The organism is Pseudaminobacter sp. Soil_N_29 (assembly GCF_057656055.1).
This window is the reverse complement of record NZ_JBDGLC010000002.1, coordinates 171,388-228,163: the sequence shown is the minus strand read 5'-3', so window position 1 is coordinate 228,163 and position 56,776 is coordinate 171,388. Positions and strand designations below refer to the sequence as shown.

Annotated in this window: 52 protein-coding genes, 1 tRNA gene and 1 pseudogene (2 of these 54 running past the window's edge); 32 read left to right on the top strand and 22 right to left on the bottom strand. The window is 61.2% G+C overall.

Annotated features, from left to right (window positions below; genetic code table 11):
* Positions 1-250, top strand: the 3' portion of a protein-coding gene (locus tag AC3A4H_RS07065; RefSeq protein ID WP_487766069.1) for an NTP transferase domain-containing protein. 1,364 nt of this gene lie to the left of the window's left edge; 250 of the gene's 1,614 nt are visible here — the last part of the coding sequence; the start codon falls outside the window, past its left edge; the stop codon is at positions 248-250.
* Positions 251-307: 57 nt separating this feature from the next.
* The gene (locus tag AC3A4H_RS07060) at positions 308-1,159 is read left to right on the top strand and encodes an alpha/beta hydrolase (RefSeq protein ID WP_487766068.1); all 852 of its coding nucleotides are present in this window, start codon (positions 308-310) and stop codon (positions 1,157-1,159) included.
* 12 nt (positions 1,160-1,171) lie between these two features.
* On the opposite strand, the gene AC3A4H_RS07055 is transcribed toward AC3A4H_RS07060, so the two are convergent.
* The gene (locus AC3A4H_RS07055; RefSeq protein ID WP_487766067.1) at positions 1,172-2,218 is read right to left on the bottom strand and encodes a DUF1176 domain-containing protein; all 1,047 of its coding nucleotides are present in this window, start codon (positions 2,216-2,218) and stop codon (positions 1,172-1,174) included.
* A gap of 195 nt (positions 2,219-2,413) precedes the next feature.
* Here AC3A4H_RS07055 and AC3A4H_RS07050 point away from each other — a divergent pair, with 195 nt between their 5' ends.
* The 4 genes from AC3A4H_RS07050 to AC3A4H_RS07035 all read left to right on the top strand — a co-directional run bounded on the left by AC3A4H_RS07050 (position 2,414) and on the right by AC3A4H_RS07035 (position 5,760).
* On the top strand, positions 2,414-2,902 hold the full coding sequence (locus AC3A4H_RS07050) for a hypothetical protein (protein WP_348777706.1): 489 nt from the start codon (positions 2,414-2,416) through the stop codon (positions 2,900-2,902).
* 92 nt (positions 2,903-2,994) lie between these two features.
* Entirely contained in the window at positions 2,995-4,047 is a 1,053-nt protein-coding gene (locus AC3A4H_RS07045) for an aldo/keto reductase (RefSeq protein WP_487766066.1), read from the top strand.
* Between the two features lie 83 nt (positions 4,048-4,130).
* Positions 4,131-4,670 carry a formaldehyde-activating enzyme gene (gene fae / locus AC3A4H_RS07040; RefSeq protein ID WP_487766065.1) on the top strand — a complete coding sequence of 180 codons (540 nt, stop codon included), beginning with the start codon at positions 4,131-4,133 and terminating at the stop codon, positions 4,668-4,670.
* Positions 4,671-4,857: 187 nt separating this feature from the next.
* Positions 4,858-5,760, top strand: a complete 903-nt coding sequence (locus AC3A4H_RS07035) for a DMT family transporter (RefSeq protein WP_487766064.1) — start codon at positions 4,858-4,860, stop codon at positions 5,758-5,760.
* Between the two features lie 43 nt (positions 5,761-5,803).
* Here the strand turns inward: AC3A4H_RS07035 and hmuQ are convergent, their stop codons facing one another.
* From hmuQ to AC3A4H_RS07020, 3 genes are all read right to left on the bottom strand, one after another.
* Positions 5,804-6,118, bottom strand: a complete 315-nt coding sequence (gene hmuQ / locus AC3A4H_RS07030) for a heme-degrading protein HmuQ (protein ID WP_487766063.1) — start codon at positions 6,116-6,118, stop codon at positions 5,804-5,806.
* A 47-nt stretch (positions 6,119-6,165) separates the two neighbouring features.
* Complete coding sequence (locus tag AC3A4H_RS07025; protein ID WP_487766062.1) at positions 6,166-7,176, bottom strand: TonB family protein; 1,011 nt, start codon at positions 7,174-7,176, stop codon at positions 6,166-6,168.
* 439 nt (positions 7,177-7,615) lie between these two features.
* On the bottom strand, positions 7,616-9,817 hold the full coding sequence (locus tag AC3A4H_RS07020; RefSeq protein WP_487766061.1) for a TonB-dependent hemoglobin/transferrin/lactoferrin family receptor: 2,202 nt from the start codon (positions 9,815-9,817) through the stop codon (positions 7,616-7,618).
* Positions 9,818-10,038: 221 nt separating this feature from the next.
* On the opposite strand from AC3A4H_RS07020, the gene hemP reads away from it, so the two are divergent.
* The 5 genes from hemP to AC3A4H_RS06995 are packed head-to-tail and all read left to right on the top strand — an operon-like array spanning position 10,039 to position 14,142.
* On the top strand, positions 10,039-10,248 hold the full coding sequence (gene hemP / locus AC3A4H_RS07015) for a hemin uptake protein HemP (RefSeq protein WP_487766060.1): 210 nt from the start codon (positions 10,039-10,041) through the stop codon (positions 10,246-10,248).
* A 22-nt stretch (positions 10,249-10,270) separates the two neighbouring features.
* Positions 10,271-11,326 carry a hemin-degrading factor gene (locus AC3A4H_RS07010; RefSeq protein WP_487766059.1) on the top strand — a complete coding sequence of 352 codons (1,056 nt, stop codon included), beginning with the start codon at positions 10,271-10,273 and terminating at the stop codon, positions 11,324-11,326.
* Positions 11,327-11,337: 11 nt separating this feature from the next.
* The gene (locus AC3A4H_RS07005; RefSeq protein WP_487766058.1) at positions 11,338-12,231 is read left to right on the top strand and encodes a heme/hemin ABC transporter substrate-binding protein; all 894 of its coding nucleotides are present in this window, start codon (positions 11,338-11,340) and stop codon (positions 12,229-12,231) included.
* Positions 12,232-12,238: 7 nt separating this feature from the next.
* Complete coding sequence (locus AC3A4H_RS07000; protein ID WP_487766057.1) at positions 12,239-13,342, top strand: FecCD family ABC transporter permease; 1,104 nt, start codon at positions 12,239-12,241, stop codon at positions 13,340-13,342.
* An 8-nt stretch (positions 13,343-13,350) separates the two neighbouring features.
* Positions 13,351-14,142: a heme ABC transporter ATP-binding protein gene (locus AC3A4H_RS06995; protein WP_487766056.1), complete on the top strand. Its 792-nt coding sequence runs from the start codon at positions 13,351-13,353 to the stop codon at positions 14,140-14,142.
* 75 nt (positions 14,143-14,217) lie between these two features.
* Here the strand turns inward: AC3A4H_RS06995 and rirA are convergent, their stop codons facing one another.
* A complete protein-coding gene (gene rirA, locus AC3A4H_RS06990; RefSeq protein WP_487766055.1) occupies positions 14,218-14,682 on the bottom strand; it encodes an iron-responsive transcriptional regulator RirA in 465 nt (154 codons plus the stop codon).
* A gap of 346 nt (positions 14,683-15,028) precedes the next feature.
* Between rirA and AC3A4H_RS06985 the strand changes: the two genes are divergently transcribed.
* The 4 genes from AC3A4H_RS06985 to AC3A4H_RS06970 all read left to right on the top strand — a co-directional run bounded on the left by AC3A4H_RS06985 (position 15,029) and on the right by AC3A4H_RS06970 (position 18,534).
* Positions 15,029-15,640 carry a GNAT family N-acetyltransferase gene (locus AC3A4H_RS06985; RefSeq protein ID WP_348776997.1) on the top strand — a complete coding sequence of 204 codons (612 nt, stop codon included), beginning with the start codon at positions 15,029-15,031 and terminating at the stop codon, positions 15,638-15,640.
* A gap of 76 nt (positions 15,641-15,716) precedes the next feature.
* Positions 15,717-17,006: a DUF445 domain-containing protein gene (locus AC3A4H_RS06980; RefSeq protein WP_487766054.1), complete on the top strand. Its 1,290-nt coding sequence runs from the start codon at positions 15,717-15,719 to the stop codon at positions 17,004-17,006.
* Between the two features lie 159 nt (positions 17,007-17,165).
* Positions 17,166-17,666, top strand: a complete 501-nt coding sequence (locus AC3A4H_RS06975) for a MaoC family dehydratase (RefSeq protein WP_487766053.1) — start codon at positions 17,166-17,168, stop codon at positions 17,664-17,666.
* A 154-nt stretch (positions 17,667-17,820) separates the two neighbouring features.
* A complete protein-coding gene (locus tag AC3A4H_RS06970) occupies positions 17,821-18,534 on the top strand; it encodes a response regulator (RefSeq protein ID WP_487766052.1) in 714 nt (237 codons plus the stop codon).
* A 32-nt stretch (positions 18,535-18,566) separates the two neighbouring features.
* On the opposite strand, the gene AC3A4H_RS06965 is transcribed toward AC3A4H_RS06970, so the two are convergent.
* Positions 18,567-19,907 (bottom strand): ATP-binding response regulator, encoded by a 1,341-nt coding sequence (locus AC3A4H_RS06965; protein WP_487766051.1) that lies wholly within the window; start codon positions 19,905-19,907, stop codon positions 18,567-18,569.
* 14 nt (positions 19,908-19,921) lie between these two features.
* Complete coding sequence (locus AC3A4H_RS06960; RefSeq protein WP_487766050.1) at positions 19,922-21,055, bottom strand: FIST N-terminal domain-containing protein; 1,134 nt, start codon at positions 21,053-21,055, stop codon at positions 19,922-19,924.
* Between the two features lie 295 nt (positions 21,056-21,350).
* On the opposite strand from AC3A4H_RS06960, the gene AC3A4H_RS06955 reads away from it, so the two are divergent.
* The 5 genes from AC3A4H_RS06955 (at position 21,351) to dusA (ending at position 26,834) form a co-directional block, all read left to right on the top strand.
* Positions 21,351-21,857: a (2Fe-2S)-binding protein gene (locus tag AC3A4H_RS06955; protein ID WP_487766049.1), complete on the top strand. Its 507-nt coding sequence runs from the start codon at positions 21,351-21,353 to the stop codon at positions 21,855-21,857.
* An 88-nt stretch (positions 21,858-21,945) separates the two neighbouring features.
* Complete coding sequence (locus AC3A4H_RS06950) at positions 21,946-24,300, top strand: xanthine dehydrogenase family protein molybdopterin-binding subunit (RefSeq protein WP_487766048.1); 2,355 nt, start codon at positions 21,946-21,948, stop codon at positions 24,298-24,300.
* Between the two features lie 12 nt (positions 24,301-24,312).
* Positions 24,313-25,110: an FAD binding domain-containing protein gene (locus AC3A4H_RS06945; protein WP_487766047.1), complete on the top strand. Its 798-nt coding sequence runs from the start codon at positions 24,313-24,315 to the stop codon at positions 25,108-25,110.
* 183 nt (positions 25,111-25,293) lie between these two features.
* A complete protein-coding gene (locus AC3A4H_RS06940; RefSeq protein WP_487766046.1) occupies positions 25,294-25,611 on the top strand; it encodes a hypothetical protein in 318 nt (105 codons plus the stop codon).
* A gap of 206 nt (positions 25,612-25,817) precedes the next feature.
* The gene (gene dusA / locus AC3A4H_RS06935) at positions 25,818-26,834 is read left to right on the top strand and encodes a tRNA dihydrouridine(20/20a) synthase DusA (protein ID WP_487766045.1); all 1,017 of its coding nucleotides are present in this window, start codon (positions 25,818-25,820) and stop codon (positions 26,832-26,834) included.
* A gap of 4 nt (positions 26,835-26,838) precedes the next feature.
* Here dusA and AC3A4H_RS06930 read toward each other — a convergent pair whose 3' ends face one another.
* Together AC3A4H_RS06930 and AC3A4H_RS06925 are read right to left on the bottom strand one after the other, a co-directional pair.
* Positions 26,839-27,546 carry a TIGR02281 family clan AA aspartic protease gene (locus AC3A4H_RS06930; RefSeq protein ID WP_487766044.1) on the bottom strand — a complete coding sequence of 236 codons (708 nt, stop codon included), beginning with the start codon at positions 27,544-27,546 and terminating at the stop codon, positions 26,839-26,841.
* A gap of 4 nt (positions 27,547-27,550) precedes the next feature.
* A complete protein-coding gene (locus AC3A4H_RS06925) occupies positions 27,551-27,784 on the bottom strand; it encodes a DUF1289 domain-containing protein (protein WP_487766043.1) in 234 nt (77 codons plus the stop codon).
* A 134-nt stretch (positions 27,785-27,918) separates the two neighbouring features.
* Here AC3A4H_RS06925 and AC3A4H_RS06920 point away from each other — a divergent pair, with 134 nt between their 5' ends.
* The gene (locus tag AC3A4H_RS06920; RefSeq protein WP_487766042.1) at positions 27,919-28,908 is read left to right on the top strand and encodes a nicotinate-nucleotide--dimethylbenzimidazole phosphoribosyltransferase; all 990 of its coding nucleotides are present in this window, start codon (positions 27,919-27,921) and stop codon (positions 28,906-28,908) included.
* Positions 28,909-28,951: 43 nt separating this feature from the next.
* On the opposite strand, the gene AC3A4H_RS06915 is transcribed toward AC3A4H_RS06920, so the two are convergent.
* Entirely contained in the window at positions 28,952-30,478 is a 1,527-nt protein-coding gene (locus AC3A4H_RS06915) for a sensor histidine kinase (RefSeq protein WP_487766041.1), read from the bottom strand.
* Positions 30,479-30,641: 163 nt separating this feature from the next.
* Here AC3A4H_RS06915 and AC3A4H_RS06910 point away from each other — a divergent pair, with 163 nt between their 5' ends.
* From AC3A4H_RS06910 to AC3A4H_RS06895, 4 genes are all read left to right on the top strand, one after another.
* Entirely contained in the window at positions 30,642-31,175 is a 534-nt protein-coding gene (locus tag AC3A4H_RS06910) for a thermonuclease family protein (protein ID WP_487766040.1), read from the top strand.
* Between the two features lie 44 nt (positions 31,176-31,219).
* Positions 31,220-31,831 carry a glutathione S-transferase gene (locus tag AC3A4H_RS06905; RefSeq protein WP_487766039.1) on the top strand — a complete coding sequence of 204 codons (612 nt, stop codon included), beginning with the start codon at positions 31,220-31,222 and terminating at the stop codon, positions 31,829-31,831.
* Between the two features lie 4 nt (positions 31,832-31,835).
* Positions 31,836-32,480, top strand: coding sequence for a uracil-DNA glycosylase family protein (locus AC3A4H_RS06900; RefSeq protein WP_487766038.1), 645 nt, complete (start codon positions 31,836-31,838; stop codon positions 32,478-32,480).
* 85 nt (positions 32,481-32,565) lie between these two features.
* Positions 32,566-33,057, top strand: coding sequence for an Lrp/AsnC family transcriptional regulator (locus tag AC3A4H_RS06895; RefSeq protein ID WP_348776979.1), 492 nt, complete (start codon positions 32,566-32,568; stop codon positions 33,055-33,057).
* Positions 33,058-33,163: 106 nt separating this feature from the next.
* Here AC3A4H_RS06895 and AC3A4H_RS06890 read toward each other — a convergent pair whose 3' ends face one another.
* The gene (locus tag AC3A4H_RS06890; protein ID WP_348776978.1) at positions 33,164-33,421 is read right to left on the bottom strand and encodes a GlsB/YeaQ/YmgE family stress response membrane protein; all 258 of its coding nucleotides are present in this window, start codon (positions 33,419-33,421) and stop codon (positions 33,164-33,166) included.
* Positions 33,422-34,196: 775 nt separating this feature from the next.
* Here AC3A4H_RS06890 and AC3A4H_RS06885 point away from each other — a divergent pair.
* Positions 34,197-34,270, top strand: a tRNA-Pro gene (locus AC3A4H_RS06885).
* A 1,265-nt stretch (positions 34,271-35,535) separates the two neighbouring features.
* On the opposite strand, the gene hyoA is transcribed toward AC3A4H_RS06885, so the two are convergent.
* A complete protein-coding gene (hyoA, locus tag AC3A4H_RS06880) occupies positions 35,536-39,801 on the bottom strand; it encodes an NACHT domain-containing antiphage protein HyoA (protein ID WP_487766037.1) in 4,266 nt (1,421 codons plus the stop codon).
* 581 nt (positions 39,802-40,382) lie between these two features.
* On the opposite strand from hyoA, the gene AC3A4H_RS06875 reads away from it, so the two are divergent.
* Positions 40,383-40,874: a hypothetical protein gene (locus AC3A4H_RS06875; protein ID WP_487766036.1), complete on the top strand. Its 492-nt coding sequence runs from the start codon at positions 40,383-40,385 to the stop codon at positions 40,872-40,874.
* Between the two features lie 190 nt (positions 40,875-41,064).
* On the opposite strand, the gene AC3A4H_RS06870 is transcribed toward AC3A4H_RS06875, so the two are convergent.
* From AC3A4H_RS06870 to AC3A4H_RS06850, 5 genes are all read right to left on the bottom strand, one after another.
* A complete protein-coding gene (locus AC3A4H_RS06870; RefSeq protein ID WP_487766035.1) occupies positions 41,065-41,775 on the bottom strand; it encodes a hypothetical protein in 711 nt (236 codons plus the stop codon).
* 817 nt (positions 41,776-42,592) lie between these two features.
* Positions 42,593-43,060 carry a hypothetical protein gene (locus AC3A4H_RS06865; protein ID WP_487766034.1) on the bottom strand — a complete coding sequence of 156 codons (468 nt, stop codon included), beginning with the start codon at positions 43,058-43,060 and terminating at the stop codon, positions 42,593-42,595.
* Positions 43,047-45,083, bottom strand: a complete 2,037-nt coding sequence (locus AC3A4H_RS06860; protein ID WP_487766033.1) for a hypothetical protein — start codon at positions 45,081-45,083, stop codon at positions 43,047-43,049. The genes AC3A4H_RS06865 and AC3A4H_RS06860 overlap by 14 nt, the downstream gene beginning before the upstream one ends.
* 3 nt (positions 45,084-45,086) lie before the next feature.
* The gene (locus tag AC3A4H_RS06855) at positions 45,087-46,994 is read right to left on the bottom strand and encodes a hypothetical protein (RefSeq protein ID WP_487766032.1); all 1,908 of its coding nucleotides are present in this window, start codon (positions 46,992-46,994) and stop codon (positions 45,087-45,089) included.
* Entirely contained in the window at positions 46,981-48,393 is a 1,413-nt protein-coding gene (locus tag AC3A4H_RS06850; RefSeq protein WP_487766031.1) for a tyrosine-type recombinase/integrase, read from the bottom strand. The genes AC3A4H_RS06855 and AC3A4H_RS06850 overlap by 14 nt, the downstream gene beginning before the upstream one ends.
* Before the next feature lie 157 nt (positions 48,394-48,550).
* On the opposite strand from AC3A4H_RS06850, the gene AC3A4H_RS06845 reads away from it, so the two are divergent.
* Together AC3A4H_RS06845 and AC3A4H_RS06840 are read left to right on the top strand one after the other, a co-directional pair.
* A complete protein-coding gene (locus AC3A4H_RS06845) occupies positions 48,551-49,213 on the top strand; it encodes a LexA family protein (RefSeq protein ID WP_487766345.1) in 663 nt (220 codons plus the stop codon).
* 18 nt (positions 49,214-49,231) lie between these two features.
* A complete protein-coding gene (locus AC3A4H_RS06840; RefSeq protein WP_487766030.1) occupies positions 49,232-50,512 on the top strand; it encodes a Y-family DNA polymerase in 1,281 nt (426 codons plus the stop codon).
* A 260-nt stretch (positions 50,513-50,772) separates the two neighbouring features.
* Here the strand turns inward: AC3A4H_RS06840 and AC3A4H_RS06835 are convergent, their stop codons facing one another.
* Positions 50,773-51,039, bottom strand: a complete 267-nt coding sequence (locus AC3A4H_RS06835; RefSeq protein WP_487766029.1) for a hypothetical protein — start codon at positions 51,037-51,039, stop codon at positions 50,773-50,775.
* Between the two features lie 355 nt (positions 51,040-51,394).
* Positions 51,395-51,727 (bottom strand): hypothetical protein, encoded by a 333-nt coding sequence (locus AC3A4H_RS06830; protein ID WP_487766028.1) that lies wholly within the window; start codon positions 51,725-51,727, stop codon positions 51,395-51,397.
* Between the two features lie 451 nt (positions 51,728-52,178).
* On the opposite strand from AC3A4H_RS06830, the pseudogene AC3A4H_RS06825 reads away from it, so the two are divergent.
* From AC3A4H_RS06825 to AC3A4H_RS06815, 3 genes and pseudogenes are all read left to right on the top strand, one after another.
* Positions 52,179-52,882 (top strand): annotated as a pseudogene (locus AC3A4H_RS06825) (NYN domain-containing protein).
* Between the two features lie 82 nt (positions 52,883-52,964).
* Positions 52,965-53,324 (top strand): DUF938 domain-containing protein, encoded by a 360-nt coding sequence (locus AC3A4H_RS06820; protein WP_487766027.1) that lies wholly within the window; start codon positions 52,965-52,967, stop codon positions 53,322-53,324.
* A 67-nt stretch (positions 53,325-53,391) separates the two neighbouring features.
* Positions 53,392-54,432, top strand: a complete 1,041-nt coding sequence (locus AC3A4H_RS06815; RefSeq protein WP_487766026.1) for a cytochrome-c peroxidase — start codon at positions 53,392-53,394, stop codon at positions 54,430-54,432.
* Between the two features lie 199 nt (positions 54,433-54,631).
* Here AC3A4H_RS06815 and AC3A4H_RS06810 read toward each other — a convergent pair whose 3' ends face one another.
* The 3 genes from AC3A4H_RS06810 to AC3A4H_RS06800 all read right to left on the bottom strand — a co-directional run.
* Positions 54,632-54,895 carry a hypothetical protein gene (locus tag AC3A4H_RS06810; protein ID WP_487766025.1) on the bottom strand — a complete coding sequence of 88 codons (264 nt, stop codon included), beginning with the start codon at positions 54,893-54,895 and terminating at the stop codon, positions 54,632-54,634.
* A gap of 552 nt (positions 54,896-55,447) precedes the next feature.
* Positions 55,448-56,632, bottom strand: a complete 1,185-nt coding sequence (locus AC3A4H_RS06805) for an efflux RND transporter periplasmic adaptor subunit (RefSeq protein ID WP_487766024.1) — start codon at positions 56,630-56,632, stop codon at positions 55,448-55,450.
* 2 nt (positions 56,633-56,634) lie between these two features.
* A protein-coding gene (locus AC3A4H_RS06800) for an ABC transporter permease (protein WP_487766023.1) crosses the window boundary here: on the bottom strand, positions 56,635-56,776 show its final stretch. The gene runs 2,225 nt beyond the window's last position; 142 of the gene's 2,367 nt are visible here — the last part of the coding sequence; its start codon lies beyond the right edge, outside the window; the stop codon is at positions 56,635-56,637.

Genomic DNA, 56,776 nt, shown 5'->3' with positions numbered 1-56,776 from the left:
GGCTTTCAAGTCTGCCGGTGGGCGCCCCATCGTGCGCGCCACCCACGACGGAAGGCGCGGCAACCCGGTGCTGCTGCCGCGTTCGCTGTTTCCTGCGGTCGAAGCCTTGCAAGGCGACACCGGCGCGCGGAATATCGTGGAGGCGGAAGGGGCGGATGCCGTGGACGTGGAGATCGGGGCAGGGGCTGCGCTGGACGTCGACACACGTGACGCCATGGAAGATGCGGGCGGAGCGTTGCAGGGCAACTAATCGGGGGCACGCATGACGTTTTCGACAGGACTGCGCTGCGCTGCGGCAGCGGCTCTCATGAGTATCGTTCTGCCCCCTGCTGCGCTGTCAGATGCTCTGACGCTTGCCCCGTTCAAGGACGATCTATTCGCCTATCCGGGTGTCCTGTCCACGGGCGACGGCGGTGCCCACACGGTGGTCGATTATCGCGAGATGCGCGACATCAACAGGCGCGATGAAGTTCCTCAAAGGCGTGCGCACCGCAAATATGTGTCGACCGGGGTGCGCAGCGTGCAGAACGACCTGGTGCTGAAGACTGCTGCCGGAGACATCCGCCACTTCGCGGTGGGCACCCAGCGCGGCGCGAAGCTCATCGTCCTCTATCTGCACGGGCAGGGCGGCAGCCGAAAGCAAGGGGTGGACGACTTCACCTTCGGCGGAAATTTCAACCGGGTGAAGAACCTGATGGCCGAAAATGGCGGCCTTTATCTCTCGCCCGACTTCTCCGATTTCGACGACAAGGGAGCCGCGGAAGTCGCCGCTCTCATCACTCACTATTCCGAACGTTCGCCCGGCGCGCCGGTCTTCGTCGCTTGCGGCTCGATGGGCGGGGTCCTGTGCTGGAAGCTTGCCGCAGACAAGGCCATTGCGCCGCGCCTGTCGGGTCTGATGTTGATGGGCTCGCTGTGGTACGAGGGGTTTCTTTCCAGCCCGGCGTTCAAGCGAAAGGTTCCGGTGTTTTTCGGACAGGGCAGTCGCGACAAGGTGTTCCCGGTCGCAAATCAGGAGGCCTTTTTCCGTTCCATATTGGCCAAATCACCAGGTTATCCCGCCCGCTTCGTCCGCTTTGAAACAGGCACGCATGGCACGCCCATCCGCATGATCGACTGGCGCGGGGCGCTGAACTGGATGCTCTCGCTGAGAAGCTGAGCCCGCGACCGCCTACGGTGCCGAATTGTAGTCCAGTATGGTCTCGGGATTGATCACGCCATCATAGGAAGCGTCGACGTCATACTGCACCAGGCTGAAGTCGCCTTTGCGAAACAGCCAGATGCCGCTTGACGATACATCGCCCTTGGCGCGCCACTTGCCGTGGGAGGTGATGGTGTGGGCCTGCTCGTCATAAGACGAGTTGCTCAATGCATTCTCGTCGCGAAAGCCAATGATGTTGAGCGCCTCAACCTTGCCCTCCGCGTCATTGTTTTCGCGGTGAATTTCGTATTCGGGAGTTGCGAAGTGCAACTCGCGAAGGCCCCGCGCATCGTCGGCCAGATAGTAGACATGCACCTCGTTGTAGGCACCGGTGCTGCACAGGAAGCGGATCAGGCGAGCCTTTCGCACCGGTCCGGCCTCGCCATCCTGCCCGTCATGAAAGGTAATCGTGTAGTCTTCGGGCTTTGTGGCGTCGCCCGGTTGGCCCGGCGCCAGCGTGGTGCACTGGCTTGCATGGGTGGCCGAAAAGGCTGCCTTGGCCTGTTCGAGCACCGCATCCCTGGGCGCGGGGGCAGGGCCTTCGCTGCAGCTTTCAGGAAGCGAGTTCTCGAACGGCTTGTCGCTCGGTTTCAGGTCACCCTTTTCGATGTGCAGGCCCATGAAGGGCGGCTCGGCCTGGATCTGCGGGTCGGCGAGGCGAGCGGTGTAGCATCCGGCAAAGACCGTCTCGTCGCCCTTCTTGTCGCGGGCGAGGATGGCAACGGGGATATAGTAGTAGGTGCTGCCCGCCGCCCCTTCGGAGCCCGGTTCGCCAATTGCAACTTGCACTTCCTCGGTGTCGCTGAAGCCATCGACGAACTGCTGAAAGTCCTCGGTGGGCTTTGCATTTCCGAAATAGCTCCAGGCGCGAGTATATTCGTGCCGGTTCAAGGCATTGTAGAACGAGCGCACGAGAGCGCCCGGGTCGGACCGGTCATCCAGATACGCTGGCTCGGCGGCCAGTGCGGCGGTGCAGATCGCGATAGAGGCGGTGGCTGCAAGCAGCAGTCGAATCATTGCGCGCGAATCCTCTTTCCTGAGTATCTTCAGCCGATTGCGGCAGGGGCGTGACGTGTCGGCGTCTCGGCAAAATCGGACCACCGGATCATTCAGCCGCGAAATTTCTTGGTGCGTCACCAAGTGATTTTTAACGAGCGGCGACTAGTGTCCCGGCAGTTGTCCGCCGCGAGCCGGACGGCGCAGGAGGCTGTCTTGGGGACCAACACCGATCGCGATTTCGCTTCGCTGCTCGACGATCTCTTCGTTGCGCAGCCGCTGATTGAAGAATCGGCGTCCAAGCCCTCGATTCCCTTCGATTATCTCGCTGTGGCCGACGAACTTCATTCCGGCCGAATCAAGGTGACGAACGACGTCGCTGCCGCGGAATACCGCGAGGCCAGCGAGAATTTCGAGGCCGGCTTCGCGGCTTTGCTCGCCAGCCTCGACGCCCTGGCAGCAGAGCGCGCCGAGCCGGAGGAAGAGTTGCCCTCCGTCGATCCTGAGGCCATCGCACGTGAACTGGATCTCGCCACCGCAAAGGTGAGTGCGGATTTCAGCCGGTTGCGGCGAACCTTTGCCTTCCACAACCATCCAGACCGGGTTGCGCCGCACCTGCGCCAACGCGCCATGGTGCGCATGCAGGTCGCGAACATGCTGATCGACGACGCCAAGCGCCGCGCCGCCAAGCCGCCCAAGCGTTGATCCCGCTCCGCATCTGGAGCACCGGGCCATCATGGGCTATGCAACGACTCGTTCTAGGCGCGTCCGCGCCACGTTCCAGTCGGAGATTTTTCATGCAGAAGCGCCGCATCGGCCGCACCGACCTTTACGTCTCGCAAATCTGCCTCGGCACGATGACATGGGGGCAGCAGAATACCGAGGCCGAAGGCCATGCCCAGATGGACCTGGCCTTCTCGCGCGGCGTCAATTTCCTTGACACGGCGGAGATGTATCCCATCCCACCGAAAGCGGAGACGCAGGGGCGGACCGAAACCTGTATCGGAAACTGGATGAAGGCCCGCGGCAACCGCGACCGCGTGGTGCTTGCCTCCAAGGTCATCGGTCGCACGGACAGCGACTGGTATCGGGGCGGGCGTCCGTCGAAACTGGTGCGCGCGGATATCTTCGACGCCATCGACAAGTCGCTGCGCCGGCTCCAGACCGATTATATCGATCTCTACCAGATCCATTTCCCCGAGCGGCCCATCACCTGGGGCGCCAACCCGACGCGCGTGGGCACTGCGCCGGCCGAGCGGCTGGCCGACGAGACGCCAATCGCCGAGACGCTCGCCGTCTTCGACGAACTGGTGAAGGCGGGCAAGATCCGGCATTTCGGCCTCTCCAATGAAAGCTCCTGGGGTGTGATGCGCTTCATTGCCGAGAGCGATCGAGGTGTTGGACCGCGGGTGGCCTCGCTCCAGAATGCCTACAACCTCGTCAACCGCACCTTCGAGGTGAACCTCGCCGAGGTGTGCGAGCGCGAGGACGTGGGCCTGCTTGCATATTCGCCGCTGGCGCAGGGCTACCTGACCGGAAAGTATGATCACGGTGCCCGGCCGGAAGGCGCCCGCAGCACCCTATTCAACCGCGGCCAGCGCTACGAGACGCCTCACGCGGCCGAGGCTCTGCTTGCCTACAACGAGCTCGCGCGCAGCTTCGGCATGGAGCCCGCGCTCTTTGCCAACGCCTATGTCAGCAGCCGCTGGTTCGTCACTTCGAACATCATCGGCGCGACATCGCTGGCCCAGCTGGAGATGGCGCTTGATTCGGCCGAGGTGACCTGGACCGAGGAAATGCAGAAGGCCGTCGACGATATTCACCAGCGCGTCGGCAATCCCTGCCCGTAACCGGCACGGCAGGTCGTTTTGACAGCTGGACCATGCACACAGGCCCCGTTAAGTTCCGGCCGGAAGTGAGGAAAGGATTAAGCATGACTGATATCTGGTTTCGCACAGGCGAGGCAACGGTTCTGGCCGCGGAAGGGCAGGCCACCGATGCCATGCCTGAGGTTCTGATCGGCTCGGTCCGGGGTCCCGTCGGGCAGGCATTCGCGTCGATGATGGGGCAGGTGAAGGGTCACACGCGCATGTTCGTGGTGCGCGACCTGAACCAGCTCGTGCGCCCGGCGACGATGATGACCACCAAGGTCACGATCAAGAACATGGCTTATGCCGAGCTGCTCGGCGGCGTCGTGCAGGCTGCCACCGGCGACGCCATCGTCGACTGCCTTGCCGAGGGCATACTGCCCAAGGACCAGGCCGACGAGCTGTGCATGATCATCATGATCTGGCTCGACCCGCGCTGCGCCGAGGACGAGAACCTCGACAAGAAGGATCTCTACCGCACCAACTACGAGGCGACCAAGCTGGCGATTTCGCGCGCCATGACCGGCAGCCCGACGGTGGACGAGCTGATCGCCAACCGCAAGACGGTCAAGCACTATGCGCTGGAAGACGTGATCGACTACTGAGCCGTCGATCGTTCGCCCTCGCTCTGCGAGGAGAGGGGTCTTTTTTTTGAAGACGTCGCAAAAGCGGCGTCTTCTTCGTTTGATAGGAGGCCGGGACTGGCCCCCCGCTTTGCCCGCTTCTGGCCGTGACGCTTCGGCCAGGCGGCATTATGAAAGGCCCGCCCACCATCGGGCCCTGAGAGTTGTTATGAAAAGTACCGTGAGTATGGGCAGCGCGACGACCACGTCGCAGAGCTTCGCGCTAACTGCCCTTATCGTCGGCGGCATCACCATCGGTTGCTCGCCCATCTTCGTGCGCCTGTCCGAGCTTGGCCCGCTGTCGACCGCATTCTGGCGCGTCGCGCTTGCCATGCTGCCGCTGATGGCCTGGTCGGCTGCCACATCCGGCCGCTCCGAAGAGCAAGCGAAGCCGAGCAGCCTTGCTGAAGTTCTCGCCTTGATGGTGCCGGGCGTAATGCTGGCCGGCGACCTGGCGGCCTGGCACATTGCGCTGCACATGACCTCCGTGGCCAACGCAACGCTGCTGGCCAACATGGCGCCCATCTTTGTCACCCTGGCCAGTTGGCTGTTTTTTCGAACCCGGATCACGCGTGTCTTCCTCGCAGGGCTTACCCTGTCGCTGATCGGGGTCACGATCCTGCAGGGCGGGATCGGCGCCGTCGGCGGCGGCAAGCTGGCTGGCGACGCGATGGCAGTGGTGGCGTCGGTGTTTTATGCAGGCTACCTGATTTCCCTGGGGCGCCTGCGCAGCAAGTTTTCCACGCTGACCACCATGCTGTGGACCACCTTTTCGGCGGGCCTGTGCATGCTGCCGGCAGCGCTCATCTTCGAGACGGGCTTCTTCCCGGTCACGCTGTTCGGCTTTGCGATGCTGCTCGGACTGGCCTGGATCACCCATGCCAGCGGGCAGGGGCTTATCATCTATGCGCTGGCGTGGTTGCCGCCCGCCTTTTCTTCGCTGACATTGCTGGTGCAGCCGGTCGTGGCGGCCATCCTTGCCTGGGCACTCCTGTCAGAGCCGTTGGGTGCGGCCCAGGCGCTTGGAGGTGTCATCGTGCTCGCCGGGATATTTGTTGCCCGGCGAGGCTAGGGACTTCGACCCGTGCGGCCGTAGCTCGTTCGGGAGCTAGATCCTATGCGCCGTCGACGACGGTAAAGCCCTCGAACTGAGGGTTTCCGACGTAGAGCGCCTTGTTCGACCCGGCATTCCTATGGGCGGAGCGGAAATTCTCCGACTTGGTCCAGGCAACGAAGTCTTCCTGGCTGTCCCAGACCGCGTGCGAGGCGAACAGCGTGTAGCCTTCCACCTCGTTGGCGGGGCCGCGCAGGAGCTGGAATTCGCGAAAGCCTTTCATTTCCGAAAGTTTCGAGTCGCGGTTCCTCCAGAGATCCTCAAAGGCCTCCTCCGAGCCCTTCTGCACCTTGAAGCGGTTCATGGCGATGTACATGCATCTATCCTTTCAAACTGGCCTGAGTTCAGGTCGTGGAAGTTGGCTCACCTGGTGCGGTTGAAGGCGAGCGGTACGGTGAAGTTCCAGCTCGATCGCCCGGCTGCGTCAGGAATGGGCGGGAAGGGGGCAGCGCGCCGCACTGCATCCAGCGCGGCTTCGTCGAGCGCGGCCGAGCCGGAACTGCCAACCATGCGGATCGAACCGACACTGCCATCGGCGGCCACGACGAAGCTGACCCTGGTTTCGCCGTGCACACCCTGTCGCCGTGCCTGAGCGGGATAGCGAAGCGCTCGACGCAGCTTGGCAACGATCTTGCCCGGGTAATTCGAGACAGCCGCGTTGCCCACGCCGCTGGCGCCGCCCTTGCTGGCAATTCCGTCACTGCCGTTCTTCTGGCCGTCCACCTTGCCTCGCCGCGCATCAAGGGCGGCGTTGCCACCGGAGCCCGAACTCCGTTCCGTCTTCGCCGGCGCGGGTTTTTCCGCGGGCTTCTCGGCGCGCTTTTGGGGACCAGCCGCGGCCTCCTTTTGCGGCTCGGCCTTCTTCGCCTCGGCCGGTCTTGCCGGCGGCTCAGGCTTGGGCTCCGGCAAGGGGTTAACCTCTTCTGGCTTTTCGGCGGGTTCGAGGGGGGCGACGGCCGATGGCTGTTGCACCGCCGCCTCTTCCGCCGGCTCGGTTGCCTCTGCGGCGAGGACCGGCGGCGCAGGCTCGGTAGGCAGGATTTCCTCTGCTGCGGTTTCGGTAGGCTCGGGCTCTGCGGCTGGTGGTTTCGGCTGCTCGGTCGCCTTTTCGATTGGCGCCGGCATCTCGTTGACCGCCGTCTCCACTTCCGTCACGTCCACCCGCGGGGTGGAAGGGGCCTCGGCCACAGCCTGCGTTTCCGCCTTTCGCTCTGGGCTGGGGTCGGACATCGTCACCAGCGTGACATTCGTCACGGGCATGCCGTCGTCGGCGCTGTCGCCCGCTGCCTGCAGGTTTTCGGTGGCATTGCCGAACATGGCAATTCCGGCATCTTCAGCGCCGGCGATCAGTACGCCGTCATCTTTGATGGCCACCAAGCAAAGCGCCACCGCTGCATGAAAGGCGATGGACGCGGCGATCGTTGCGCCGGACCATCTGCTTCGCTGTGCTTTTGGTCCTGTGCGGGCAATGTCGAGTGGCTCCGCGGGACTGCTGTCGAGCGCAGAGTCCACCGTCAGTTCATATCGCTTTTCCGGAATTTCGCGGCTGCCCGGCCGCAGCGCTCCCAAGGGGAGAATGAAGCTGGGCTCGCCCGAGCCGTGAGGCAGCGCCTGAAACCCGGCCGGAGGCCAGGTCGTCATGTCTTGCGCGAATGCAGGCTCCAGTCCCAATTCCAACCTCATGCCCCTACATGCCGAAAACAATGCCGGTTCTTGTAGTGGTCTTAAGGTCGCGCACGCATGCCACCTGCGCTCCCGTCCCGAGCGGCAACATCAGCGCGCTGCCGAGCATCGTTGCCGCCCTGAGCATAGTTCAGCCTCCGAATCGCATGGTCGCAGCCAGCTTGAGGGTCACACCGGGCTCGTAGAGCACGGTGGTGGTGCTGGTGTTGAGCGGATTGACATATTTCACGTCGAAAATGTTGTCGACGCGGAAGTTCACGTTGAGGTTGTCCGTCGCCTTGTAGGTGGCGAAGGCGTTTACCAGCGTGTAGTCCTCGGCGACCTTATTGCCTCTCGGGGCGCCGTAGTACTGCACCTCGCCGCCGGTCAGGAGCCTGTCTTCCAGGAAGCGGAAGCCGAGCTGGCCCGTGACCTGCGAGGAGGGGATGGTGGACAGGTCCTCGCGAATGCCGGCGTAGGACACGGTGTAGCCATTGATGGTCGATGCCGACAGCCCGACGAAGCCCCATGCTGCGTTGTAGATCCCTTCCAGCTCGAAACCGCTGATCTTCGCATTGGCGTAGTTCTGGTATTGCGAGCAGATAGGCGCATAGGTCACGTTCGGGTTCATCAACAGATCCCACCGAACGGGGCAGAGGCCGGTCGTATCGGTAAAAGCCGAGATCGTGGTGCTGCCGATGTAGTCGGCGATATTGTTGTTGAAATAAGCCGCCTTGATGCGGAGCGCGTCGTCGGGCTGGATCACGCCGTCCGCGCGATAGTTGGCGCCGACTTCCCAGGTCTTGCCCGTCTCCGGCGTGAGGTCGGGATTGGGCAGGAACGGGAATGTCGCCCCGGTCGGATGCATGCCGTTCATCAGCGTTTCGGTGATGGATGGCGAGCGGTAGCCTTGGGCATAGGTGCCGTAGAGCTGCAGGCCCTCAAGCGCGGCCGTCTGGAACGGCGACACGCCCACGGTGATGCGCGGCGAAAGCCGGTTGCCTGAATTGTTCGCAGCATCGCTGTCGAGGCTGTAGCTGTCATAGCGCAGCCCGGCGAGCACCTCGAGCCATTCCCAGCTTATCTTGTCCTGGACATAGGCGCCGCTGACCCGCCGCTTGCCCGAGGGCGTGTAGGTATCCATGCTGCCGCTGGGGTCCCGCGAGAGGACGTCGTCGCTGACCCAGTCGCCGCCATAGGTCACCTCGTGCTGGAGCGCGCCGGTTTCGAAACGGGACGTATTCCAGATGTCGAAGCTCCAGGTGCCGAGATCGTAGTTCGTCTGCGAACCTGCTGGAATGACGGTCGGCAGGCCTGTCATGGGGTCGAACTGGTTGCTGCTGAGGGCCTTGATGTAGAGCCAGCTCTGGTCCTCGTCCGTGATGTTGTAACGGCCGGTGAACGTATTCTGCTTCAGGTCGAGATCGGAGACCGGGGAGCCGCCGCTGACCTCGTTCCAGCTGTCGTTGGCGCCGACCCAGCCAAGCTTGAGTTCGCTGTTTTCCGTCGGACGGATGCTGCTCTTGAGCATGCCGCTCAACACGTCGAAGCTGGTGCCGGGAACGGTATCGCCGCCGCCATCCTTGTAATCGCCGTAGTCGCGATAGACGATGTTGCCGAGCACGTCGAACGCGTCATTGAAGCGATAGGCGCCGGTCGCGCTGGTGGTCCAGCCATGACCGTTGGTCTCGTACATGCCGGTGGCCGAAGCAGCCCAGCTTTCGCCCGGACGGAGGAAATCCTCGGCATCCTTGGTCTCATAGAAGACCACGCCGCCGATCGCGCCGGAGCCGTATGTGTTGGCCACGGGGCCGCGGATGACGTCGACCTGCTTTACCAGTTCGGGATCGAGCCAGAACTTCGACTGCGTGCCATGGCCTGAGCGCTGAAAATCCTGTCGTGCGCCGTCGATGATCACCTGAACGCGGCCAAAGTCCTGCAGGCCGCGAATGTTGACGCTGGAAGCCGTACGGCTGGCGTCCGTCTGCACTGCCACGTTGGGCAGGCCGAACAGGACGCCCTGCTGAGACGTCGCCATGCGGCGCTCAAGCTGCTCCTGGCCGACATGGCTGACGGATGCCATTGTGTCGATCGCGCTTTCGTCGGTGCGGCTGACGACCGTGATCTTGTCGAGCAGCGTGGCGCCGTCGCCGTTCTTTTTCTGTTCGACCTTCTCAGCCGTCTCCTGTGCTGCCGCCGTGCTATCTACCTCCTGTGCGGATGCCGAAGCCACGCCCAGTGCGATCGCCGCCACGCCCGCCATCAGGGCCGCCGAGCGGGCGAAGCCCGGCCTCAATCTCACTTCTCCGTCGAGCCCCGACAGAACCAAAATATCCCGAGCCACAAGCCCCATACCCACAATTCTCCAGTGTCTGCTGATGCGGGCTGGCCTGGAGGCTGGCTGGCATTTTTCGTTTGCGCCGGAGTGATTTAAAACTTGACTCGTTTACTCCGGTAATGCAGTTGACTAGATAACATGATTCATTGAGTCAAGATTGATTTCGCAGTCCACGCACAGTTCGTTGGACAACGAAATCGGCGCAGACAGACGGCAGGCGAGAGGGGCCGACGACCATGAGCAGCCACGAACAGGATGCTTTCCACCATCGTCCGGAAAAAACCGTCGCGGAAACGGCGCGGCGGGCAGGATCGCCGCTCATGTCCATCCGCACGGTGTCGAGCGCCGCGCTGTTCGCCGGCGAGCACGAGATCGGCATCGATCATCGCGGTTCGCTCTACCGCTTGAAAATCACCCGTCAGGGCAAGCTCATTCTCAACAAGTAATTCCGCATAGGGGGTCTGAATCATGGATGCTCGCGTAAAGCCCGCGCCGCACGAAATCCGTCTGGAGAGAGCCGAAAATCCGAAGATGCGCGAGCGCGATCTCGCCAGCCAGCTTGGCGCCTCAGAGGCTGAACTGGTGGCGGCCTATATCGGCGAGGGCGCCGTGCGCCTCGAGCCCCGGGTCAACGATCTGCTGACCGGCCTGGAAGCCGTGGGCGAGGTGATGGCGCTGACCCGCAACGAGAGCGCAGTGCACGAGAAGATCGGCGTCTACGACAAGGTCGTCACCGGCGACCAGACGGCGATGGCGCTGGGCGAGAACATCGACCTGCGCATCTTCCCGAAACGCTGGGCCTTCGGCTTTGCCGTCGAAAAACGCGATGGCGACGATGTGCGCCGCAGCTTCCAGTTCTTCGACAAGGCGGGTGCTGCCGTGCACAAGGTGCATCTGCGGCCGTCCTCCAATGTCGAGGCCTATGAGCAGCTGTTGGAAAAGCTCCGTTTAGAGGACCAGAGCGCAGCGCTCGATATCGTGGCCGCCGATGTAGCCGAGGCGCCCGCCGAGGAAACGACCACGACGGTGGAAGAGTTGCGCGACCGCTGGTGCAAGCTTACCGACACGCACCAGTTCTTCGGCATGCTGCGCACCCTCAAGCTCGGCCGCCAGCAGGCGCTGCACATGGTCGGCGAGGACTATGCCTGGCGGGTCGAGAACGATGCGCTGACGACCATGCTGCACAAGTCGGTCGAGACGCAGGTGCCGATCATGTGCTTCGTCGGCAATGACGGCTGCATCCAGATCCACTCGGGCCCGATCCAGAACGTCAAGCCGACGGGGCCGTGGATCAACATCTTCGACGAAACCTTCCACCTGCATTTCCGGACCGACCACGTCGAGGAGCTCTGGGTGGTGCGCAAGCCGACCGCGGATGGCCATGTCACCTCGCTGGAGGCCTATGACGCCAAGGGTGAGCTGATCATCCAGTTCTTCGGCAAGCGCAAGGAAGGGCATGACGAGCGCATCGAGTGGCGCGAAGTCGCCGAAAGCCTGCCGCGCGCAACGGCGACTGCCGCATAAGGATGAAGAGCATGTCGATATTCAGCCGTTCGGTGCGGGTTGCCGCGATTGGCGTGGCGCTGGCGCTCGGTTCTCTTGGCGTGGTGCAGGCCGAGGAGGGCAAGACCGTATTTCCGGATGCCTCCCGCGTCGCGGCCGTTGGCGGCTCGATCACCGAGATCGTCTATGCGCTGGGCGAGGAGGGCAAGCTGGCGGCTCGCGACTCGACCAGCACCTATCCGGAAGCGGCGCTAAAACTGCCCGATGTGGGCTATATGCGGGCGCTGTCGCCCGAGGGCGTGCTGTCGGTCAATCCGTCCGGCATCCTGGCGCTAGCAGGCAGCGGGCCGAAGGAAGCCATCGACGTGCTCAAGAAGGCGAGCGTGACCTACATCGAAGTGCCCGAGACCTTCGATCATCAGGGCATTCTCGACAAGGTGCGCATCGTCGGCCACGCGCTGGGCGCGGACGAGAAGGCCGTGACGCTGGCCAAGTCCATAGACGCCGATCTCAAGGCGGCCGAGGAACTGACCGCCAAGGTGGCGACACGCAAGCGCGTGCTGTTCATCCTCAGCATGGAGGGCGGCAAGATTCTCGCGGCCGGCGATCACACGGCCGCCAATGGCATCATCAGGCTGGCCGGCGGCGTGAACGCGATGGAAGGCGTGAACGGCTACAAGCAACTGACCGACGAGGCGGCGCTGACCGCCAGGCCTGACGTTATCCTGATGATGGAGAGCCCCGGTGCGCCCGGAACGGCAGATGCCGATGTCTTCGCCAACCCGGCTCTTGCCGCTACGCCGGCGGGAAAGACCAAGACGCTGATCCGCATGGATGGCAGCTACCTGCTGGGTTTTGGTCCGCGCACGGCAAGCGCCATCCGCGATCTCGCGGCCGCACTCTATGGCGACCAGATCAAAGGCTGAGCATACCGTGGTTGACAGCGTGGCCGGCAGCGTCGGCAACATGGAAAGGCGCGCGTCGGCGGGCGACCGCTCGGCGCGCGCGAAATTTGCAATCGTGCTCTTGGCGGTCCTGCTCGGCGTGACCGTGCTGCTGAGCCTGGCCTCCGGGGCGTCCGGCGCCTCGGCGCTGGCAGTGGTGCGCGACTGGCTGTTTCCGTCGATGTCGGACGGCTCGGCATTGTCCGAGCGCGACCGCATCATCGTCTATGACATCCGCCTGCCGCGCGTCGTGCTCGGCGTGCTGATCGGCTCGGCGCTTGCCGTGTCGGGTGCGGTCATGCAGGGGCTTTTTCGCAATCCGCTGGCCGATCCCGGCCTTGTTGGCGTGTCCGCAGGGGCAGGGCTCGGCGCAATTGTCGTCATCGTGCTGGGTGGCACCGTGCTCGGCCCGCTGCTGGCGATCTTGGGCATCTATACCCTGCCGCTCGCTGCCTTCTTCGGCGGCCTTGCAACCACAATGACCCTCTATCGCGTCGCCACGCGGCGTGGGCAGACATCCATCGCCACCATGCTTCTGGCCGGCATAGCGCTCGGCGCCATGGCGGGAGCGTTCTCCGGTATCCTCGTCTATCTCGCAGACGACCGGCAGCTGCGCGACCTGACGTTCTGGGGGCTCGGCTCGCTCGCCGGCGCCACCTGGACCAAGATCGCGGCGGCCGGGCCGATCATCGCGCTGGCGCTGATCGCGTCACCCTTCCTGGCGCGGGGCCTGAATGCGCTGGCGCTGGGGGAGGCGGCGGCACATCACCTCGGCATCCCCGTGCAGCGGTTCAAGAATGTCGCCATCGTCTCGGTCGCGGCCGCGACCGGCGCCTCGGTCGCGGTCAGCGGGGGCATCGGCTTCGTCGGCATCGTGGTGCCGCATCTGCTGCGCCTGATCATCGGCCCGGACAATCGGTACCTGCTGCCGGCTTCGGCGCTGCTCGGCGCCTCGATGCTTCTGCTTGCGGACGCGATAAGCCGTACAATCGTCGCGCCGGCCGAACTGCCGATCGGCATCATCACCGCTGCGGTGGGCGGACCGTTCTTCCTGTGGATCCTGCTGCGCAAGCGCGGGCTTCTGGACCTCTGAGTACAGCCATGATCGAAGCACACGACATTTCCGTCTCCATCGGCTCCAGACGCATTATCTCCAATGTCGATTTCGAGGTGCGCCCCGGCGAGATCGTGGCGATCGTCGGGCCCAACGGGTCCGGAAAAACGACCTTCCTGAAGGCGCTTTCCGGCGATCTCCCATATTCGGGCAAGATCGAGATCAACAACCGCGACATGGCGGGCCTAAAACCATGGGAGACAGCGTCGATGCGAGCCGTGCTGCCGCAAGCGACGGCGCTGTCCTTCCCGTTCACGGTGCATGAGGTCGTCAGCCTTGGCATGATGAGCGGCCGTTCCGGCGCCTCGGCAAGCGAGGAGCGCAACCTGCCGGAGATGGCGCTGGCGCGCGTTGATCTCGATGGCTTTGCCGGCCGCTTCTATCAGGAACTCTCGGGCGGCGAGCAGCAGCGCGTGCAGCTTGCGCGCGTGCTGTGCCAGGTCTGGGCGCCGATGCTGGACGGCAGGCCGCGTTACCTGTTCCTCGACGAGCCGGTGTCCAGCCTCGACATCAAGCACCAACTGATCATCATGGATATCGCACGCGATTTCGCCCGGCGCGGCGGGGGCGTGGTGGCGATCCTGCATGACCTTAACCTGACTGCGATGTATGCCGACCGCATCTTCGTCATGCATCGGGGGCGGTTGGCGGCGGCGGGCACACCGAGTGAGGTGCTCAGCGACGATCTGATTTCGGAAGTGTTCGAGTGCCGCCTGAAGGTCGGTGCGCTGCCCCCGTACAACACGCCCTTTGTTCTCCCGCAATCGGTGGAGGTTTAGGCCGACAGCGTGGCCAAACGAAAAAGGCCGCGCTCGAAGGAGCTGCGGCCTTGCGCTGCTGGAAGGCAGTATCCGTTACGCCGCCGGCGCCCGGCGGTCCTCGAGCTGGTCGATGCCCAGCAGCGAGCGCACATTCGGCCGCGCCTTGACGAGGTCGTCGATAGTGTGACGGGAAAGAACGTCGAAGAAGGCATTCAGAGCTTCGCGCAGCGCCGAGTTCAGGCCGCAGCTGTCCACGAGCGGGCATTCTGCCGCGTCGCTCTCAAAGCACTCGGCCATGGCGAAACTTTCTTCCGTCACCCGCACGACATCGAACAGGGTGATCTTATCGGCCTCGCGGCCCAGTCGCACACCGCCATGGCGTCCGCGCACCGTTTCCACCAGCCCGTGCTGGACCAGCGGCTGGAGGATCTTGAACAGGAACAGTTCCGAGACCGAATATGCCTGGGCGATTTCGGGAATCCTGCTGAGCCGGTCCTTATTGGCCGCGCAATACATCAGGATCCGTATTGCATAATTGGTCTGGCGCGTAAGCCGCATGATCGTTCCTTCGCTGATGCTGGCCGGGCATGGGGGCAAAATGCGGCCGCAATGGGCCCGGGCAGAACAGGCAATATATTCACGGGCCGCTTCGCCAAACCGAATATGGCGTGGGCCCTGGAATAATTCCAGATCGGTAACGACGATACTTTCTGCACGTTGTCAAGTTATCGGGGGCCGTCGGCAGGGGGCCGGTCCAGTAGCTCGGACGGGCCATTTTTGGGCGGCCGCACGCGCGGCACTTTGACCTTTACGTAATAGCGGGGTTGCAATTCGTGCTGCAGTGCACAATATTCGCGGCGTCAAGAGTCGTAGACTCGCGGGAGGAGCCCTCGAGGAGTACGACATGCAGAAGTCTGCATCCAACGCGGCCCCGCTCACGGGCATCATTCGCCAGCTCAGGCCTTCGGACCTCCGGCGCTTTCGTGATCATCTGCTGAGGCTCGACGCCGAAAGCCGGCGCGACCGCTTCAACGGCTTTGCCGACGACAATTTCGTTCGCGCCTATGCCGACCGTTGCTTTGCCAAGGGCACGACGGTCATCGGCTATGTCGAGGGCGACCGCGTGCTCGGCGCTGCCGAACTGCACGAACGCCCCGAGATTGCCGAGCCTACCGGCGAGATCGCCTTCAGCGTCGAGCAGCAGCTTCAGCACCGGGGCATCGGTGGCAGCCTGTTCGAGCGGCTGATCGCCAATGCGCGCTGGCTGGGCTACACCCGGCTGCTGGTCACCACTCACCCGCAGAACGAGGCGATGAAGGCGCTGGCGCGCAAGTTCAATGCGTCCCTGTCGTTCGATGCGGGCGAAACCGTCGGTGTCATCGAACTCGATCCGCCGGCGCCGGTCTTCCCGGAGACTCCCGACCCTTTCGGAAAAGCTAAGGGCGGGCGCGGCGGCGCCATGCCGCCCGCGGTGGTGTCAATGCGTGCTGCGCAACCGGCGCAGGCGAGGCGGTAGGCGCTCTTTGTCGTGGGGCGGGTGGCGCCGCTCGACGCGGATGAGTAGTCTCGCATCGTTCGCCACCGGAATTGCCATGCCACCGAACGAGACGACGACCGCCACCGGTTTCCGCGACGATGCGGCGAAGCTTGCAGCCCTCCGTCGTACCAGGGCGATCGCCACCGGCGCGCTTTGCCTCTGCGTCGCCGTGTTCGCTACCGCCAAGATTTTCCAGCCACGCTACCCATGGCTCGGTTTCGTGGCCGCCTTTGCCGAAGCCGCGACCATCGGCGGCCTGGCGGACTGGTATGCCGTGGTCGCGCTGTTCAAGCGCCCGCTCGGCCTGCCCATTCCTCACACCGCCATCATTCCCGCCAACCAGAACCGCATTGCCGAAAATCTCGGCCGCTTCATCGAGGTCAATTTCCTGGCGCCCGGGCCGGTACGGGAGAAATTGAACGAGGTCGATTTTGCCGCGCTCGTCGCCGACTGGCTGTCCGACGCACAGCGCGCCGAGGCATTGTCGCGCTTCGTTGCGCGGCTGGTGCCTCAAACCCTTGCGGCGATCGACCGCTCCGGGCTGCGCAGCTTCGTCGCCGACCGCATGGTCGAGCAACTCGACCGCGTGAAAGTGGCGCCGCTGGCCTCTGAACTGCTCTCGGCCTTCAGCGAGGACCGCCGCCACCAGAAGCTTTTGGACCAGTTCACCAAGATCATCGGCCGCTTCCTGTCGGATGAGGAAGCGTTAGCGGCCATGCGCGAGAAGATTCGCATGGAACTGCCGTCGCTGTTCAACCTGTTCCGTGCTGACGCATACCTGCTCAAGAAGATCGTCGCTTCCGCAGGTTCGCTGCTGGAGGAGGTGCGCAACGACCCGGACCACCCGATGCGGCATGAATTCGACCGCTTCGTTCACAAATTCATCGATGATCTGCGCACCTCCAAGGCCTATGCCCGCCGCGCCGAGGCAATGAAACGCGATTTTCTCGCGCGACCGGAGCTGAGGGCAATTGCGGGCGACGTCTGGGAAAGCCTGCGCAGCCTGATCGAGCAGGACGCAGCCGCGCCCGATTCGAAGATCCGTGCGCATCTTGCCGGCATGTTCGTGGAGGTCGGCCGCAATCTCGCGCGCGACGAGGCGATCCGCGCCGACATGAACGAGGGTTTTGTGGTGGCTCTGGCCGCTTTCGTCGAAAGCCAGAAGAGCAGCGTCTCTGGCTTTATCGCCGACCAGGTCAAGCGCTGGGACCTCGCCCAGTTGACCCGCCTGATGGAAATGAACATCGGCCGCGACCTGCAATATATCCGGTTCAACGGCATGCTGATCGGCGGCATGGCGGGGCTGGCGCTCCATGTTGCCGAACTGCTCTTTCTTGCAGGCTGACTTGTGCTGGTCACTCCATTGCATTGGGCAAGTAAGTATAAGTCGATCCATGTCATGTCCCAGCCCCGATCCAAATTGACAAAGCCGCTTTGTTCGTGACAGTCGGAACGAACACCGCCCGGGGAATAGATTGCGCGGTGAGCATTTGCGGAGAGGTTCATGTCAAAGCCCGCCCCGACGTTCGCGGAGCTCAAGCAGATGGCAGGCCAGGAACTGGGCGTGTCGGGATGGGTTACGGTCGATCAGACCCGCATAGACCAGTTTGCCGAATGCACCGGCGATCATCAGTGGATTCACGTCGACCCCGAGCGCGCACGGCGGCGCAGCCCCTTTCGCTGCACCATCGCGCACGGATATCTGACCCTGTCGATAATCGCGGCGCTCGGGCAGGAGATCGGGGCGGTTCCCGAAAATACCCAGGCTGCGTTCAATTATGGTCTGGATAGCGTGCGTTTCATCGCACCGGTTCGGGTCGGCGCGCGCATCCGCTTGCGCTCGACGCTGGTGTCCATCGAGGATCGCGGGCCCGGCCAATATCTCATGAAGGCCAGCAATGTGGTCGAGATCGAGGGCGAGGAGCGGCCGGCGCTGACCGCGGAAACCCTGGTCATGCTGTATGAGCGGCGCAACAAGGCGGCTGCATCCACAACTGCCGGCTAGGCAGTAGCGGCCGCCGGTGTACTAATTGGCAATAATCGTTCCATGAACCCTCGGATACTAATAGGCTGTGAATCGAGGAACTGAGAACAGCCTCCGGCAGGCGAAACTGGCACGCGCGCCTTGATTCCCGCAATCGCATCAAGGAGTGTTGGCCATGAGCGCTGCCAACGAGAAGGCCCGGTTCCTTATCATCGACGATCATCCGCTGTTTCGCGAAGCGCTGCACAGCGCCGTGCGAATGGCCTATCCCGATGTCGACACGGTGGAGGCGCGTTCTCTCTCCGAAGCGCTCGAAATACTGGCGGGGCCGAAACCCTTCGACCTGGCTTTGCTCGATCTCGGCATGCCCGATGTCCATGGTTTCGAGGGGCTTCTCCAGCTACGCATCCACCATCCGCGTCTGCCGGTTGTGGTCGTATCAGGCCACGATGAGCAGAAGATCATTTCTGAAGCCCTGTCCTATGGCGCAGCGGGTTTCATTCCCAAGTCGGTTCGCAAGAGCGATCTCGCCAACGCAATACGCTCGGTGATGGACGGCGCGGTCCACGTTCCGGAAAACTACAAGCCCGAGGCGCTCGACCCCGAAAGTGCCGATCGTGCGGAAATGGTGCGCCGCCTCGCCAAGCTCACTCCGCAGCAGCTGCGCGTGCTGCAGATGCTGCGCCAGGGGCTGCTCAACAAGCAGATCGCCTTCGAGCTGCAGGTCGGCGAGACGACGGTCAAGGCGCATGTCTCGGAAATCCTGCGCAAGCTCAACGTCTATTCCCGCACGCAAGCGGTTATCGAGGTTTCGAAGCTCGAGAATGTCGATCTCTTCCGCGAGCAGACCGGCTTTCCGGCCGCTGGCTCTCGGCAAAACGACACGTGAAGACCTCAACGGGCGGCCTCGACCGTTCCGCGCTAAGCCAACAGATGCGCCAGCAGTGCCCTGAGCTGCGCCGGCTTCAGCGGCTTGCGCATCAGCTCCACGCCGGCCGCGCGCGCCGTTTGCGTGACGGATTCCGACGTGTCGCCGGTGATGATCAGGGCAGGGACCTCGCTTGACAGATGGTGCCGCACGGCTGCGATGGTGACGCTGCCTAGGTCGCCGCCGTCCAGGTGCTGGTCGGCGATGACGATGTCGGGAACCCAGGCCGTGTCGCCGAGCGCCCGAAGCGCCTCGGCAGTGGAGGTGGCGGCGCGCACCGTGCATTGCCAGCGTTCGAGCAGGGTCGTCATCGCATTCAGAACGTCCGGCTCGTCCTCCACCAGCAACACCTTGGTGCCGAAAAGGCCGTAGCCTCGCGGCCGCTCCGTTTCGGTCGCGACGATGTTCGTCGCCTGGAATACGGTCGCGGCCACCGGCAGCTCGAGGTGGAATACAGTGCCGCGCCCTACGACGGAGGAAAGCGTGATCGGGTGATCCAGCGCAGTCGTCATGCGCCGCACGATCGAGAGGCCAAGCCCCAGGCCGCCGCTCGAAACGTCGGAGCCGGAGGCTGCGGAGCAACGATGGAACTCCTCGAAAATGGCTTCGCGCTGGTCTTCCGCGATGCCGCAACCGGTATCCGCCACGTCGATCCGGATCGTGTCGCCCCTATGCCGCGCTCCGACCAGCACACCGCCCTTGCGGGTGTAGCGGATGGCATTTGAGACGATGTTCTGCAGGATGCGCCGCAGCAAGGTGCGATCCGAACGCACCACTGCATTGGTCGACCGGAACTTGACCTTCAGTCCCTTCTGCGCGGCCAGCGGCTGAAAGTCGGACTTGAGCGAGGAAAACAGCGGTCCGAGCGGGACGTCGGTGATGTTGGTCTCCACCACGCCGGCGTCCAGCTTGGAAATGTCGAGCAGCGTATGGAGCAGGTCCTCCATCGTCTCCAGCGAACGCTCGACCTGTCGCACCAGCTTGCGGCCCTCCTCGGTGGTCTGGATCTCGGCAAGCGCCGAAACGGTGAGGTGGGCGGCATTGAGCGGCTGGAGGATGTCATGGCTGGCGGCGGCCAGGAAACGTGTCTTGGACACGTTGGCGCGCTCGGCGCTTTCCTTGGCGGCCACCAGGTCGATATTGGACACCTCGAGCCGGCGCAGCGTGGCGCGCAGTTCCTCGGTGCGGCGGCGCACCCGGCTCTCCAGATTGATCGCTGTCTGGAACAGTGAAAAAGCATTACCCTGCTGATCCATCGATCGTTCCACGCGCGAGATCAGCGCCTGGTTGATCTTCTTCAGCTTCTCGATGTCATGGACATCCCGGATGGGCATTTTTCACCTTGCCTCTATTCGGCCGCCTCTCGCTGGCCGAAGGCGATGCCGGTGAAGGTCTGGTTGAGATGCATGGAACGATATTGCTCGCCATAGGTTCCAAAACCGATCACCCGATTGGCACGATATAGTTCCGAAATATCGCGGAAGACCTGGCGGTTACGCGCATCGAGGCGTCGCAAAACGCAATCAAAGCCCAAAATCATGTCTATCCCGCCTAATCTTTCCCGCACATTCATGAGCGCGTCGCGGGTGGATTCGACCATGCCGGTGGGCTTGGCGATGGAAAGCACGACGCCATCGTCGATGGCGCAGTAGAACGACAGCGAACCGTCGCCGTTCATCTTCTGGATCGAGCGGCAATAATATTCGCCGCCCACCTTCACCACCACTGGATGCGAGGCAAAGCTCTGCGGCGTCATCGCGTGGTGTTCGATGCCCACTGCTGCGGCGAATTCTTCGGCCGCCACGCATGCGTTGAACTCATGGACGATCCGCCGCTCCGGGTCGGAAGCGGTCACCACCAGTTTGTCGCCGGTAGGCACGAAGTTCTCCGTCTTGAAAACATGGAACGGGACGTCGGTGGCCACCAGGATGACAATGGCGCAATCATTGTCGACACGGCCGTCGTGGATCAGTGTCGTGGTCTCGAACTTCAGATCGTCACCTGCCGAGCCGCCGATCAGCGGGATGTCGTCCAGGCCCCAATGCAGGGCCGACGTCACCGCCTCCTCGGCGTAGGAAAGCCCGTCGATCAGGCAGAGCGCGAACACGTTGCCCGAGCGGGCACCCGTCAGTCCGTACAGCGTGCGGCGCAGCTGTTCCACCTCGGCCGCCACATAGTCTATCCCCGAGGAGGAGAGTTCACGCACGACTGCGCTGGCGGCTGTGAAACACCGCTGCGGAAACAAGATTGCCACGGCTCGGCTGGTCGTCAGCCCGTCGGGCGTGATTTCGCCGGCGGTCGAGCAGCCGGCATGGGCGAGATTTGGCGCATGCAGCCTCAGTGCTGCGGCGAGTAGATGGGCGTCCAGCAGGGATTGGGAGAAGAAGACCAGCGCAAAACCGGCGTCGATTGCTGCTGCCTCGTCGGCAACCGCGCGGGCGAATTCGTCCGCGTCGGGATCATCGGAAGTCAGGGCTGACACCCCGCAGGCATAGCTTGTCCGTGAACAGACCAGCGCAACTCCTCCCCCAGCCAGCCTGGATGTGCCCCCAACACATCGTCGGCGTACTTGGCGGGCATTGTTGTCACAAGAAACCGCTTTGGCAATGGGTGTCGGCGGAGGTCGTATCCGAAAGTACAATATGCCCTCTCTTGTGCGGGCTGCATTCTCGATTTGTGGGCAATACGAAATGTACTTATGCTGCGTCTTGCGGCGTTTGAACATTGCCGCCGCGGCCCGGGTCGGACTGGGCGGTTAGGGCACCTAGGGAGGATACATGTCGGAAGTATCGTTGGTTGTGAACGGCCGGCGCGTAAGCGGCGTGGTCGAAGACCGAACCTTGCTGGTTCAGTTTCTGCGCGAGCATCTCGGGCTCACCGGAACCCATGTCGGCTGCGACACATCGCAATGCGGCGCCTGCGTCGTGCATGTCGACGGAATGGCCGTCAAGTCGTGCACCATGCTCGCCGTGCAGGCGTCGGGCTCCACAGTGGTCACCATTGAAGGCCTGGCCGACGGCGCGGACCTGCACCCGGTCCAGGCGGCTTTCCGCGAGCATCACGGCTTGCAATGCGGCTTCTGCACGCCGGGCATGATCATGGCGGCCGTGGACATCATCAACCGTCACCCGGACGATCTGGACGAGGCAACGGTGCGGACCGAACTGGAAGGCAATATCTGCCGTTGCACCGGCTACCATAACATCGTCAAGGCCGTGCTGGCGGCTTCCAAGGCCATGGCGGAGAACAGGGGCAACACTGCAAAGGCGAATGAGGCGGCGTAAGCCAGGCGGGTGAGCGAGCGGAGCGCGCTGACGGTTCGTTGTTCACATTTCGCGTTTCGCTTCTTTAAGGTTCCGGAGGAGAACTTTGATGGGCATTGAAGGAATTGGCGCGCGCGTGACGCGCAAGGAAGACAAGAGATTCATCACCGGCGCCGGGCGCTATGTCGACGACATGGTGGTCCCCGGCATGAAGCACGCGGTCTTCGTGCGCAGTCCGCACGCGCATGCGCAAATACAGGGCATCGACGTCGAGGCGGCCCAGGCCATGCCGGGCGTGATCGGCGTCCTGACGGGCAGGGAACTCAAGGCGGACGGCATCGGCAACCTCATCTGCGGCTGGATGATCCATTCCAAGGATGGCTCGCCGATGAAGATGGGCGCGTGGTCGCCGCTGGCGGTGGACAGGGTGCGCTATGTCGGCGACGCCGTGGCGGTCGTGGTGGCCGAAACCAGGGCCCAGGCCCGCGATGCCGCCGAGGCGGTGCAGGTTGCCTACGACGAACTCGAGGCCGTCACCACGGCGGAGGAGGCGCTGAAGAAGGGCGCACCGCAGCTGCATCCGGAAGCCGAGGGCAATCTGATCTTCGACTGGGAGATCGGCGATGCCAAGGCAACCGACGCCGCGATAGCGAATGCAGCCCATGTCACCCGCATGAGGATCATCAACAACCGCCTCGTGCCCAATGCGATGGAGCCGCGCGCCGCGCTGGGCCATTACAACAAGGCCGAAGACCACTACACCTGCTGGACGACCTCGCAGAACCCGCATGTCGCCCGCCTGGTGATGAGCGCCTTCTACAACGTCGCTCCCGAAAACAAGCTGCGGGTGATCGCGCCGGATGTTGGCGGCGGCTTCGGCTCCAAGATCTACATCTATCCCGAAGAAATCGTCTGCCTCTGGGCCTCCAGGAAGACCGGCGTGCCGGTGAAATGGGTGGCCGACCGCACCGAAAGCTTCCTCACCGACGCGCATGGCCGCGACCACGTCTCAATGGTGGAGATGGCTTTCGACAAGAACAACCGCATCACCGGCCTCAAGGTCGACACCATCGCCAATCTTGGCGCCTATATGTCGCTCTTCTCTTCGTCGGTTCCGACCTATCTCTACGCGACCCTTTTGTCGGGCCAGTACGACATACCGGCGATCCACGCCAATGTGCGCACGGTCTACACCAACACAGCGCCCGTCGACGCTTATCGCGGGGCAGGGCGGCCGGAAGCCACCTATGTGCTTGAGCGAGTGATGGAGACGGCCGCCCGCGAACTCGGCGTCTCGCCGGCAGAGCTGCGCCGCAAGAACTTCATCACCTCCTTCCCGCACCAGACGCCGGTGATCATGAACTATGACGCCGGCGACTACGGCGCCTCGCTCGACGCGGCGATGAAGGCGGCGGACTATGCCGGCTTTGCCGATCGCAAGGCCGAGGCCGCCAGGCGCGGCAAGCTGCGCGGCATAGGCATGAGCTGCTATATCGAGGCTTGCGGCATTGCGCCCTCGGCGGCAGTCGGCTCGCTCGGCGCCGGCGTGGGCCTGTGGGAATCGGCCGAGGTGCGCGTGAATGCGGTGGGCACCATCGAGGTTCTGACCGGCTCGCACAGCCACGGGCAGGGTCATGAGACGACCTTCGCGCAGCTCGTCTCAGGCCGCCTCGGCATACCGCTCGACCAGGTGTCCATTGTCCATGGCGACACCGACAAGGTGCAGATGGGCATGGGCACCTATGGATCGCGTTCCGGCGCGGTCGGCATGAGCGCGATCGTCAAGGCGCTCGACAAGGTCGAGGCCAAGGCCAAGAAGATCGCCGCGCATATGATGGAGGCCGATGAGGGCGACATCGTCATCGAGAATGGCGCCTGCAAGGTGGCCGGCACCGACAAGAGCGTGCCGTGGTTCCAGGTGGCGCTTGCCGCCTACACCGCGCACAACCTGCCGGGCGGCATGGAGCCGGGGCTGAAGGAAACGGCATTCTACGATCCGACGAACTTCACCTTCCCGGCCGGCTGCTACATCTGCGAGGTCGAGATCGATCCCGAGACGGGCACGACCGAGATCGTGCAGTTCGTTGCTTCCGACGATTTCGGCAAGATCATCAATCCGATGATTGTCGAGGGCCAGGTTCATGGCGGCATCGCCCAAGGCGTCGGCCAGGCGCTGCTGGAGGGGGCTCACTACGATCCCGGCAGCGGGCAGCTGCTGACGGCGAGCTACATGGACTACACCATGCCGCGCGCCGGCGACCTGCCGTCCTTCCAGGTCTCGACCACGGAAACGCCGTGCCCCGGCAATCCGCTCGGCATAAAGGGCTGCGGCGAGGCGGGCGCCATCGGGTCTCCGCCGGCGGTCATGAACGCCATCACCGACGCCATTGGCACCAACGAGCTGACCATGCCGGCAACGCCGCAGAAGGTGTGGGCGGCAATCCGTTCGGCAACGAGACACTGAGGAGGAGCGATCATGTATTCGGTCAACTACCATCGGGCTTCCTCCGTCGCCGACGCAGCGAAGCTCATCAAGAACGGCGAGGCCAAGTTCATGTCCGGCGGCATGACGCTGATTCCGGCCATGAAGACACGGCTGGCTGCTCCGTCCGACCTGGTCGACCTAGGTCATATTCCCGAGCTGAAAGGCATAAAGGTTTCGGACCAAACCGTTACGATCGGGGCGGGGACGACGCACTATCAGGTTGCCAATGACGAGCAGTTGAAGAAGGTGTGCCCGGCGCTGGCCGAGCTTGCCGGCATGATCGGCGACCCCGCCGTGCGCTACAAGGGCACCATCGGCGGCTCCATCGCCAACAACGACCCGGCCGCCGACTATCCGGCGGCGATGCTTGGGCTTGGTGCAACAATCGTCACCAACCAGCGGGAGATCCCTGCCGACGAGTTCTTCAACGGGCTATTTGAAACGGCCCTGAACGAGGACGAGATCATCACCGCGGTGACATTCACCGCGCCCGCAAGGGCCGCGTACCAGAAGTTCCGCAACCCGGCCTCGCGCTACGCCATCGTCGGCGTGTTCGTGGCCAAGGGTGCGGACGGCGTGCGGGTGGCGGTGACCGGAGCGGGGGACGATGGCGTATTCCGCGCCACGCAGATCGAGGAGGCGTTGGCGAATAGATTCGACGCTTCCGCGCTCGAGGGCGTGACCGTGCCATCAGACAGCCTGATGAGCGACATTCACGCATCCGCCGAGTACCGCGCCAGTCTGATCGTGGTCATGGCCAAACGCGCGGTGGCCGCCGCCAACGCGTGAGGGCCGGCGCATCGATCCTGAAGGGGGCCGTTCGCGGCCCTTTTCTCGTCGGGAGTTTGGTGAAGTCGCACCAAGCAATCCGCCATCAGAGTGCTGGCAATCTTTTGACTCGGTTGCGGGGGGCGGCTAGATCGTAGGCCGACATACGCACGGCAAAACAGGCAGGTTCGTTTGAAGAATTTCGTGAGGACCGCCGTCGCCTTTCTGGCCCTGCTCCTGCTGGCTGCAATCCTTCTTTGGTATCGCACCACGTCCATCGGCCACGAAGCGCTTGGCGACATCGCCACCCAGGCCGACCTGTGCAAGACCGTCGGTTGTTCCGAGGGCATCGACGAGGCGGCCTCCTATCTCGCCGAGGAATTCGGCCTGTCACCGCGTCTGGTCGAATGGTGCGTCGGCGTTGACACGCTTTCCGAGCGCATGGGCAGCAAGGGACTCGTCAATCGCTCCTGGTGGGTCAACCTGCTCTACATACCCTGCGGTGAGCCAGTCGTGGAGTAGGCGCCCACCGGTGTGACTTTGGCGAGTAGCAGAGCTGCCAAGCGCGATCTTGCCGTCGCGTCCGCCGGCAGCTTGCGCTAGACAGCCAGACGAACCATTTCTGCACTTGCGTGGGCAAATGATCCCACGCATGAGCAACACACACACGGTTACAACGAGATCGCGGACAAAATGCGCGCGAACGCGCTTGAAATGACCATGGGAAGATGAGCGGAAACACGAATAGTCACGACCACTACAGCGCCTTCAGGCTTTCCATCGCGCCGATGATGGATTGGACTGATAGGCACTGCCGCTTTTTCCATCGCCAGCTCACGCAGCGGTCGCTGCTCTACACCGAGATGGTGGTGGCCGATGCGGTCATTCAGGGCGCGCGGGAGCGGCTGCTCGCATTCTCGGCGGAAGAACATCCGGTTGCACTGCAACTCGGCGGCTCGGATCCGCGCAAGCTTGCCGAGGCCGCGCGCATTGGCGAGGCGTTCGGCTATGACGAGATCAACCTCAATGTCGGCTGCCCGTCCGACCGGGTGCAGTCTGGCACGTTCGGCGCCTGCCTGATGAAGACGCCCGAACTGGTGGCCGAATGCGTGGCCGCCATGAAGCGGGCGGTCAAAATTCCGGTCACCGTCAAATGCCGCATAGGCGTCGACGAGCAGGACCCCGAAGTGGCGCTCGACGCACTTTCTGATCGCGTCTTTGCCGCCGGCGTCGACGCACTCTGGGTGCATGCGCGCAAAGCCTGGCTGGAGGGGCTGAGCCCGAAGGAAAACCGGGATATTCCGCCGCTCGACTATGGCCGGGTCTATCGTCTCAAGGCGAAAAACGGCAACCAGTTCATCGGCATCAATGGCGGTGTTCAGTCATTGGATGAAGCGCTGGGGCACTTCAATCACGTCGATGGGGTCATGCTCGGCCGCGCCGCCTATCACACGCCCGGCATACTTGCGCAGGTCGATGCGGCCCTGTTTGGCGAGCCTGTGCGGGAGTTCGACTTCGCGGGGCTGATCGACGCCATGGCAGCCTATGCCGCACGCCATATCGAGCGTGGGGGGCGGCTTGCCCATGTCACCCGCCACATGGTGGGGCTGTTCCACGGCCAGCCCGGCGCGCGGCGGTTTCGTCAAATCCTCTCCACCGACGCCACGCGCCCGGGAGCGGGGCCGGAGGTTTTGCACCGGGCCTTTGCGGCTGTCGAACTGGAGCGCGCCGGTCAGGCAGCCTGACTGCTCAGTCGCGCATGATCATGCGGTCGCCGCGAATGTCGAAGCCCGACAGCGAACCTATGAAGTCCATGCCAAGCAGGCTTTGGCCCAGCATTCCCGGTGCCGCCACCAGCACCGGCATGTTGCGCCGGGTGATCGCACCCAGCGTTATGTTGCCGGCCACCACGCGGGCGGCGTTGGCGTTGCCATTGGCGGTCGAGACGGGGATGGTGTAGTTCAGCGCGGAGGGATCGAAGCCGGCGCGCTCGGCATCTGCTGCCGTCAGCACGATGCTGGTTGCGCCCGTGTCGATCAGCACGCGGATCGGCGCGCCGTCGATTGTGATCCGTGCCTCGAAATGCCCGTTCGGCAATTTGTCCAGCGTCACGGTCGATCGTCCATCGGCATCGGTGAACGACATCGGGCTCCCCGGAACCAGCCCGGCGGTGACGCGGCTGGCAATGTCCTGCAGTTCGTAGCGGTATTGGTAGCCGGCCACCAACACCAGCGCCAGCAGCAGCCAGAGGCCAAGTGTCCGCGCCACGTCGCCGAAGCGGTGCCGGGCATTGAGGATGCCGGCGCCGATCACGGCACCGAATATGCCAAGATAAAGAACGCGCCCGAACGTGTCGCTGGAAATGCCCGAAGCGCCGCCGCTCATGTCGTTGAGCACGAGGAACAGCAGTCCCGCAGCCATCACCGCCAGAACGATCCAGATCCAACGGCCGGCCATGTCGTCAGCCCGCCGCGTCGCGTTCGCGCGCCATGCGGGCGCGGCGGGTTTCTCGGCGAGGGCGCCGCTCCACCGTATCCAGCCTTGCCGGAAGCTCCGCCATCACCTCGCGGCGACGCTGGGGCGTCATGCCGATCCAGCCGGAAATCTCTTCGCGGGTGCGCCCGCAGCCAAAGCAGTAGCCGGTCTTCATGTCGACCGAGCAGACGAGGATGCAGGGCGATTCGATTGCCGTCATGGAGCGTTCCGGTTGGTATTCACCACATGGGACAGGCGTGCGACCAATGCAAGCCCCACGCCCTTTCGGCATTGTGCCACGAAGCCAAGGCGGCTATGCCGCAGGCAACGACGATTTGCCCAGGCTAATACGACATGACCAGCGCGCTTCCCTTTGATGACATCCGCACCCTGATGGCCCAGTTGCCCGCCGGCGATGAGGCAGCCGGCGCGCTCGTGCGCGGCCAGTTCGCCAGGGCCGAGAAGGCAGCGGGCTCGCTTGGCCGGCTGGAAGAGCTGGCCGCCTGGTTCGCTACGTGGAGCGGGCGCCCGCCGGCGGTCAATCGTCCGCTGGTGGCCATCTTTGCCGGCAATCATGGCGTGGCGCGGCACGCCGTCTCGCCACGGCCGATGGAAGCGACGGCGCGCGCGGTGGAGCTCACCGCTGCAGGCGGCGCGGCAATCAACCAGGTCTGCCTGGCGCATGATATCGGGCTGAAGGTGTTCGACCTCGCGCTGCACCTGCCGACCGAGGACATCACCCAGGAGGCCGCGCTCGACGAACGCGGCTGCGCGGCAACCATGGCTTTCGGCATGGAAGCGATCGCGGGAACCGACCTTCTGTGCATAGGCGATCTGGGCGTCGGCAACTCCACGGTTGCCGCCGCCATGCTGGCGGCGCTCCACGGCGGATCGGGCGTGGACTGGGCGGGGCAGGGCTCCGGCCCTGATGCAGCCATGGTGGCGCGCAAGGCCCAGGTGGTCGATGCTGCGCTTGCCCTCCATGGCGGTCATCTGAAGGACCCGCTGGAGGTGCTGCGCCGCGTTGGCGGGCGTGAATTTGCCGCTATCGCGGGTGCAATCATTGCCGCACGCATGGAGAAGATACCCGTCATCTTGGATGGCCTGCCTGCGGTCGCTTCGGCCTCCGTCCTGCAGGCGCTGAACCCGCGCGCGCTGGAGCACTGCGTGGTGGCACAGCTTTCGCCCGAGCCCGCTTTTGGCAAGGCGGTGGAAAAGCTCGGCATGCGTCCTGTGCTCGATCTCGGCCTCGCCCACGCCGAGGGCGTGGGAGCGGCTCTTGCTGCGGGCATCGTCAAGGCCGCGGCGCTGTGCAGCACGGGCATGGCTGCCGCGCTACGCTGACGGCGCCTGCTGGCAGCCACGAACGGCCCGCCTGAATGGGCGCCTACCGCCGGCGCCCGCCCATTGCCACGTTCTTGGTCGGCAGGGCAGGCAGCACTTCCATCACCCGCGAGAGCGGAAAGATGGCGATAGCTTCCGTGCCCTCGCGCAGCTTGGAATGTAGCTGGAATTCGCCTCCGTGCATTTCGATCAGCCCTTGCACGATGGGCAGGCCCAGTCCGGTGCCCTGTTCTGCGCTTTTGATGGCGATGGAGCCCTGGCCGAAAGCCGAAAGAACCACCGGGATTTCTTCGGGCGGGATGCCCGGTCCGTTGTCCTTGACCGACACATATTGTCCGCCGCCGGCCGTCCAGCCCACACGCACCAGGATGTCGCTTCCAGGCGGGGCGAATTTCACCGCATTCGACAGCAGGTTCAGCGTGATCTGGCGCACGGCACGCTCGTCGGCATGGAGACGCGGCAGATCCGGCTCGAACTGCTGCACAATACGAAGGTCCTTGTTGTGCGCCTTCAATTCCATCAGGTGGCAGCACTCCTCCACCACGTGCAGAAGCTGCACCGGCTCCTCGTGGAGCTGATAGCGGCCGGCCTCTATGCGCGACAGGTCGAGGATCTCGTTGATCAGGTCGAGCAAATGCTGGCCGGAATCGTGCACATCGCGCGCATAGTCGCGGTAGGTCGGGTTCTCCATCGGCCCCAGAACCTCGCTCGACATCACCTCAGAAAAGCCGAGAATGGCGTTGAGAGGCGTGCGCAGCTCATGGCTCATCGAGGCAAGAAAGCGAGACTTGGCCAGATTGGCTTCCTCGGCGCGCCGGCGCGCCTCGTCGGACATCGACTTGGCCGTTTCGAGCTCGGCGATCAGCCCATCCTTTTCGGACCGGAACGAAAGCAGCATCACCGACGAGCGGTTGAGGTGGGTTGCCACATAGTCGAAGAAAGGCAGCGACAGCGCCAGAAGACCGATCATGATGAGCTCGACCGGCGTCCAGCCCTGCATGCTGGCCATGGCATAGGCGGCCACCGGCAAGGTGAAGGTGACCAGCAAAGCGCCGCGCAGCGAGGAGGCGATCAGCGCGGTGGCGGCCATCGCCAGCAGCAGAACCACCGCCTTGATGATCGGGAACTGGTCAACCCGGCATTCGCCGCAGCCCATGGAGGCGAAATAGACCCAGCCCAGGCCGCTGACGAAATGCCAGAACAGCAGCCTTTGCTTGGTGCTGTTGGCGTCGAGCTTTGAAATATCGGCCGTGCCGACGCGGTGGGCTATGTAGGCGAGGCCGGCATAGCTGGTCACGGTCAGCAGCGCCCAGACCAGAATGTCGCCGCGCATGCCGGCAAAAAGCCCGGCAACCGCTATCACCAGAACCAGCAGCGGAATTGCCGTGGCGCTGCTGGTCATGGCATGGGCATGCAGCTTCAGCATTTCGCGATCGAAGGCGAGGGCGCCCGGACGTTGCGCCAGGCGGTCTCTCGTCCTGCGCACTGCCCGCGCGACGTCGCTGTTGCGGCGCCGCTTGGTGCGGTCCACAATGAACTTGTCGGCGATGTCAGAGCGCAGCAACGCCATTGAGAGTGTTCAACTTATGCGAGCAACCGGTTCAGGAGCCAAGCTACGCCGGAATGATTAAGAGACTGTTTGCCATATGATTGGATTGTCGCGGTATCGGCCGCGTTCCAGAGGTTTTTCTTCGCCGCGCCGTCGCCCCTTGCGGTTTGTATTCGACATCGGCTTGACGTTCGCCATTCTCGGTATGCTTGCATTGGTGGTGGCTCGCGTCGAACAGCTGACGGTGCATCAGGCCGAGGGCGAAGTCGTCGTTCATGACGGCGATACCGTCACGCTGGCCGGCGAGCGAATTCGCCTGGCCGGCATCGACGCTCCGGAATATGCACAGCTGTGCCAGCTCGACGGCGATGACTATGCATGTGGCCACGAGGCGCGGGATGCACTTGTCGAACTTGTCAACGAACAGCGAGTGATCTGCGAGGGAGGCGAGCACGACCGCTACGGCCGGCTCCTGGCGGTATGCAGGGCAGGTGGCGTCGAACTCAACCGCGCGCTTGTCGAGGCAGGCTGGGCCGTCGCCTACGGCCGCTATGACGACGCCGAAGGGGCGGCGCGGGAAGCCCGTCGCGGCATGTGGTCCGGCACGTTCGAACGCCCGCGGGATTGGCGCGACAAGCACAGCGGAGTATCCGAAGACCACCACGGCGGCGAAATCGCCGGTTTCCGCTGGCTGCGAGAATTTCTGCGAACTCCGTGACGCGGTGTTACAGTGCGGTCCATCCGTTTCACAGGGAGAGCGATGTGAGGCTGTTCGATGGCGGGCGCGCGCCCAATCCGCGCCGGGTTCGCGTATTTCTGGCTGAAAAGGGCATCGAGGTGCCGCTTGTGCCGGTCGACATGGCCGGCTTGGAGCACAAGGGCGCGCCAATCACGTCGCGCAATCCTTTGCAGCGCCTGCCGGTTCTTGAGCTGGACGACGGCACGATCCTGACCGAGTCTGTCGCGATCTGCCGCTATTTCGAAGAGCTTCATTCGGAGCCGGCGCTGTTCGGGCGCGGCGCGCTCGGCAAGGCTCTGGCGGAGATGTGGCAGCGGCGGATGGAACTCAACCTGTTTGCCGCGGTGGCGGCTGCGTTTCGCCACCTGCATCCGGCGATGAAGGAGTGGGAGGTGCCGCAGGTTCCAGCATGGGGCGAGGCCAACAAGGTGAAGGCCGTCGAGTTTTTGGCCATCCTCGATGACGAGCTTTCCAGCCGTGAATTCGCCGCCGGGGACGAGTTTTCCATCGCCGACATCACCGGCCTGATCGCGATCGACTTCATGAAGCCTGCGCGCATTCAGGTGCCCGAGGAAATGGGCAACGTCATCCGCTGGCACAGGGGCCTTTCCAGCCGCCCGAGTGCTGCCGCATAAGCCCATGCCCGAGTTCGAACTGGATCGATTGACAGCACAAATTCGCGCCTGCCGCATCTGTGTGGAAACGCCGCGCGGCCGCGCTCTGCCGCATGAACCTCGGCCGGTGGTGGTGCCCTCGACGACAGCACGCATTCTCATCGCGGGCCAGGCGCCGGGCACCCGGGTTCATGCCAGCGGCATTCCATTCGATGACCCTTCCGGTGATCGCCTGCGCGACTGGCTAGGTGTGGATCGAGCCGCATTCTACGACCCCGCAAATTTCGCCATCGTGCCCATGGGGTTCTGCTTTCCCGGCAATGACGCCAAGGGTGGCGACCTGCCACCGCGCCGCGAATGCGCGCCGCAGTGGCGCAAACCGCTGATCGAACAGATGCCGCAGATAGAACTTGTGCTCGCAGTCGGTCTACACGCGCAAGCCTGGCACATCGGCACCGCGCGCGCCGCTAGCCTTGGCCAGACCGTCATGAACTGGCGCGCGGTCTATGATGCCTCTGCGGCGCCGCGCGTCATACCTTTGCCGCATCCCTCCTGGCGTAATTCGGCGTGGCTGAAGAGGAATCCCTGGTTTGAAACCGATTTGCTGCCTTTCCTGAAATCGGAAATCCGCCATCGCCTGCTTGGTAAAGCGGGCAAAGGCGTTGCCTAGAATTGCCCAGGCCGGAGAATTCCTTTCTTGCGAAAAGGGGGTTCTGTCGCGATGATGCGAGAATATTTTTTCGTTTGGAGCCATCATGGATCGCCTTGACCGCAAAATTCTTCGTCTTCTTCAGGAAGACGCGACCCTGGCCGTGGCCGACATCGCCAAGAAGGTGGGACTATCCACAACCCCGTGCTGGCGCCGCATCCAGAAGCTGGAGGAAGAGGGCGTCATCAAGCGCCGGGTGGCCATTCTGGACCCCGAAAAGGTCAACACGCGGGTCAATGTCTTTGTGTCGATCCGCACCAATTCGCACAGCCATGAGTGGCTGCGCCGCTTCTCGGAAGTCATCCAGGAGTTTCCGGAAGTCATCGAATTCTATCGCATGAGCGGCGATGTGGACTATCTCTTGCGGGTCGTGGTGCCCGACATTGCCGCCTACGACGCCTTTTACAAAAGACTCATCGCCAGGATCGAGATCCGTGACGTGTCGTCGGCATTTGCCATGGAGCAAATCAAGTATACCACGCAATTGCCGCTGGATTATCTTGTTCTGGACAAGGAGGCGGGCTCCAACGCCGCCTGAAACCGTACAGCTTTCAGGGCCGCTTCGCCTTTGATGCGAGGCGGCCCTTCGCATTCAGATTGCCCAGGCACGACAAATGAAGTGCTGCCGTGCCTTCGCTCCGTCGCTATGCGCCGCTGCGCCCTGCCAGAGCATGATAAAGCCAAAGCACGACGATGGCGCCAATAACCGCGACTATGAGGCTGTAAATGTTCAGCCCTGTAACACCGGTCGCGCCGAAGAAGTTGAAGATAAGGCCGCCAACCACTGCGCCGATGACGCCGAGGACGATGTCCATCAGCATGCCCTGTCCAGTATTGTTGACGATTTTGCTAGCCAGGAAGCCGGCGATCAGGCCGAGGATGATCCAACCGATAATCGACATGTTGAAGTCTCCTGTTTGCACGCCAGCAAAGATTTTCACAAGAGACTATGAAACACAACTCCTTCCGATATTTGCAGCCGAAGTCACTCCGCGCCGCTGTTCCGACGGTGAGAGGGGGCAACCGACGTCGTCGAACCGGAGGTCCCCCGTCGCCTTGGCGGCGCTGGCGCAAACCGCAGTGTAGTCGTCTCCTTGGATCTCTGATGATGCGTTACCCGCATGAGGCTAATTGCTGATGTTGAGCAGAAAACATTACGGTTTTTCCTGACCTGACAAGAATATCGAAAGGTTCTAGCCTGTCCGGGTGGTAGTAAGTCTCATTCCTATCTTCACCAAGGGGAAATTGCCCGCGTCGGTTCGCCGATGCGGGCCTTTTATTTGCGGCATGCGGTTGTGCGCGGACGGTTTGCTGAAGCCGGGTGGTTTGAACCCGTTTCGCGAGCAATCGAGTCAGCTGCCCGAGGGACTGGAGATTCGTAAGGCGCATGAGCTTTCGCTTGAATTCGAACGCGGATCGGGCTTGTCCACAGCTCACCCCTCAAAACAGAAGGTCTTTTCACGGCGCAGTTTGTCGGGATTTGCCGCATTTCACCGGAAATGATCGGCTTCTGCCCGCCAGTCTCGAAATAGCGCTTGCGCCCCCACCTTCGAGTATATATGGCTTCCCCCGGTTCGGAGTGTAGCGCAGCCCGGTAGCGCACTTGACTGGGGGTCAAGGGGTCGTGGGTTCGTTATCCGGAGTCGTCGGAGTGTACACTACGGGACTTTCTTCTGTCGGGCAGTAGCGCAGCCCGGTAGCGCACTTGACTGGGGGTCAAGGGGTCGTGGGTTCGAATCCCGCCTGCCCGAGAGAAGAAAGTCCCGTAGTATCAACGACTTATCCATCAGTTTCGACAGATTGAATCGAATGCGGCGCGCAGTAGCGTCGCGTTGACGCTTGAGGCGCTTCAATACACTCCAGAATCGATATTACGTACGCAAGTGACCTGTGCACTGCCCGTTAAGGCTTTGATTCAAATGGTTTCCGAGAATTCGACGGATGGCGCAGCATGGCTGACGACACGCCGTTGCACACTCCCCTGCATCCCCAAAACGCCTCCCGGCATATCGGCTCCGACTGGTAATGTGGCGCTTCATGACCGTTAAGCATTTTCGGGCGGAGAACTTTGCCACTCGTCATTGACTGTGTTGCATACTGGGCTTGTGGGGCTAGTGGTGGAACTGCTGTCGCGGAGAACGACAGGCCTTTCGGCGACTGCGATGAAGGAGTCCGGTAGTGAGAGACTGAGCGGAAGAACGGTAACTACCAGAAGGCCAAAACGTCCGAAAACAAGGGGGAGCGTTGGCGGCTGAAGAAGCCATTGCCGCAGGATGAAGGCCTGCCGCGCGCTGAACCACGGCTGCCTCTAGCATGCATCTATGCGAGTACCGACCTCAGGGGTGAGGAATTTGGCTGCGAGACTTGAAGCACTTGAGAAGCTCCGTAACTCGTTAATGGATGCCCATCACGACGCTGGGGTGGGGGCGGACACGTTCCCGAGCCTGAACGTCGACAAGATCGCCCGGGAAATGAACCTCGCAGATGAAGGATCGGCCCGCGGCGAACAAGAGCAGTCATCGTCCTCATCGAACACGCTCGACTCAGGTCGAGTACTGACTATTCGGCGTTCACGCTGACGTCGTGCCGATAAGCGGCGCGGAACAACTAGCAACCACATTGACTGGATTCGTCGGGCGAACCTTCAGCATGATCATCTTGTCGATCTCTCCATAATCGCTTGCCTCACCGCATCGTCGTATTCGACCGGCGAGAAATAGCCCGACGGTTTGCTGCTACCGTATTTTGCTTTGCCGTCTTCGATGCCACCCCGTGCCCTCAATTTTGGGAACTGAAGGCATTCGAGGATGCGCTTGACGCTGTCGTCTGCGCATGGGTCGGTATCTGCGCACTTGAAGATCGCGCAACACCCTATGGTGATGAAAATGCAGCGATCTGGATCCCAGGCGCGCGCAAGGTCGCGCCATAGGCCGTCATGCTGATTTGTGCCAAGGATTGCCTTTGACGTGCAGGCCCATATTTGAAACGTAGATGCACGCCATATCCAAGAATCGGTTCATTTCGCCCGTTGGGTTAGATCGATGCCGATGACACGGATGTCATCAATACCTCGAAAGTTGGTGGAAATCGTCGCCCAGTGTGCCTGCAATGCGGCAACCAACCCTGCAAAATTGACGGTTTTGCCCGTTATGGGCAACTCCCAATGTTGCTTTTCGCCGCAGTAAACTAGCACGAAAAGCCCTCGACTAGAGCGGTGGTCGCGAAGGTAATCCCCGCAAAGCTGATTTTCCAAACGCTCGAATAGCTTCGATCCCGCCCACTTATCCGCGAGCTTGAGTTCGGCCGGCACCGGCGCGTCAAAACCCATACCGTGCACCCGAAGATCCATGCGCTTGTCGTCGGCTAGCTCCTCCTCCTGCGGGATCGCATAGCGGCCTTGCGCCCTGTCGCGGAGCCAGTCGCCGATATATTTGCGCATGTCGGTCTCTAGCGTCGCGCCCTTAATGAGGATGTTCGAGATGCTGCTGTCGCCATGCTCAAGATTGTCTTTGAGGTCCAGGAAGCGCATTTCGGCTAGCTCGAACAACTCGCGGTGATTGGCGGGCGTGCGCTCGATCGCGGTTTGGAACTCAAGCGTTTGCTCAATCGTCCATGGCGTGAGATCGGCATCGAGTTCCGCCTTCGTTTTGGCATGATGTCGCATCCACGGCCGCGAAGAAGGTTCGGGGTGAAGCTTCGCCAGCTCCATAAGCGCAAGGTACGCTTCCTTGCCTGGTATGTCCTTCAGCCACGAAAAGAGCTGATTTCTCGCATCTTGAGCGTCGTCACGTATGCCCGGTGAGTAGACCCCTTTGCCCACGCGCTGAATATCCTCCTCCTCGCGGATATAGTCGTGCATGAGCGTGTAGAGATTTTTGAGATGCTCCGGGGCGCGGAATCTATCGCCATTCTTCACCGTGCTTCGGCGTGCCCCTAGCAAATGGGTGATGAATTGCATTGCGAAGCTGGTCTGCTTTGCAGCCTCTTTGATCGTCTTCAAACGCGCCGCGAGAGCCGGGATCGCTTTGTCCGGCTCAACCCCGGTCCAAACCGCATACCAACGCGCCGCATGGGAAAGCCGCCGATCAGCGCTTCGCGGCTCTGCCAGCCGCGCGATGTCTTCCGGACTTATCCCCGCGTCGTGGATAATGTTGAGCATGTAGCCAAGGTTGGTCAGGTTCTTGGGTTCACGCGCTACCAATCGCGCAAAAATCTCCGCCCCAATACCGGGACAGGCCCACGATCCGCTCCTGCTTAGATCCTCCAAGACGTAGTGGCTATCCACTTTGGCCTTTTCGATACGCAGTTCCCGATCCACTTCGCGCAACAGCAGCTTGGTGATGAGGTCAGGAAAGGCATCGAACAGCGAAGGCATCCAATCCGGAAACCCGTTCAACTCGTCCATGGCATAGCGAAACGCTATTTCGGCTTCGTCCTCGCTCAATGTCGCAGCCCAGTTTTCTGTCTCACGCGTCTCTATGCTGAGGCCCGTAAGCCCGAAAATCACGCCAAACGGTGTGCTGTTGCTCGCTTTACCCTCTGAACGGAGCTTTGGGCGATAGCGACGCCAATAGTCTACCACACCGTCGCGGAACGCCCGTGCTATGTCCTCACCAAACTCAGCTTCCAAAACTTGCCAGCGCCCCTCCGTCCAGCGGGAGGATTGCGAACCCAACTCACGCATTTTTTCATGCAGGTAATATTGCGCTTTGGAAACATCGGCTGGTTTGGGCAATTTAGGTTCACGTAGCTTGTCGACATTCTTGGAAAGGAAATCCTTCCATTCTTTCTCGCGTTTCGCGTCGGCTAACTGATGTTCCTCGTTCCGCCGTTTCCATTGCGCTTCTTGGCGCTTCAAACGCTTCTGCCTCTCAGTGGGCGGTTGTGGGTGCATGTGAGTGTTCAGCGCAGCGCGAAGCGTGGGCGCTTTCGCGACGGCAGCTTTCACCGCTTCAAGCCATTTTCTTGGGCGCTGGGCCTGAACATAGAGCTGGAACGCCAGCGACAGTGCGACAAGTCGATCATCGCGCAATGGGCGCGATTTTATGTCGGCAAAAATGCGGTCGAAATCGTCAGGTCCGAACTGACGGTAAGAGCCGAACATCACCTGCCAGAAATCGGTCAGCCGCTCTTTCTTTTTTTGCCGAACCCGCCGCGCCTGGCCGACCTCGTACCAGAACAGCGCATGGTTCAATTCTGCCCATGCCGGCACCAGCGTCGGGATGTTCGAACGAATGTCGCGCATATCCCAATCACGATAATGCTGTGCCGAAGGTAGCTTTTGCAGAACCGAAAGCGTTGGCGTCTGCAAAGCGGCCGGGTGGCGAGCCGCTATGAGCCGTTCTGCCGCCTGAGCCGCGCTCTTGATCAGCCAGCTATACCGTTTAGAAATCTGGCAATAACGCCGCTCGACGAAAGGGCGTTTGGAAATAAGAGAGTTCATCCCCTCCAGCAGCTTTGCCTGCAGATCAAGGTTGAGCGATTGAATGAAAATATCAAGCGCCTGCGGCAAGCCATCGACGCTGTGGCGGTCTTTCGATTTAAGCTTGGCGATGCATACTAGGACCCACTCCACCGATTGCTCGGTTGCCGGCAAATCCTTCAGCAATTCTGCGAACCACTCGCGACTTAGCGCCAACGCTTCCTGCTGGAAGTGCTCGCGGACCTCCAACTTGTCGGCTTCCCTCCCTACCGCATGCACAGCCCGAAAGGCCGCGATGCGTGCATAGCGGCCCGCTTTGTGGTTCAACGCGACTTGCTTCGCTTCGGGCAGAGCTTCCAATAGCTCACCCTGCCATATCATGCGCATAAGGAACCATTGGAGTTCATGGTTCGAATTATATTTCGCGAACAGTGCCTTTACGTCAGCAGCGATGTCTTTGTCCGCAAAGCGCTGGACCGCTCGAAAGTCGCTCGTCGAGCTCCGTGTGATGCCGGTGTGCATGGTCTCGCACACGTCGCGAAGGATTTTCTGCCGTGTCGCCAGCGGCAGCGCCTTCGGCTCGCCCCCTTCGAAAATAAGCTCCGGCGAAATAGCCAATGCACGTTCACAGATTGTTTTATCGAGCAGGATGAGCCATACGAGGACCGGTCGCATTGTCGGCACGATCACGTGCTGGCCGTATTGTTCCCGGAATAGCAGGGATTCAATTCTGCGCCTTGACGTTTCGCGGTCGAGCAATCCCTTTAGCCATTCAGCGGTAAGATATTCGCGCACAGTACGGTGATGGAACCGCACCGTCTGATAGATCGCTTCGTCAAAAATTGGTCGTGCAAGTAGCGCCGCGCATTTCTTGCTGTCCCACCCGGGCAGGACGGCCGCAACCGCAATACCTTTTGTATTTTCCGATCCATCCGGGACGCGAATGGTAGATTCCTGCGTCATGGTTGCCGCAGCCGCGACACTTCGCGCTCCTACCAGCGCATCCGCGATCGAAAGAGGCAGCGCTTCCTCGCGATTCTGGTCACGTTCGGCCAGTCGTCGCGCAATGCTCGATTGCATCAATTCAAGTCGGTTGCCGATACGCTTATGCTTGTTCCAATATTCTACAAGCTCAGTCAGATCATCCGGCCGTGCGGCCATCGACCAGGCATCGGCTCGCTCAATGGCATCGACGAGCGGCTTAGGGTCCGCGATGCCCTTGGCCTTCGCAAATTTCTCGACCTGCGCCACTCCGAGATCATCCAGCGCCACGATCCTGAAGGAACTATCTTGATTGCTTGCCGCGTCGGCTTGCCTGTTTTCCGCATCAACCGGTCCGAGTTCGACATACTTGAGGTGCTGTTGACAGAGCTTGAGGTCCGTCACCGGCCGCCATGCGGCACCCCGGCTGGTGAGCACAATATGCGTCCGCTGCAGCGCTGCCGATAGGCGAGCACCGATTTTGCGAACGGCCCGCTCAAAATCCTTGGGCTCCCGCAGCCGCGCTTCATCGACAGAATCGAGAAATAGCCAGCCCTCTTCAGGCGTGGCTAACCATTGCTCGAATTCCGCGAGATTACCCTCTTCGAAAGCGATCTCGAAATCGTCTGCGACATGTTCGAGCCGCAGGAAAAACGCTGGCATTCCTTCCCGACGTAAGGTTTGCGCCGTATGACGTATCTCTTCGGTCTTCCCAGCGCCCGCTTCCGACAGGATGACCGTACGGTATCCAGCGAGGAGGTCCGGCCAGCTAAGCCCTGTGCCAAAACGAAGATTGCGAAAGTCGAACTCGTCGCTTTCTCTGCTCTTCAGGGAAAGCTCATGAAATGTCCGCCCCAGTTCAACATAATCTTCCGACAAGTGCCGCTCGCGATTTTCAATGGTCCCCGGTAGAACTCCACGCGATAGCATCTCGACGAGATAATACAAACCGATAACAGTATAAGACGAGCGGTGCCTTGGCTGTCCTCAGGATTGGCTGATCGGCCGCGCCACCCTGATCGATGGCGACACGATCGAAATCCGGAAGGCAAAAACCGTTGAGATTTCAAGGCCGGAAGGATTGGCTGGGGAACTTGGATTCAATCCACTCGATCCATTGAAGCCAGCCGTTTCAATGGCTTAGCCGAATTTGCGCCCGCAATGTGGGGGCCTCTTGTGGGGTTGTCAACAACTCCAGCATCCGCAAGATGTCTCGGTGGATGTATGCAGCCGTATCGGTCTCAGTGCCAACAGTGCTACAGTAAACTGACAGCATGGCGGACGATTTGATTCCTCGCCTCTTGGTCGCGTGAATACGAGCTATCCAAAGGTTTGGTATGACTTTTCGCAAATATGTTAGATCCACTGCTTGGAGCTGGTCCTGAAAACTGCCGATTTCTAGGGTCGGAAAACTATATCAAACAGTAAAAAATGACTATGAGAATTGGTTTGATGTTACAATGGAATCTAACGATCAATATTTAGTTAACTTTATCGAGGCATCTGGAGGCTTAATAAGTAACTCAGAAGTGTTTGATGCGGTTCCACATGCCCTTGTGCATGGACCGGAAGTGGCCGAATACATGAGGACGTTCATTGGAAAGAAGGCTTTTGTTATTTTTGGGATGAAACCAGGTGATAAATCCCTTATATTAGATGATGTTTCTGTTCTAAATTGTAACGAATTACGCTTTCTAGGTGACGTATCTACGTTCTCAGCGCGCTGTTACGGAGACGGCTGGGACGGTTTGATAAAGCTCACCTCTTCTGGGCAGGGAAAAGAATCCTTATCTGAGCTAAGACAATCAATCATGGAGCAAATAAACCGAAGAGAATCCGACTATCTTGTCTATATAATCGTCACATATCCCTTGTTCATCTACGTATTTCTTGTGTTGTCCGCATTTTCTTGGGTGGTCGTTAAAGCATTCAACTTTGTGCGAAATGGCTGAGTTTCACTCGCTGAGCAAAAATTTACAATTGCGGTCACCATTCACCGCCCTAAGATTCCGCCTTCGCCGCACCGAACCGAGCCCGGGTTGACTGGCCGAGGCGACCAATAGCCTTTGGTTGCGGCAGCCTCCGGCCCCTCCTCGGGGAGGGGGCTACAGGCCGCAGGCACTCTTGGCCGGTGAAGGACTGTCACCAGCCCGCCGGGCCCCGCAAGAGCCTTGAGCTACCGTTCCCCCCCCCGGGGATGCTCTGCCCCCAGCGAGTGATCGATCCGGAAATGAACAGGGCTGCCCTAGTTGAATGCAGTGCGCTGCTGTTGTCGAAGCTCGCCTTCCACGCCTTTTCGCACACCCGCGTGTCAGGCTTGTCCTTCAGCATTGCCCGGACGATGTCCTGGTACTTCTCCGCCATCGCCACCGTCGCGATCCGCTGCTCCTTGCTGATGTAGTGGTCGTGGGAAAGGAGAGCGGCGGTCATCATGTGGTCGATGACGGCGTTCCAGAAGTGAATCTGCCCCATCGCCTTGCGCGGCGGCGTGGACATGGCCTTGTTCGCGATGTCGGCTACCTGCATGGGGCTCAGGTTCCGGAGCACGGCCGACCACTCCGGGAACTCCAGATAGAGGTCCAACATTTTCGCGATGTCCGCCGGAACGCCGTCCGGGTAGCCCGTCTCGCCATAGAGCGCCTGCTTGAAATCGATGTGGTCGAAAGCGGCCTCGAAACCGCGCATGAATTCCGCCTTCTTTGCCTCGTCGGTACTGAGATCGTCGACCATCTCGCGACCGAACTTGAGGCCCACGGCAAGCACCTCATCGCGGGAAAGACCACTGACCTGAGCAGCCGCCGCCACCGCTTTCGCGAGTTCGTCGCTCAACAAAGGCCGCTTGTTGTCGTTCATCACCGAGTAGGCTGATCCCGATCACCCCCTGCAGGAACTTTGACTGGGTTTCCACACTATATTCGGGCTTGTCGGGCTCGGCCTCGTCCGGCGCGGCGGGAGGAGCTTCTTCCTCCTCCGCACGGAGCGGCTCCATGTCCGGGTCAGGATGACTGGTGTACGACTGCGAGACGGATTCCGCGTTGCCCCGAAAAACGAACGAAGCTTTGTAAACACCAGTTCCCCCCCAAGCTCTTTTCAGCCACGATACAGGAAACCTTTTGTGTTAACACCAAGGCTCTGCACGGGAAATCGACCAGTCGAGCCCGGGGTTGACGGCGGGAAGCGACCGCCTCATTGTCGCGCTTGCGGCGCTCTGTCGAGGTCAGCAGGAAATCTCCCCTTGAGAATTCGGGACCCTTTCTATCTCGCGGCTGCATCCCCGGCGAAGGCCAAGACAGCGTGCGGCCACATTTTGGCTCAGAGATGCCGAACCCAGTGCTGTTCCGACAAAACCGAGATTGGGAAGCCCTTTGTTCGTAACTTCGCGGCGTCCATGATCTTGTGTCCAAACGAGGAATGCCCGATCACCAGCACGTTTGTATGTTGTGACACCCCGCCAGTAGTGGCTCCTCGCTGGAGCACCGCGGACTCGCAATTCGTTTGGCTTGCCTGATGGTAACGCGGCCGCTCACCGACGGTGTGAACGGCGCTCGGTGGCGAGTGCCACACGTCGACCGGAAGGTGCGGACGTTGACCTTCCCGTTAGAATGCCTCCTCTAACTAGAGCCACTCCGGCACGAGCGCCTCAAGTTCCGGCAGCTTGGCAGACGTGCGATCAAACCCTCGGCCTCGAATTCGAATTTGCCTTTCGGATCCGTTCTTGCGCCACCGCGAGCTCATTCTCAAGACCCTTGCTGTGCTTCTCCAACTCTAGGGCGTGCAGGAACGCGTCATGAAGCCGTGTCGCGAGGACTCTAACATGGTTCTCCAGAACGGCCTTATCCTCGCGGAGGCTTTTCACGAGGTCAGCGGCGGAGGGTCGGCTCTTGTCCGATCCGTCCTTACCCTCCCTAATTGCAAGAATGGCGTCCCGCACCTTTGGGTATCGGCAGCCCTCCGAGCCAATCAGGTTCCTGCTCCTGCCTGCCTCGCGGGCGACTGTGGCCACATTAACACGCAGCCTGCCACGGTTCGCGAGTTTGACGTTCTCGTCATGCCGCGGATTTCCCGACTGCACACGGCGAAGCGCCTGCATGAAGGCCTGTTCTGTCTCAGGCGTCTGGCCCTTGCTAAGCGAACTCATCGGCTTCCTCCATCCCAGTATCGTCAGTGGTCCAGTTAACCTCGATCCCGAGCCTTTTCAGGATCGCTGCCGACGTGCGGACGCGGTCCTCGGTTACGGCGGCGGCCGCATGCTCGCCCGCCGCTCTGTTGGCCTCGAGCACGGCCAAGCCGCTCTTGAAGCGCGCCTGCCAGAAATCGACGTCGTCGGTGAAGATCAGCAAGTTCGCGCAGTCGCAGCATATCCCCGGCCTCCGGTGGCCGTAGTGCGGGCGTCGCGCGCTCAGGTCAAAGTGGCCCTTGGCCCGGTAATGGCAGCGGGCCAGCTCGGACCGGAAGAAGCAGTTTCCCCACTCCGAGGGCCAGACGCGGACGTCGTCGTCCTTCAGCATCGACGCCAGCCGCATGACCTTCTCCGCATCGGTCCCCTCGGTTCCGATAAGTTCCTGAATCGCCGGCCTGTTCTCATCAATCGTGTCCATCATCTTCCCAGCTGCCGGATGGCCATTCGTCGCATCGAACAGGAACTGCGCAGCCGCGTAAGTGGCTTCGTCCTCCACGAGGCCAAGCATTTCCGGATCGCGGCCGAGATAGCCTCCCTCAGTCATGGCGATCGACATGTGTTTGAAGTGGTCGCGGACAGCTGGAAGCATTCGAGCATCCGAGCGGACTATGTACATCGCGAAGCTCTTGCGCCACTGGTGCGTCGACAACTGCCAGCTGCGGTATTCGCGCGGGACATCAACGTGCTCTTCAACCCAGCTACGCTGAGAGTTGCGCAGCGTTTGGCTCAGCGCCCTTCCGATATTTCCCGTTTGCCAGGGGAACCCTTTCCCGACGTTAAGGGAAACGACGAGCTCCTTCCGGCCCCCCAGCTCGCGCCACGGTCGGAAGAGCTTCCAGAGAACAGCAATTGCCCTCACCGCCGGCGGGATGTAGTCGGTCCCCATGGGGCGGGACCCGGCCAGCCATCTCACCTCTTCGTATTGATTGTGAGCCTTGTACACCCTTCCGTGGAGATGGAAGAGCTGGTGCAGGCCACTAATTGAGGGTGAGACGGTGACGCAGGTCGGCCATAAGGCTCCGGCCGGCATTTCGCCCGCGATGATACCACAGAGCTCGCTGATTCTCAGTCCAAGTGCTCCCTGAAGGGCCACGGTCGCGGCATCGCGAACATCTCCAAAAAGCGCACGTAATTCGGTCACAGCATAGTTTTCCGAGAGTGTCGGCCGCCACGTGGCCTCCAGCGTTCCATCGCCATCGAACCTGTAGCGCGACAGCTCTTTGTTCAGGTGCCAGCTGTAGGAATTGGACCGCTGGCCATCGACTGTGGACCTCCGCGCGAGATAAATTTCCTGCAGCTTCAGGATATCGCCAGCGCGGACATCCAGCCATTCAATGGCCTCGCACATGCTCCCGAGATAGACCGGGTCGGGAACCGGATCGATAAAACCCTTGCGAACTCTTGGAGCGTGGTCGAGTGCCACGTCGTTAACGGACTTCCCACCGAACGGATGCGTCTCCATGACAGCGTCGGGGAATTCGCCGAACAGGACCGACTGTTCATGGATCCGACAAAGCGTGTCCGCGTACAAAGCCATGTTATAGTTGGTAAGGAGGCCACGCTTGTCCAGGCGATCGGCAGTGTCAGTGAGGTACTCCCAGCAGGCGTGCGGCGTCAGTTCCGAGAAGGTGCCCCGTCCGGTTTTCACCATCCACTTAATGAGCCATTTCAAGGCCCAGAAGTAGTCAGGTAAAGACGTTACCTTGGGATTTCGCCCTCGCTGGCTGGCCGTCATTATGGACCAGAAAAAGCGACGTGCCTGTTCCAGTAGCCCCTCGTACCCAGGGTCGGTGAGGAGAGTCCTCGGCTGAACCACGATATCCCATTTAAGCGCGACATCCTTGCACCCCGCAGTGACAGCATCGTAACGCCAGACCGGATCACTCCATCGGCTGTGCTTGGAGACCCGTAAGTCCGGGTTGACCTCGACAGCCATCTGAAAGGGTTCGAGAGATTGGCGTAGGGGGGCAACGTAACTCATCGATTACTCCAGTTCGGGGAAGGGCGGCATGGCTAGCGACGCTCCGGCCAGTCCCTTTTCGGTGAACTTCGGCAGCCAGTAATCTGTCAGCCTCGCGAACTGGGGGGCCCAGACATCGAGGTAGCGCATCGGATCGACTGTCGTGCGTGCCTCGATCAGCCGATCTCGAAATTGAACTAACCGCGCATAGGCACGCGGATCGTCGGGATCAATGAAAGCAAGCGGACATGCCGCACATCCTCCAAATGCAGTGCAGAGCTTTCCGGGTACATGGCGTTCGAACGGCGGGTTGAAGGGGTCGACGCAGCCAAAACCTGGGGTGGCAGCGCTTTGGCCACCTGGCATCAAGGATCCGCTCCGGGTGTCTGACTTCCCGTTTGTCCCAACGTATCGCTCCCGCCACGCAATGCCCCGCGAGAGAGCTTCCTCGTCCCGCTGCTTTGCTGCGCCGGCTCTGTAGTGCCTATACGTCATGCCCAGACTTGCATGTCCCATCCCCACCTGCTGGGCCTTCATGTCGCCCGTAATTTCATGGATGACCTCGCCGGCGGTCGCCCGCAGTGTCCTCAGGGTGAAGTCAGGGAGCTTGTTGTCAGAGATGAACGCCTTTAAAGTGTTCCTCCATGTGCTGTCGTCCGAAGCGGTGCCTGCCAGGCTTTCATAGGAGCGGCAGCCCTTCTGTCCAGCAACGTAGAAGATGAACACCCGGTTGCGATGCCGTTCGGGCACCACCCGCCGCGTCAGTGCGCTGAAGCGCTTGATCGCCTTCAGCAGGTTCACGGTGGAATCGATCGCGGCCAGGTTGGTCGCGAAGGAACGCCTGTGAAAGGCCTTCCCTTTCTCGCCGTCGGCAAGGGTCCCCCTATTTTTCGGGACTGAGATCTGCCAGCGGTCAGCACCGAAGATCGGATGGTCTCTCACCTCGGACCACGATAGCCCGAGGAGTCCCTCAGCGTTAAATGTCGTGTCTAGGGCGAGCAGGACAACATACGGTACGAGTGCACGCGCTGAGAAATGGAGCCGTTCAGCGGCCTCCCTCAGGGTTCCATAGGGATTTTTCAACGATCGGCACAGCCCCGGATAGGCTTCCAACTCCTTCCATGATGGGGGGCGACAGCCGAAGAGCTCCGCCATCAGCTTAAGCTTAACACCTATGTCCTTGAAAGGGACGACGCTTTTCAGTGTCGGGTCAGGAAGCTCGAGTGTCTCGTTCGCCAAAATTGCGAATGTTGCTTCGCGCATCTTCAGATCGGCTATGATCTCGTCTAGTGCTGCTTGCAGCACCTTAGAACGAGAAATCGGATCGAGCACTTCAGTCGCTTTGACGTGGTGATGCGCGCCGGGCCATGGATTGCGTTGCATCCTTAATCCGGTTGGAAAGTCGGATCGGTAACGTTTCGAAGTCTGCCACCAGGAAATCATCTGCTTCACCGCGTTGTACCGGTGGGCCTTGGTGATCTCCGCAAGCGGCTCGGACTTGTTAAGGCTAAGGTACGTCGCACCATTCAGCCAATCTACGAACGTCGTCATCAACTCGGTTGAAAGCTCGCTAACGCTTGCGACTGGCTTGCAGCCCCTCGACTCCGACTCGCGAAGATAGGTCCCGAAATGATTGAGGATTTTTACGTGTCTGATACGGGTGGCATGCGATCGGCCCTGTCCCCAGTCAGCGACGTAGTGAGCGACCGCCAGGCCTAGTTCGCCCTTCTCCAGCCATCCAGACAGATCCAGTTCCTCTGGAGCTTCGCCGGGGCTCGCCGTGAACCGGACCTTCAAACTGTTATCCGTACGGGTAATGCCAAGCTCCTCGCGTGGACGGATCGGCACCACGTTCGACACTGGCTTCGATGGACGCTTCCTGAGATGCGTCGCGAGCGTCTTGCCCCTCCTTTTTCCGTCACCGAACGTCATGCAGTTCCATCCTCATATGATGCGCGGCAGCGTCGGAAACCGACGCTTCATCAACGTCGACATGCCTGAGATAAGTGTTCTTTGTGGTCTCGGAACTGGCATGGCCGAGCAGTTCCCTCAGCTTCTCCCATGGCTCCCTGTTGCCCCTTTGGACCTCGGACTTGTAAAACATCACCGCAAAGGTGTGCCGGAGGTCGTGGAACGTATGGGCCGCTCCAGGAACCTTTAGAGAGGTCGCGACTCCGTCTTCGTCGAGCAGTTTCTCGCCCGTTTCGGGATCAAGTTCGAATCCGTCCCGGTAGACAATTAGTCCTTCGGCGAGGACGGCCTTTGTGAAGGCTCTGGACGCCGTCTCCGTGCCGACTGGACGGCCCACGTCACGCAAATTGGCGTCGACGCCATTCACAAACAGCTCGGCCGGAACGCGGAATTTCCCGTGGGCTGCTTCCGCCGCCTGTTGGGCGCGGAGGATCGCTTTTGCCCGCTCGACGTCGTGATAAAGCACTAGTGCACGGAGGAGCACCGATGAGATGATGACCTTACGCGTGCCCCCGCCCTTTCTTCTGACCGTAAGAGTGAACTGCTGCCATTGCAGCCCGGGACGCAGTTTTCTAGCCCGATCGAGGACCTCCCAAGCCGATATGCTGGCGACTTCGTCGGCGCGCAGACCCGTGTGGTAGGCGACCTCGGCCATCAGGCGGTTCCGGCGCGACTTGGTGCCCACTTCCCACGGCAGAAGCGACTGGTCAGGCGCGAAGATCGCTGGCCCGAGCCTCGCCATAATTCTCTTGAGATCGTCCATCTTGATCGGCCGGGGATCCATCTCTGGATCGCGCCCTCTAGGTTTGCGGGTGCCCGACCGGGCGATAACCGCGGTCCCCAGGTGCGGCAGGAACGCTGCTTTCGGGCCAATCGGAATCACCGGTTGATCGAAAGTAGGCTCCTGCCGTGGAGCCACGGCGACAAGGCCCATTTTCTCCGCCCAGGAGTAGAAGGTCTCTACGCCGCTGACGCGCCGACGTACCGTACTCGTGCTGTACTGCAGACTCGTGACTGGCGAAACCGACTCCGCCATCAGGTTTCCATAGTCGGAGAGGTCCTCGGGTTCAGCGTGATCCCACGCAATGCCATTCGCTGAAAGGAACGTCCACCATTGCGCAAGATCCTGCGCTGTTGCTCGCTGCGAGTTCTGCCAGCGTGTCGTCTTCAGCGGCTTGTACCTAACATCCATTGAGAAGCGGTTCGCAGGCTCCACTGGATGCCAGTCCTCCGTGAAAAGCATCAGGAAGCCTTCGGGAGTAGGCACGGACGGTTCGGGAATGGGACCGCCGACGTGGTGCCCGCGTCGCGTCGCCCGCACAAGGCGGAAGATACAGGATTCTTTCTCGTCCTCACTCAACCTTGCAAAACCTCAAAAGATGATGGTGCCATTTGCCACGTTCGTGCCCCAGCAAGCAGCTCCTGTCAAGCAAAATAACTCAACAAAAACAATGGCTTCCCGCAGGATCATATCCTATGAGGAAATTAGGAAATGAGGAAATGAGGAATTGGGTAAGGTGTTGAGGAATGTGAGCTTCGCCGCCACTTATCAGAATGTTTCATTCTGCGGCGGCTCGAAGCTCGGCTGGCAGACGCCCGACGAGTTCGCACTGACCTTCCACACGCGACGAGCATGGCGGCGATCTTCTCCCAGATTTCACCCATCGGACTCACAAGAATATATTCCTTTCTCCCGATTGAGGCTGGCCCGTGTTCGCGGTATGTTCATGCGCATGTCAGCAGCAGTCACAAAACCCTTCGTTCCTGTTTCGGTTTCCTCAAGAGGCGCGACGATGCCATTATCGGTCACCCTCGTGCCGGCAGGATTTCCATCTCCTGCAGGCGACGACCTTGAGGAGGAAATCGATCCCATCGGCTGGCTGGTACGGCACCCGTCGGCGACGTTCTGGTGGCGAGTTGCTGGTGACAGTCTGGTTGACGAAGGCATCCACGACGGTGACCTGATCGCAGTCGATCGTGCAGGCAAGAAACGTGTCGGCCGCATTGTCCTGGCTGTTGTCGACGGCGCAGTGACGGTCAAGAAGCTAGCAAAAAGGGAAGGACGCTATTGGCTTGATCCAAAATCACGGGGGAGGGAATTCACGCCAATATTGGTGACGGAGAACACTGAAATCTGGGGTATCGTTGCTGGTGTCGTCCGCCGATACCCCGTCGATTGACGCAAGGGCGACAAACCGATGCCCGATCCGATCGCGCTCATCGACTGCAACAATTTCTATGTCAGCTGCGAACGGGTGTTCGATCCGAAGCTCGTCGGCATGCCCGTCGTCGTGCTGTCGAACAATGACGGCTGCGCGGTCGCTCGCTCTGAAGAGGCCAAGGTCCTTGGCATCAAGATGGCTCAGCCACTCTTTCAATTCCGCGACAAAGTACGAGACCACGGGATTCGGCTGCTGTCCTCGAACTACACGCTGTACGGAGATATGAGCCGTCGGGTCGTCGACGCGATTGGCCAGTTTTCGCCATCATGCGAGGTCTACTCGATCGATGAGACGTTCGTGGACCTTGGTGGATTTGGGGATCGCTATCTGAAGCAGGCTTCAGAAATGCGGACGGCCGTCCGTGAACTGACAGGCATCCCGACCTGCGTTGGCATTGCGCCGACAAAAACCATGGCCAAGCTGGCCAATTTCGCTGCGAAAAAGAACCCGGTGTTCGGCGGGGTCTGTGATTTTACTGATCAACGATCGGCCGCCTGGTGCATGGAGAGGATAGCGGTCGGCGAAGTTTGGGGTGTCGGTGGTGCAACCGAGGCCCAACTGCTGAACATCGGCATCAGGACCGTCGCTCAGCTTCGTGACATGCCGATGCCACTGGCCAGAAAATTGGGAACGGTGGTGCTCGAGCGCATTGTCGCCGAGCTGCAGGGCGTTCGTTGTCTGGAGATGGAGGAGGTCGCGCCCCAGCGAAAGGGAATGGCCGTCACCCGTTCTGCAGGGGAGCCGATGCGAGATTTCGATACCGTGATGCAGGCCATGACGGCACATGCGTCGCGGGCGGCTCAAAAGCTAAGGCAGCACGGGCTCGCCGCGGGTCAGATCACCGCCTTCTTCCACACGAGCCCATTTTCGAAAACTGCTCCGCAGCATTCGGTATCGAGAACGATGCACCTGAAGCCGATGACGAACAACACTTTCGACCTCATCCAGGCCGCCAGCCTCTGTACCCAGAGGGGATGGAAGGGTGATCGCCGCGCAAATGGCTACGCTTACACCAAGGCAGGCGTCATCCTGGACGACCTGATCAAGGAAGGAGAAGCCCCGCAGCCGCTGTTCGAGTTCGAACAGCCAAGGGATGCCAAGCTCATGGCTGCACTCGATGCGGTCAATGATCGCTTCGGCAATAAGAAGCTTGTCGTCGGTTCTGAGGGTTTCAAACGGGCGTTCGATACGAAAGCCGAGATGCGGTCGCCCCGGTACACAACGAGGCTGGCAGAGGTGCCTGTAGTACTGGTTTGAAGGCAGCAGAGTGACAACGACCTGATCAGGATTCGGTATGAAGAAGGTCCGGCTCTGCGATTTGGTTCATAGAGACAGGCGATTCAAGGGCGTTCCTCCGCCAGCAGGGCAGCGATACGGTGTCCAAGCTTCTCCTCGACCTCATAGCGTAGTGTCGGGTATTCCTTCGAAAGATGCGCCTTGCAAATTCTGTGGGCGTCAGCGTTCGCCTCGCAGATCTCCACACGGCCAGTACATGACATCGACGAGGATCGATCTGATCAACGCACCGCGACGGACAGTGGCCGCTGCCCACTCGTCGACGCCGAGCACCATTCGATGAGCATCGGGTTCGTTTGGGTCCGCTCACTGATAGTGCGTTCCACGTCGGCGATGCCTCTATCCCAAGCATCATTCTCGCAGTAGCCCTTTTTCCGAGCGATATCCGCTATAGCAGTTTTGCCGTTCGATAGAGTCCAGTCCCACGCACCGAATAAAAAAGCCAGGGTGACGGTCGTCCAGGCAATGGTTTTTAAATATTTCAACATCCCCCTCCCAAGTGCTTGCTGGACTCAGTACTGCGGTCTGACATGCGGTAAGGCTTGCGATGCCGTTGAAACGGATGCGGTCTTGGATTTCGATGGTGTCCCCGTCGATGACGGAAGCGCGGCCGAGTATGGGCTCGGCACAAACGACGCTGCCACCGAGCTGGACGCTCGCGATCACGACTGGAGCGCTACGGCATTGCGAGAGTAGCCATTTAGTGGCAGTGAACCGTACCAGTCTTCTTGTCCATGTGACAGCACTGACCCGGAGGCGAGTCCTTTCGGCAGCCGCCGCCATGGGCGTAAGTGGAAGATGTGAATGCCACGCTGGCAAGCAGTACTAGAATAGCTTTCTTGCTCAACAGTTCTTAGCCATTGTAGCCTTCCGGACGGCCTCCTGCTCCCCCTTTAGTCTTGCAATCTCGGGAGCAATGTTGTCACCGGAAAGCGAAGAAACTGGGAGTCCTATGAGGATGACGCCGACAACATCGTTGGTTCGTGCGTTTTCCTGCTGCTTGGCCGCAACAGTGTAGGCGGCCGACAAGCGCGTTGCCTCTGCCTTAAGGTTCTCGCATGACCAGGATCGATAGCCAACGTCACTGATGTAGGATGCCGAGATACTGTCAGGTGCTTTCGCGCAACCGCAAAGCAAAGCAGCCACCGACAAGACGGCTGATAGTTGAAATTTCATGGTTCCCCTCCCAAATTCCAGCCCATCAAAGCAAAGGCGGGAGGACGAGTCGAGTCAGCGACGAGAAGCTAGGGCGCGGTCGAATTTCTCAAGGCCGCCGATCGAAATCAGAGGCAAGCGGTGAGGGCGCTCCTTGAGTCCAACGCAGCGCTTGAAGAGAAGCTGGCTCGGGCGGTGCAGGCGGTTAGCTCTGAGTATTCCCGCGTGTTGTCATGGGCGTAGATCAACAACTTCATGCCATTCGCGCACATCGGGCTTGTCGCCAGATCGGCGGCACCGAGGCTTTCATTAATCAGAACGTCCGGGCTGATCCTCGACGGTCTCATCATCAGCGGCTATGGTCCATTGTTGCTGCGGCGCACGCTATGTCATTTGGCCAAACGGCGTAAGCGGCGAATAGACTGACGATGATCGAAAAGGTGCCGCCGCAACCGTTGCGGCGGAAGACATAATGCCGACGAAGATCGTCTCCAGCCTCGTGCGAGGGCATCAGATGCAGCAGAAAGCGGCGACGATATCATCGGCGAAAATCGCCACCGTCGTGGGAGACGATGGCGCGGTTATCCAACAATTGTTCGGATCCGTCGTCGCCAAATGGCGTGCCGCAGGCACGACAGGCAAGAACGCCGCCGACATTACCTTGGTAATCGATGCAATGGACCTGCTGCATAGCGGTCGGTTCGACGGGTTTTGCCTCGTCTCGTCCGACAGCGACTTCACCCGGCTCGCAGCCCGTATTTCGAACAGGGCGTTGATGTGTATGGCTTCGGCGAGCAAAAGACCCCGGAGAGTTTCCGGCAGGCATGCCGTCGCTTCGCGGAGAACCTGCTGCCCACCATTTCCGCAAACGCGAATGATGCGGCTCAGCCCACCACGCCTCTTCAGCCACCGAGCGCGGCGGCAGCTATCATCAAACGAGTCATTGCTCAGATGGAGAGCGAAGACGGATGGGTACCGCTCGGCGCGGTAGGCAACCAGCTTGCCAACCTCGTCTCTGATTTCGATCCGCGCACCTTCGGCTCACGCAAATTGAGTGACCTCGTGCGAAAGACGAACGAGTTCGAAATCGACCATCCCGAAGGCGGGACAATGCGCATCCGGGTGAAGCCGACACCATCCGGGCGATCACGGTCCAAGGCACTGCCGCCGTCCTGATCCCGGCGGACTTCATAGTCGCGGACGGCTCGGTTTCTTGGCGCAGATATTCTTCGGGCATTAGCAGAGGCAGGAAAGCGATTTGCGAAACGAAGAACTCGAGGTTTCTCCTGATACACGCCCTGTCAGCCCGTCGGCTGAACGCAACAAGGGTCCCATCGCCGACATCCTGAAACGCGTGCTGCCCGATCATGGCACCGTGCTCGAGGTCGGCAGCGGAACAGGGCAACATGTCGTTCATTTTGCCCGTGAGATGCCGGGCCTCATATGGCAGCCCAGTGAACGCGACGAGCCGTCCCTCCAATCGATTAGGCAGTGGATGGCGGTGGAGACGCTGCCGAATATTCGATCTCCGCGATGCGAACCGGCGGGGGAGGAGAACAGGGCGTCGCGTCGATCCCAGGCTGCGGGCAAGTTCGCTACCCCTTCTATTCCGAATTGAGCCTGGTCAATGAGACTTCCCGCAGCCTTGGCATGATGACTAGGAGCCACAGTGGGAGAGGACTGCCATGAACGTGAGGACGTGTGTGCTTGTTGCCGTCGCATCAGTTGGCATCGTCGCTGCCGCGGTCGCGCAAAGCGATCTTCGCAATTCCGCCAAGTCGGTGTTCCAACCCCTGCCGCTGACGCCGCCGCCGGTGGAAGGCATCGAGATCACGCCGGAGCGGGTCGAACTCGGCAAGATGCTCTATTTTGAGCCGCGCCTCTCCGAGAGCCACGCCATCAGCTGCAACTCTTGCCACATCGTCGGCATGGGCGGGGTGGACCTTCAAAAGACCTCCATCGGCCATCGCTGGCAGCGCGGCGGGCGCAATGCGCCGACGGTGCTCAACTCCGTGTTCAACACCGCGCAGTTCTGGGACGGACGCGCAGAGGACCTGCGCGCGCAAGCTGGCGGCCCGCTCGTGAACCCGATCGAAATGGCGACCACGGAGGAGCATACGGTCCAGCAGCTGAAAGGCATTCCCGGCTACGCGGACCCGTTCCGGAAGGCCTTTCCCGGCCAACAGGATCCAATCACGTTCGCCCATGTGCGGGACGCCATCGCGGCCTTTGAGGCGACGCTGATCACCCCCAACGCACCCTTCGATCGCTGGCTCAATGGTGATGACAAGGCCATGACTGCCGAGCAGACCGAGGGGCTGCGGCTGTTCATGGAAAAGGGCTGTTCCTCCTGCCACAACGGCGTCAACATCGGAGGTGGCATGTACGCCCCCTTCGGTGTGGTCCAGAAGCCCGGCGCCGATATCCTCCCGCCGCAGGACAAGGGCCGCCTGATGGTCACCAGAACGGTGAGCGATGAGTATGTGTTCAAGGTGCCGACCCTGCGCAACATCGCCCTGACGCCGCCCTATTTCCATAGCGGCGAGAGCTGGGACCTGCGCCAGGCGGTGGCGGTCATGGGCACGAGCCAACTCGGGGCCGAGCTGACGGACCAGGAGATCGACAGGATCACAGCGTTCCTGCAGGCGCTGACGGGCGATCAGCCGCAGGTGACCTACCCGATCCTGCCCCCCAGCGTCGCCACCACGCCACGGCCAAAGCCGTGACGTTATGGCCGACATGCGGCGCAAAGCCTTGCCGGCACCGAACCAGACGAGCAGGCACTAGCCATCCGGCGAGCCGCAAAGACGCGCGCGGCTTACCCGCCGCGACAGGCGCGAGAGGTCGTCGCGCTACTGAAGGACGTTGAGCAACAGCAATCAAAAGCCTGGCGTTCTGGAGCGGGGGTGGTCGCAATGCCAAATTTCAATCGCGATAGCCTTCGTCGCAGACGGTGACTTTGCGGGTGACCATATGGCCATGTCGCCGTTCGCGGGTTATCTCCGTGTGGCACCCGTGCCTATGATGACGGTGGTAGCCGTCCTCATAGCGCTCATCGCGGTAATCGCGCCTGTCACGCTGCACATGAATCCCGTCCGGATCCAGGGTGACGCCGTAATCGTCCTGGGCAAATGCTGTAGCGGACAAAGACATGACCACGGCGGCAGCTGCTAAAAAAACGACTTTCATCTCAGCCTCCCTTCCCAGAAGTGTGGATGAGCAACTGTGTCCCGAAGCGGAGGTTCCTCGAACAACGGGCCGCGGGCAATCAAACTTTTGCGACACTGGCGATGAACGTCTGAATGAAGGACAGGGATTGAGAGCCGGGAGCAACCAGGCGAAGCGGCCAGCTTCGGGCAGAGCTTACCTCATGGCCGATATCGTCGAGCATTGCCGCCTCGCAGGCTCGGGCCCCGTTTGCAGACAGTCCGCTTTCGGACCCTCCCGTGCGGGTAGCAGCCATTCGGTAACCGCCACCATTTCGGCCGGGCGCTGACTAACGGGCTCGTTGAGGGGAAGGGGCATGGAGGAGCGGCGGATACATCAGGGCCGATCGCTCCACTAACCGTTGGCGGTCGGCCAGTCATGGAAACCGTGGGTGCCGTGTGTGCATCTGTTGGGTCTGGAAGATCCCCGCTTAGGGCGGCTGCCGTCGTGTCCGTTCGAACGCGTAAGTAGCGTCGAGACGGCCAAATGTGTTCACACGCGGTTACTATTGAAGATCGCCCAAGTGCGAAAAGCCTACCTGAACCGGACCTTGCTTCCATCAGTCAAGTTGAGTGTTGGATAAACGACGACCATCTCACCGGGACCCACACCTTTAGCAATTTCAGCAGCCCTCGGTGACAGTTGCCGAACTTCTACTTTTCGCAGCTTCGCGTGGCCGTTCTCTACAACAAACACATGCCAGGCTTCACCTTGGCGGAATAGGGCACCGATCGGCAGTACAGTCGCCTGATCAGTCTCTCCGACCAAGATCTTGGCCTCGACCCGATATCCGTCACCCAAACTGTTCCATGCTTCGGGCGGCGAAGTTATGTCTATGATGACCCAGATCCTTTGTTCTTCTACACCTAACGCGGAGAGCTTGGTAAAGCCGGATGGCTCGACGCGCCGAACTGCCCCCTCGAGATCGGCCCCGCCACCCCAGCGCTCTATCGAAACCCTGTCGCCGGCCCGAATGCGCGCAGCGTCAGTGGTCAACACGTCGACGACGATTTCGAGGTCGGAGAGATCGCCCAATTCGACCAGGGGAGCGGCCGCCGACACCACGCTCTCGCTTTCTTGCATCACTCTGAGAACTCGGCCATCGATTGGCGAGAACACTGGAAAGCTTTCGCTAGGTTTTGCGTCTGTGGTGCTCGTTAACGCCGCACGGGCATGCTCCAGAATATGGAGTGCAGCATGCCAACGGCGTTCCGCGGCAATGACACTCCGTTGAGCCGATTGGACAAGGAACTCCTCCCGTTGCAGCTGTGCAGCGGGCGCGAAGGAATGTTTTGCAAGCTGCTTTGTGCGATCAAGATCGGCGCGCGCTTGAGCGAGCTGCACTTTTGCCTGTTCCAGTAGCGAAGCCGACTCTTCGACGGTGGCATCAGCCGCGCCGACCTGCGCCTCCAGTTCGCGCCGCACTCGGGGATCGAGCAGTGGGGAGACAGATGGCGTGATGATCGTCAGCTTCTCTCCAGTCTGCACAACATCTCCAGGCTTCAGCGTCATTCTCTGCATACGTCCCGACAAAGGAGCCGAGACGATGTATCGGTCCCGCACGCGTGTTCGGCCATCTTCTTCGATGGTGTCCTGAAACAGCGTTTTCTCGACGGTGGCTGTCTCAACGAGAATCGGCTGGGGCGAAAGCAACCAGTGTAGGCCGAGGGCCGCGAGCACCAGCAACGCGATCACAATCAGAACCGTGCGGTTCATCATGATCAGTCTCGGCTCTTCATCACGGCCACCAGGTCGAGCCGGTCAATCCTGTCGCGGATCATAATGAAACTGGCTACCGCCGCGGCAACCACGAGCAACGAAGCCGTCGCGTAGCTACTCGGATCTATCACAGCCGGTATTTGG

Bases quoted from the DNA above. Each gene is read 5' to 3' on its own strand.
- AC3A4H_RS06945 (WP_487766047.1), top strand. From the start codon at position 24,313: ATGTATTCGGTCAACTACCATCGGGCTTCCTCCGTCGCCGACGCAGCG.
- AC3A4H_RS07005 (WP_487766058.1), top strand. From the start codon at position 11,338: ATGTCGATATTCAGCCGTTCGGTGCGGGTTGCCGCGATTGGCGTGGCG.
- AC3A4H_RS06890 (WP_348776978.1), bottom strand. From the start codon at position 33,421: ATGTCGATTATCGGTTGGATCATCCTCGGCCTGATCGCCGGCTTCCTG.
- AC3A4H_RS06970 (WP_487766052.1), top strand. From the start codon at position 17,821: ATGAGCGCTGCCAACGAGAAGGCCCGGTTCCTTATCATCGACGATCAT.
- AC3A4H_RS06875 (WP_487766036.1), top strand. From the start codon at position 40,383: ATGGAATCTAACGATCAATATTTAGTTAACTTTATCGAGGCATCTGGA.
- hmuQ (WP_487766063.1), bottom strand. From the start codon at position 6,118: ATGTACATCGCCATGAACCGCTTCAAGGTGCAGAAGGGCTCGGAGGAG.
- AC3A4H_RS06865 (WP_487766034.1), bottom strand. From the start codon at position 43,060: ATGAGTTCGCTTAGCAAGGGCCAGACGCCTGAGACAGAACAGGCCTTC.
- AC3A4H_RS06900 (WP_487766038.1), top strand. From the start codon at position 31,836: ATGCCCGAGTTCGAACTGGATCGATTGACAGCACAAATTCGCGCCTGC.
- AC3A4H_RS06895 (WP_348776979.1), top strand. From the start codon at position 32,566: ATGGATCGCCTTGACCGCAAAATTCTTCGTCTTCTTCAGGAAGACGCG.
- AC3A4H_RS06985 (WP_348776997.1), top strand. From the start codon at position 15,029: ATGCAGAAGTCTGCATCCAACGCGGCCCCGCTCACGGGCATCATTCGC.
- AC3A4H_RS06870 (WP_487766035.1), bottom strand. From the start codon at position 41,775: ATGAACGACAACAAGCGGCCTTTGTTGAGCGACGAACTCGCGAAAGCG.
- AC3A4H_RS06830 (WP_487766028.1), bottom strand. From the start codon at position 51,727: ATGAAATTTCAACTATCAGCCGTCTTGTCGGTGGCTGCTTTGCTTTGC.
- AC3A4H_RS06975 (WP_487766053.1), top strand. From the start codon at position 17,166: ATGTCAAAGCCCGCCCCGACGTTCGCGGAGCTCAAGCAGATGGCAGGC.
- AC3A4H_RS07035 (WP_487766064.1), top strand. From the start codon at position 4,858: ATGAAAAGTACCGTGAGTATGGGCAGCGCGACGACCACGTCGCAGAGC.
- AC3A4H_RS06995 (WP_487766056.1), top strand. From the start codon at position 13,351: ATGATCGAAGCACACGACATTTCCGTCTCCATCGGCTCCAGACGCATT.
- AC3A4H_RS07045 (WP_487766066.1), top strand. From the start codon at position 2,995: ATGCAGAAGCGCCGCATCGGCCGCACCGACCTTTACGTCTCGCAAATC.
- AC3A4H_RS06805 (WP_487766024.1), bottom strand. From the start codon at position 56,632: ATGATGAACCGCACGGTTCTGATTGTGATCGCGTTGCTGGTGCTCGCG.
- AC3A4H_RS06925 (WP_487766043.1), bottom strand. From the start codon at position 27,784: ATGACGGCAATCGAATCGCCCTGCATCCTCGTCTGCTCGGTCGACATG.
- AC3A4H_RS06815 (WP_487766026.1), top strand. From the start codon at position 53,392: ATGAACGTGAGGACGTGTGTGCTTGTTGCCGTCGCATCAGTTGGCATC.
- AC3A4H_RS06860 (WP_487766033.1), bottom strand. From the start codon at position 45,083: ATGAGTTACGTTGCCCCCCTACGCCAATCTCTCGAACCCTTTCAGATG.
- AC3A4H_RS06835 (WP_487766029.1), bottom strand. From the start codon at position 51,039: ATGTTGAAATATTTAAAAACCATTGCCTGGACGACCGTCACCCTGGCT.
- AC3A4H_RS06855 (WP_487766032.1), bottom strand. From the start codon at position 46,994: ATGACGTTCGGTGACGGAAAAAGGAGGGGCAAGACGCTCGCGACGCAT.
- AC3A4H_RS06930 (WP_487766044.1), bottom strand. From the start codon at position 27,546: ATGGCCGGCCGTTGGATCTGGATCGTTCTGGCGGTGATGGCTGCGGGA.
- AC3A4H_RS07020 (WP_487766061.1), bottom strand. From the start codon at position 9,817: ATGGGGCTTGTGGCTCGGGATATTTTGGTTCTGTCGGGGCTCGACGGA.
- AC3A4H_RS06980 (WP_487766054.1), top strand. From the start codon at position 15,717: ATGCCACCGAACGAGACGACGACCGCCACCGGTTTCCGCGACGATGCG.
- AC3A4H_RS07055 (WP_487766067.1), bottom strand. From the start codon at position 2,218: ATGATTCGACTGCTGCTTGCAGCCACCGCCTCTATCGCGATCTGCACC.
- fae (WP_487766065.1), top strand. From the start codon at position 4,131: ATGACTGATATCTGGTTTCGCACAGGCGAGGCAACGGTTCTGGCCGCG.
- AC3A4H_RS06840 (WP_487766030.1), top strand. From the start codon at position 49,232: ATGCCCGATCCGATCGCGCTCATCGACTGCAACAATTTCTATGTCAGC.
- AC3A4H_RS06955 (WP_487766049.1), top strand. From the start codon at position 21,351: ATGTCGGAAGTATCGTTGGTTGTGAACGGCCGGCGCGTAAGCGGCGTG.
- AC3A4H_RS06915 (WP_487766041.1), bottom strand. From the start codon at position 30,478: ATGGCGTTGCTGCGCTCTGACATCGCCGACAAGTTCATTGTGGACCGC.
- AC3A4H_RS06810 (WP_487766025.1), bottom strand. From the start codon at position 54,895: ATGAAAGTCGTTTTTTTAGCAGCTGCCGCCGTGGTCATGTCTTTGTCC.
- rirA (WP_487766055.1), bottom strand. From the start codon at position 14,682: ATGCGGCTTACGCGCCAGACCAATTATGCAATACGGATCCTGATGTAT.
- dusA (WP_487766045.1), top strand. From the start codon at position 25,818: ATGAGCGGAAACACGAATAGTCACGACCACTACAGCGCCTTCAGGCTT.
- AC3A4H_RS06920 (WP_487766042.1), top strand. From the start codon at position 27,919: ATGACCAGCGCGCTTCCCTTTGATGACATCCGCACCCTGATGGCCCAG.
- AC3A4H_RS07010 (WP_487766059.1), top strand. From the start codon at position 10,271: ATGGATGCTCGCGTAAAGCCCGCGCCGCACGAAATCCGTCTGGAGAGA.
- AC3A4H_RS06965 (WP_487766051.1), bottom strand. From the start codon at position 19,907: ATGCCCATCCGGGATGTCCATGACATCGAGAAGCTGAAGAAGATCAAC.
- hemP (WP_487766060.1), top strand. From the start codon at position 10,039: ATGAGCAGCCACGAACAGGATGCTTTCCACCATCGTCCGGAAAAAACC.
- AC3A4H_RS06950 (WP_487766048.1), top strand. From the start codon at position 21,946: ATGGGCATTGAAGGAATTGGCGCGCGCGTGACGCGCAAGGAAGACAAG.
- AC3A4H_RS07060 (WP_487766068.1), top strand. From the start codon at position 308: ATGAGTATCGTTCTGCCCCCTGCTGCGCTGTCAGATGCTCTGACGCTT.